We start from the raw sequence: 57,671 nt of genomic DNA, 5'->3' as shown, positions 1-57,671 counted from the left end.
ATGCGTCATGGAAGCAATGGTTTCTGGAAAACCGATAGTTGTAACAAATATAAGGGGATCAAGGGATTTAGTAAAACATGGAGTAAATGGATTTGTAGTCGACTTAGAAGATGATCAATCTTTAATCGAGTCATTTGTAAAGTTAATTAACGATAAAAAACTACGTGAGCAAATGGGACAAGCTTCTTTAAATGAGATTCAACCTTATAGCTTAACAAATGTTCTTCATGAAATGCAGAGAATTTATTCACGATTTATTAGAGAATGACTTTAATTTTATGGAGGAACCCAAATGACAATCCTTGTAACAGGTGGCGCTGGTTATATCGGTAGCCATACCTGTGTTGAATTATTGAATGCAGGATATGATATTATTGTGGTAGATTCATTTATAAATAGTAAACCGGAAGCGTTAAAGCGAGTCAGCGAGATTACGGGAAAAGAGTTTCCCGTGTATCATATCGATTTGCTTCAAAAGGATGAGCTTGAAACGGTATTCTCTAGACATTCCATTGAAGCGGTGATTCATTTTGCCGGGTTGAAAGCTGTAGGGGAGTCGGTAGCGATTCCCCTTCGTTACTATCATAACAATATTACCGGTACGTTAATGTTATGTGAAGTAATGCAAGCGTATGGTGTAAAGAAGATGGTATTTAGCTCTTCGGCCACAGTATATGGAACACCAGAGCATGTGCCGATTTCTGAAGATTTTCCACTTCAAGCAACAAATCCGTATGGGCGGACGAAGCTGATGATTGAGGAAATTTTGCGTGATGTATATGTGTCCGATAATGAATGGAGCATTTCGCTCTTACGTTACTTTAATCCGATTGGGGCGCATCCAAGCGGGCGAATCGGGGAAGACCCGAACGGAATTCCGAACAACTTAATGCCGTATATTACACAAGTAGCGGTAGTAGGAAAATTAAAAGAGCTTCGCGTGTTCGGCAATGACTATCCAACGGCAGATGGTACCGGGGTTCGCGATTATATTCATGTCGTTGATTTAGCAATCGGACATGTGAAAGCATTGGAAAAAGTAATGAACACAACAGGGGTAGAGGCGTATAATCTCGGTACAGGACGAGGATATAGCGTTCTTGAGATGGTATCTGCTTTTGAAAAAGTGACAGGTATCAAAATTCCGTACAAAATCGTCGGTCGCCGTCCAGGCGATGTAGCCATTTGTTATGCGGACCCTACTAAAGCAAAAAAAGAGCTAGGTTGGGCAGCGGAACGGGGCATTGAAGAAATGTGCCGCGTGGCGGTGGCAATTGAATAATCCGAATGGGTATGAAAGCGTGTTATTAAAAAAATAAACACATGATTTTAGAGAGAACGGCCGCATGATAAAAGTGAAAGAGCTTTTATCGTTTGGCTTGTTTGTTAGGTTTAACTTTTATTTCAAAGAAACGGGGTGATAACTATATTAAAACGGGGGTTTGATTTTGTCGTTTCTCTTATTGCTTTAATCATATTATCACCTGTCATGTTAATAACTGCGATACTTATTCGCTATAAATTAGGCTCTCCCGTTATCTTCAAACAACAACGTCCTGGCTTGCATGGCAAACCGTTTTATTTGTATAAGTTTCGCACGATGACAGATGAACGAGATGAAAACGGAGAGCTATTACCTGATCATCTAAGACTAACTCCGTTTGGGCAGTTTCTTCGGAAGCATAGTCTCGATGAATTGCCACAGTTGTTTAATGTTCTAAAAGGGGATATTAGCCTAGTAGGACCTAGACCATTGTTGATGGAATATTTAGAGTTATACACACCTGAACAAGCCCGCCGTCATGAAGTAAAACCAGGGATAACTGGATGGGCGCAAGTGAATGGGCGTAATGCGATTTCATGGGAAGAGAAGTTTAAATTAGACGTTTGGTATGTAGATCATCAGTCGTTTTGGTTAGATTTGAAAATTCTTTTTTTGACGGTATTGAAAGTGCTGAAATCTGAAGGAATTAGCCAACAAGGACATGTAACGATGGAAAAGTTTACTGGTACGAAAGAGAAAAAGAGTGGATGATTAAGATGGATCCTATTGTTGTCATTGGTGAAGGTGGTCATAGCAAAGTTGTTCAAGACCTTATTTCATCTAGTGAATGTTATCAAATCATAGCGATTTTAGATGATAAATATGAAGAGATGGTCGAAAAGAATGGAATATTGTATGGGCCCATTTCTTCTGTTCACGATGTGTTAGCTAGAGACGGGTGTGCAAAGATTGTAATTGCGATCGGAAATAATCATGTTCGCGCTAGAATTGCACAACGGGTTAGGATTGATGATGAAAAATTTGCGACGTTAATCCATCCAAGTGCTGTTATTAGCCCTTCTGCATGCATCGGTTCAGGAACGGTTATTATGCCAAACTGTGTTGTGAATGCGGCTGCGAAAATTGGAAGTCATGTCATTATTAATACAGGGGCGATCATCGAGCACGATAACTATGTAGGGGATTACGCCCACATTTCTCCCAACGTGACGTTAACAGGAAACGTTACGATTGAGGAAGGAGCTCATATTGGTGCCTCTGCTACAGTCATACCAGGAATAAAGGTAGGCAAATGGAGTATCGTTGGGGCCGGTTCGGTCGTGATTAGAGACATACCTGATTTCAAAAAAGCAGTTGGTTGCCCAACAAGATTGTTAGATTAGTAGTATGTTGATAAACGAATCCTACAGCATAAGGAATGAGAGATAATGGTAGATAAATCACGAATTTACCTTTCCCCTCCCCACATGAGCGGAAACGAACAAAAGTATATCAATGAAGCGTTTGAAACAAACTGGATTGCGCCGCTCGGTCCGAATGTCGATGCGTTTGAAAAAGAGTTGGCGGAATATGTAGGCGTAAAAGGTGCGGCGGCAGTTAGTTCGGGGACGGCGGCGATTCATCTTGCGTTACGGTTATTGGATGTCCGACAGGGGGATAAAGTTTTTTGTTCCTCATTGACTTTTATCGCAAGTGCCAATCCGATTTTGTATCAAGGGGCGGAGCCTGTTTTTATCGATTCGGAGCCTGATACGTGGAATATGTCTCCGTTGGCGTTAGAAAGAGCGATGGAAGCGGCGAAGAGGGAAGGCAAGCTTCCAAAAGCGGTGATTGTTGTTAATTTATACGGTCAAAGCGCGAAGATGGATGAGATTTTAGCCATTTGCAATCATTATCAAGTGCCAGTGGTGGAAGACGCGGCGGAGTCGCTTGGTTCTACATATAAAGGGAAGAAAAGTGGTACGTTTGGCAAGTTCGGCATTTATTCGTTTAACGGAAACAAAATCATTACAACATCAGGCGGAGGAATGTTAGTCTCTGACGATGTCGAGGCGTTACAAAAAGCTCGTTTTCTAGCGACGCAGGCGCGCGATCCGGCTCCTCATTACGAACATAGCCAAATGGGTTACAACTACCGCATGAGCAATATCGTTGCTGGAATCGGTCGGGCGCAGTTGGAAGTGTTGGACGAGCGGGTGAAAGCGAGACGAGCGATTTTTGACCGTTACGTGCAAGCGTTAGGGGATATCGAAGGCGTTCACTTTATGCCCGAATTGGAAGGGTCGATGTCCAACCGCTGGCTGACAACGTTGACGATCGACCAGCAAGCGCTTGGCGTGACGCCAATGGATATTATCAACGCGCTTGCGGAGGAAGATATCGAAGCCCGTCCTGTATGGAAGCCACTTCATTTGCAACCGTTGTTCGAAGGTGTGCAGTATTATCCGCATGAAGAAGAGCGTAGCGTTTCGGATGAATTGTTTGCGAATGGTCTTTGCTTGCCGTCTGGTTCAAGCATGACGATCGAGCAACAACAACGTGTCATTGACGTAATCGTAAGCCTCTTGCGTAAATAAGCAGGGGGCTAGTTTTTTATTGGAGGGAGAGACAATTGGAAACAAAGTTTGCACAGTTAGAAATCGAGCAATTTAAACGCATTTTAATTGAAGCGTACGAACGCGGAAAGTCGAATGAGGTGACGGCTAAAGAGATGATCCAGGAATTAGCGCAAAAGTTATGTGTAGACGGTCAAAAGTGAATGGCCGATGGCTACTATGAAATATATCCTTCTTTAGCATATATTTTTAAATAAAATAAACTTAATATTCAATATTTTAAGTTAGTAAAAAACCATATTATACAAATAAGTATCATATTTACAAAAAAGTCATTTATCCAGAAGGAATAGAGAGAAGAGTTATCGAAATGATAAATGAGAAAAAATTTTGAAGATCGGATGGTGAAAAAAGTGAAGGCACCTCATTGGACAAGGGAAGAAAATTTATGCATTTATTACTACCTCGATCGTTTTCCTGAAAAAAGTAATAAAGAAATAGCACAGATCATTAAAGAATACGAACAGTCTAGCACCATTGCCCGTCGTAGCGAAGATGCTATTTATCAACATGTTGCTCAGTTAAGAGATCGTCAATCGGATTTAAATGTGCCTGATCCTGTACACAATCCCGATCGGAGTTTTAATAATTATTAAGTGCATACTCCTTTTCCGCGGATGACATCTATCAATCAGTTTGTAAGTAGCAGTTTTTTAGGTGGAAATTGGAATTGTACCTGTTACACCTTCTAATGAAGGGGCTTTATATTCCTTTGCGTGAAGGGTATAATATGGATGAAGAGGTGATGAAAAATGGCAACGTCTTCATTTGGAAAGCCAACGTTCATTTCATCAAATGATGAGGCAAAGCGTTTGGCTAAGGTATTAGATGCTCCTGCACCATCTGTCAAAAAAACAGGTCTTATGAAACAGATCGAAAGAAGCGATGAGCGATTAGTAAAATTATTATCCCGCTTAGAGCGCTAATGGGGAAGACCGAGATACTTGAATTAGGTCTTTCCCAATTTTTTTTGTCCGAAAAATGAGGATGTGCAGGAGTTTATTCGTTCAAAGGCTGTTGAATTTGAGCAAAGAGACCTCGGCCGAACATATTTCACTGTGGATGAACAATTGACATTATTAGAACAACATATCGCTATTTTAGGTTATTTTACACTCGCCATGAAATCGATTATATTTAGTCCAGAAATTTCAAAAGAACTCAAGAGGAAGAGAGCTTGTTCAATTGTATCGACGATTAAGATAGGGGAATGTTTGCGTAAAGAGATGATGCCTCATTCTTGTCTTTTGTCGAGCCGTATGTTACGCTTCACATGAAAATATCCATGACCCAAAGGAAGATGCAAATGACACCGAAGCGAAAAAAACGTATATGGATCGGAGCAATTGCTGTATGTCTTGCATTGGTAGGGGCATACCTGTTTTCCGTTTATCACAAACTACAACAAACGATCAGCGAAATACACGAACCTATTCAACGTGAACATTCAGAAAAACGCCCAGATGAGCTATCGTTTACAGAAAAACAACCGATCTCGATTTTGCTTATTGGGGTGGATGAACGAAAAAATGATCGCGGTCGGGCAGATTCGTTAATTGTTATGACAGTAAACCCGAAAAAGCAGTCGATAGAAATGGTAAGCATTCCGCGAGATACACGCACATTGATTGTCGGTAAAGGGAAAGAGGATAAAATTAACCACTCGTACGCTTTTGGTGGGGTGGAAATGACGCTTGCGACGGTCGAACAATTTTTAGACATTCCAATTGATTATTACATTAAAGTGAACATGGAAAGCTTTAAAGATATCGTAGATGCCGTTGGCGGTGTAAAAGTAAATAATGCTTTTTCATTTGAATATGAAGGAGAGTCGTTTCCTAAAGGGGAAATTACCTTAAATGGTGAGAAGGCATTGAAATACACTCGTATGCGCTATGATGATCCACGTGGCGATTTTGGCAGACAAGATCGGCAAAAACAAGTGATTGAGGCAATTATTAAAAAAGGAGCTAGCTTCTCTTCTCTTACAAACTATGGTGACATACTTGAAGCGATAGGAAAAAATATAAAAACAAATTTGACATTTGACGACATGAAACAAATTCAAGCGAACTATAAAGAAGCACGACGTCATATCGAGCAGCTACACATACAAGGAAAAGGTCAAAAAATAAACGGGATCTACTATTTGATTGTACCAGAGGAAGAACGTATAGCCATTTCGCAACGGTTGAAGGAGCATTTAGGAATAAAGTAAGGATGTCTCGAGGGACATCCTTTTTCTTTACAACTACACAAAAATGTATGTTTTTCATGTGAATGAACATATGCTTATGGCACATTCCAACTAGCGGTGTATGATCCGGTTGATGAGAAAGGAACAGTATACGTTCGATTAGAAATGCTTTCCCATATCACATTTCCAGCTTGGTCTTTTTTAATAAATTTAAACTCAATTGCTTTTCCTTGTGGGAGAGCAATTGTTGCTTTCCATGTCGGATAAGAAGATGGATTCATTTTAATTGCATTTGCGGTATTCCAATTTCTGAGTTCTGGAATGTTGCCGACAACATATACGTTTTGTCCACTAGTTGTTGTGGCATTATTAACTGTAAATGTGACGTTTGACGTTTTAGCCACCCAAATCGAAACGGAGCCTCCGTTTACTTTAAATTCTCCCCAACCATCCGCATTAATCGTTACTGTGTCACTTCGATTGCCAGTTAAATCATAAAACACTTTTCCAGCATGTTTTTTACCGACATACATCCATTTGCTTCCGCCAGGGCCGTCAGTAATTAAAGCCGCCAGTCCAGAGTTTGGTTTTGTATCAATGCCTTCGCGTGTCCATCCAATAATGTCTTGATGGTCAATGTAATCACGTTGTGTTCCATAGGCATAGTCCCGACGAGCAATTAAAAGCGGATCGATTTTACTTTTTAACCCTGGAATATTGTATTTTGGGATTCCATAATAGTCACCGTAAAATACGCAAGGATATCCCTCTTGTCTCGTTAAAATAAAGGCGTAAGCAAGTGGTTTAAACCAAGGTTCGACCCATGACTGTAAAGATTGCCCTGGTTGCGTGTCGTGGTTATCGACAAGTGTTACAGCGAGTGAAGGTTGATCTTTCATTAATGTATTATTCAATAAATAACGCATGTCAAAATATCCACTCGATTTGGAAGCGGTATAAAAGTTGTTATGCAAAGGTGCATCAAATAATGACATCGATCCATTTGTTTTTGTAATGTAATTATGCAGCTTATTGACGTCATAGCTCCAAAATTCCCCAACGGCAAATAAATTTTTTCCTGTTTGATTACGTACATATGTTAGCCAGTCAGGGAAAAAGCTGTATTTAATATGTTTTACGGCATCTAAGCGGAATCCATCGATATTTGTAGTATTGACGTACCACGTTCCCCAGTTTTTTAATTCTGTCACAACCTCAGGGTGATCCATATCTAAATCAGCGAACATTAAATAATCATAGTTTCCGTTTTCTGTATCGACTTCCCAGTCCCATGCTTTTCCTGTACCGCGGAATTTGTAAATCCGATTTAATTTTCGGCTTTCATCCCAATCGGTACCGTCAAAATGATACCAACGCCATTTGAAACTGGAGTATGTGTTTCCACGACCAGGAAAATCAAATTTTGTCCATGCTTGAATTTGATATGTTCCAGATGTTTCTTGATTTCGATTAGAAGGGTTTACCTCAACCGCATCGACAAATTCTGTGCCGTCAGCCCCCGCCTTATGATTAAATACAACATCTGCATATACTTGCATCCCTGCGGCTTTGGCAGCTTGGATGGCTTGAATATATTGTGTTTTTGTTCCGTATTTTGTTCGAATCGTTCCTTTTTGATTAAATTCCCCAAGGTCATATAAATCGTACACGCCGTATCCGACATCGCTTTGACTTGTTCCTTTATACGCTGGAGGAAGCCATAACGCTGTAATACCGAGCGAAAAAAGATTGGTAGCTTCATTTTTTACTTTCGTCCAAAGCGTCCCATCATTCGGTAAATCCCATTCGAAATATTGCATCATTGTTCCGTTGACAGGTGCAGTATTAGCTTGTGCTGTTGAAAAAGGTGTGAAAAAGGAAATAACTAAGGTAGCAATTATAGAATAATACAACCATACTTTTTTCACATTATTCATCTATACACATCCTTTCATGTGAAGTAAAGATGCAAACGTTTGCACTGAAGTATAAACGCGTTTGAAGTTATTATAATGACATTTGTTAACGCTTACAATACAGTTTTTTATTTTTATACATTTCACCAAATTTGAAAGCCGTGCGGTTATTTTATGTGGAGGAATGTATAAAGGACCGCCTGTAACGGTGCCTGTCACGCCCCGCTCAGCCATTTTGCAACGGTTAAAGGAGCATTTGGAGATACAGAAAAGGGGCTGACCGAAAAGACCGCTAAAAAGCGGACTTTTGAGTCAGCCCTAAAAAAGGCATTTATTTGAATTTGATTGTTGCTAGTCTTCTATTTACTTCCTCTATATCAAAATATTCCGGATCAAAGTCGTCTCCGTACCATTCATCATACCACTCGAGAAACTCTTCCCGTTCTTGTTTTCTTGTATCGTCTTGCATCATATCGATTACATCTTGGTACCCCCAAATGCCACCGACATCTTCTGGTGGGCATGCTCGTTTTCCTTTAATGCAAATAGGATGTGTCAACGGTTCCATTCGTTTTTCAATTTTTTCTAATGTAACGATATGCTCCCAATTGTCGCCAAAGTCATACGTATATAAAACTTTGTCCTTTTCATGACTTAAATATGTTTTCATCCGTATTTTTTGAGAATCGAGCATATCTTTCCGAGGGTGTGAAAAATCGTCTAGAGGGTGTGGCACATCGATGATCGCATCGCCTGTTTCGAATTGATATAAGTGATAGTTTTTCCAACCCATTGCTTCTTGAATGATCAGATGAAGTTGATCGAATGTAATATTGCTTGGAATAAGTACACGTCGCCAAATGGGAGGACGAATACCGCGCAAGGCGATTTTTAATTGGTAGACGGTTTGTTTTTTCTGCAACACTTTCTCCTCCTTTTCTTTTACTATAATGATAGACGAGTTTCTATGTTTTTATAAGAGAAATCTTTCATTTTTTTCGATAGCTGTATCGTGCAAACACGCTCACGTTTGTGTAAACTGAAAAAAAACGTGCACGGAGGTTAGCAATGAACATTGTCGTCGTCGGAACAGGATATGTGGGCTTAGTGACAGGGGTCGCGCTTGCGCATATTGGGCATCGGGTAACGTGTGTGGATGTCGATGAAGAAAAAGTCGAGCGGATGCGACAAGGTATCTCGCCGATTTATGAGTCGGGCATTGAGCCGTTAATGAAAGAAAATATGGAAGCGAATCGGTTGTTTTTTATGACAGATGGGGCGCGCGCATATCGAGAAGCAGATGTTATTTACATTGCGGTCGGCACGCCTGAAAATGAAGATGGTTCGGCGAATTTGACGTATTTGAAACAAGCGGTGAGAGACATTGCTTCGGCGGTGACGAAAGACGTGATCGTCGTCACGAAAAGTACGGTGCCGGTCGGGACAAATCATGAAATACAACGTATGTTTAAGCAGCTCGCTCCACATGTGCATATCGATGTCGTATCAAATCCGGAATTTTTGCGTGAAGGGTCTGCGATTCATGATACGTTTCATGGTGATCGCATTGTGATCGGTGCGGATGATGAGCGAGCGGCAGCTGTTGTGGCAGATATTCATCGGCCGTTTGGCATTCCGATTTTTCAAACCGATATTCGCAGTGCAGAAATGATTAAATATGCTTCGAATGCTTTTTTAGCGACGAAAATTAGTTTTATTAACGAAATTGCGAACATATGTGAAAAAGTAGGGGCAGATGTTGAACAAGTAGCAGCGGGGATGGGAATGGATGAACGCATCGGTTCGGCATTTTTACGTGCTGGTATCGGTTACGGCGGGTCTTGTTTTCCGAAAGATACGAAAGCGTTAGCGAAAATTGCGGCAAATATCGATCACGATTTCGAATTGTTGAAGGCAGTGATTGAAGTAAACAATAAACAACAACGCAAGCTAATTGAAAAAGCGAAAAAAAGATTTGGACATCTCGCAGGGAAAAAAATCGCTCTTCTCGGTTTGTCATTTAAGCCCAATACAGACGATATGCGGGAAGCCGCCTCGCTTGTTGTTGCGCGTGAGCTTGTTGCGGAACAGGCGATCGTTGTTGCTTATGATCCGATTGCGATGAATAAAGCGAAAAGTGTGTTGCCGAAGGAAGTCATATATGCAGATCGGGTAGAACAGGCGCTCGAACGTGCGGATGCGGCAATGATTTTAACGGAATGGGATGAATTTCGCCAGTTGGACTTATCTGTATACGTTAACAAAATGAAAACGCCGATTATTTTTGATGGACGCAATTGTTATGCGCTTGATGATATAAAAAAATATGAAATTGAATACCATTCGATTGGGAGAAAACCGATAAAATAAAGAAAAAGTGGTTCTCAATTTTTCCATATATGTGTAGTAATATGGAAATAGATTGCGATGAAAGGAGTTTCTTTATGATTTTAGTCGTTGGTGGAGCGGGATATATCGGCAGCCATGTCGTCAAACAATTAGTTGAGACGAAGCAGGTCGTTGTGCTCGACAATTTATCGACAGGGCATCGGTATTTAGTTGATAAAAAAGCGGTGTTTGTGCATGGCGATTTAGGCGATCGGGCGACGCTTGTGTGCATTTTTGAAAAATATCCGATCGATGCGGTGATGCATTTTGCGGCAAATAGTTTAGTAGGCGAGTCGGTTGCCGAACCGATGAAATATTATAAAAACAATGTCGCAGCGACGCTGACATTATTGGAAACGATGATGGAATATGGTGTCAAACATTTTATTTTTTCATCGACAGCGGCTGTATACGGCATTCCAAACGTTGATCTTATTACGGAAGATTGCCCGACAAACCCAATTAATCCGTACGGTCGCTCGAAATTAATGATCGAGCATATGCTTTCAGACTTTGCCTCGGCGTACGATTTACGTTACGTCGTGTTGCGCTATTTCAACGCGGCAGGTGCGCATGAAAGCGGGGACATTGGGGAAGATCATCATCCGGAAACGCATTTAATTCCGCTTATTTTGCAACATTTGCTCGGATTGCGTGATAAAATTTCGGTGTTTGGCACAGATTACGATACGCCAGATGGCACATGTATTCGCGATTACATTCATGTGACCGATTTAGCGGAGGCGCACATTCTCGCGCTGCACGCCCTTCTTTCGGACGAGAAAAAGACAGCGACATACAATCTTGGCAACGGGCTCGGTTATTCGGTCAAAGAAGTGATCGATATGTGCGAGCGTGTGACGGGGAAACAGGCGACGATCAAATATACGGAGCGTCGTCCAGGAGATCCGGCTCGACTCGTTGCTTCGTCTGAAAAAATTGCTCGTGAACTTGGTTGGCAAGCGACACGTTCGCTCGAAGACATTATCGCAAGTGCATGGCGTTGGCATAAAAAGGATATGTAACCAAGGGAAGTCGTATTATTTGACTTCCCCTTTCCATTTTGTTACCATAATTATGGTCGCCTGTTTCACAAATACCCGAAGACGCTAACACGATCCCCATAAGCACAATGAAAAAAGGGGGAATTTGATGAGGAACACAACACCTGTCTTTTATGTTTCTCTTGTCATTGCGATTTTATTTATTGGTTGGGGAGTGATCCCGGAAAGTGTATTGCCGCAATTTCATTTGGCGAAAGTGAGCGGCGACGTACAAAGTTTTCTAGTGCATAAGTTTGGTTGGTTTTATTTACTAGCCACAACGGCTTTTCTCGTCTTCTGTTTCGTTATGATCTTTTCAAAGTATGGAAACATTCGACTAGGTGCGGACGATGAAAAACCGGAGTATCGTTATCGAACGTGGTTTGGGATGTTGTTTAGTGCCGGCATGGGAATCGGGTTAGTGTTTTGGGGCGTGGCTGAGCCGATGTATCATTTTTACAGCCCACCTGTTGGTGAAGCAGAAACAGCAGAAGCTGCTCGTGTAGCGATGCGATATGCGTTTTTCCATTGGGGATTGCACCCGTGGGCGATTTATGCGGTTGTCGCGCTAGCGTTAGCTTATTTCCAGTTTCGGAAAAAAGAGCCGGGAGTGATTAGCCGCGTACTGCGTCCCGTGTTGGGTGAGCGTGTAAATGGATTAACGGGGATTGCCGTCGATACGTTAGCGGTTTATGCGACCGTTTTCGGTGTAGCGACTTCACTTGGATTAGGGGCGATTCAAATTAGTGGGGGGTTGTCTCACCTCTCTCCAAGTATACCAAACAGTTTTGCGACACAGCTCGTCGTTATCATTGTCGTTACGGTATTATTTATATTGTCAGCCCAAACAGGATTGAATAAAGGCATTAAAATATTAAGTGATACGAATGTGATGCTTGCAGTGCTTTTGATGTTTTTCTTGCTGTTTGCAGGACCGACAAACTTTATTATGGATGTATTTACCGCAACGGTCGGCTCGTATATTCAAAACTTACCATCTATGAGTTTACGGTTAAGTCCGTTCGAACAAAGTGAATGGCCGCGTGCTTGGACTATTTTTTACTGGGCATGGTGGATTGCTTGGGCTCCGTTTGTTGGCTCATTCATTGCGCGCGTGTCGCGGGGACGGACAGTGCGAGAGTTTATGATCGGTGTATTGCTCGTTCCGACGATTTTTAGCGCTCTATGGTTCTCTGTGTTTGGCGGATCTGCCCTGTATTTAGAAATGTTTGAGGGGGCAGACATTATGGAAACGATGAATGAGTCAGGCATTGAGATGGCGCTCTTTTCTGTTTTTAAACATTTCCCATTGAGCACGATTTTATCGGGGTTAGCGATTTTACTCATTTGTACGTTTTTCGTTACATCAGCCGATTCGGCGACATTTGTGCTAGGAATGCAGACGACAAATGGAAGTTTAAATCCATCAAACTCTGTTAAATTGACTTGGGGAATCATTCAGTCCGCGACCGCCACCATTTTACTTTGGACAGGCGGATTACAGGCGCTTCAAACCGCATCAATTATTGCGGCGTTTCCATTTACGGTTATCATGCTTCTTATGATTCTTTCTTTGTTGCGGTCGTTTAAAAAAGAAACATTTGTGAAGAAAAAATAATCGGTCATGATGTGGCCGATTATTTTTTAATGTAAAATTTGACATACACGTAGCGGTTCGCTACCCTAACAATTAGAATGATGCAGAGGGGGCGAAGGGATGAACATTAGCCATTTTTCGATTCGGCGCCCGGTGTTGACGATTGTCTCGATGATCATCGTCATTCTTTTAGGGGCGGTATCGTTATTGAATATTCCGATGAAGCTTATTCCTGATATTCAACCACCCGTTGGGGTTGTTGTGGCGACGTATCCGGGAGCTGGGCCGACCGAAGTGCTTGAAAAAGTGACGAAGCCGCTAGAAAGTAGCTTAGCGACGTTGCCGGGGTTAAAGTCGATGACGTCTACGTCGCAAGAAGGCTCGACGCTCATTTTACTGCAGTTTTCATGGGCGACTGTCATCGATGATAGGCAAAATGACGTCATGCAGCGGATCGATCAAACGCCGCTTCCTGATGACGTGCAAAAGCCGCGATTTTTAAAGTTTGATCCATCGCAGTTTCCAGTCATCCAACTGACGTTAACGAGCAAAAAAGGAACGGACGAATTACAAGCGTTAGCGCAACAGTTAAAAGCAGAGCTTGCAAAAACGGAAGGGGTAGCGAGCGTAAACGTATCTGGCACGCTAACAAAGCGTGTACGTGTGCTCGTCGACCAAAATAAACTGCGCACGTATCGGCTTTCCCAACAAGATATTGCAAACTTCATTTCAGCAAATAACGTGTCGTTGCCAGGGGAAACAGTTGTCATCGATGAACGACAATTGTCGACGCGCATTTTAAGTACGGTACAATCGGTCGATGAATTAAAAAAACTCGTGATTACGATTGATCCGTTGACAAAAAAGCGTATTCGTCTACAAGATGTCGCGAAAGTCGAACTCGTTTCAGACGAACAACAAACGATCACAAGAACGAATGAACAGCCGTCTGTGTTAATGAGCGTGTTGCAAAAAGCGGATGCGAACACAGCGGAAGTGTCCAAAGCGTTTCAAAAACAGTTAGACAAGCTATTGAAAAAAGAGCAATTTCAACACGTCCATGCTGATATATTATTTGACCAAGGGGAGTTTATTGAACGGACGATTCGCAATATCGCGCAGTCGCTCGTGTTAGGTGGGGCGTTTGCGATGGCGGTGCTGTTTATTTTTTTACGAAACATGAAAAGTCCAATCATTATCGGCATCGCCATTCCGTACTCTGTCATTGTGACGTTTGTTTTAATGTATTTTTCCGATTTTACGTTAAATATTATGACGCTTGGCGGATTAGCCCTTGGGATCGGGATGCTTGTTGACAACTCTATTGTCGTTATTGAAAATATTTCCCGCCATTTAGCGATGGGAAAAGAGCCGAAAGAAGCGGCAAAAGACGGAGTGAGCGAAGTCGGCAGCGCTATCGTCGCATCGACGTTGACGAGTGTAGCTGTGTTTATTCCGGTATTATTTATTACCGGATTAATCGGTGATTTATTTACCGAGTTTGCGCTAACGATTGCGTTTAGTTTGCTCGCTTCCTTGTTCGTGGCATTAACCGTCGTGCCGATGCTTGCGAGCCGTTGGTTGCGCCCACGCAGACGTTACCGCGAAGAAGCGCGGTTATCTTCCGCCCCGATGCGTGCGCTTGAACGAAGCTTACGTTGGTCATTGCGCCACCGTTTTGTTGTGTTGTTGTTGGCAGTTAGTTTGCTTGGTGTCGGTGTGGTCGGGTTAACGAAAGTCGGGATGGAGTTTTTGCCGAATACAGACGAAGGGTTTTTCTCGATTCGTGTGCAAACGGGTGACGGTGATTCTTTACAGGCGACAGAACGTGTTGTTCAAGCGATTGAACATGAATTAAAGCGCGTCGATGACATCGAAACGTACGTAAGCCTAATCGGTTCGACACAAGAACAGTCGTTTCGTGGAACGGCGCAAAGCAACGTCGCGGAAATATACGTGAAAATGAAGCCGAAAGATAAGCGTGATCGCTCGGTGTTCATCGTCGTTGATGAGTTAAAATCCCCTGTGCAACAAGCGGTGAAAAAAGTGAACAAAAACGCGGAAGTGTCGTTTAACTTGCAAGCATCGACCGGAAGTGCGCCAAATACGTTAACATTTAGCGTAAAAGATACGGATGAGCAGCGATTGAAGCAAGTCGTCAGCAAAATTGAAAAACGGCTCGCTTCGTTAAAACAAGTCAAAGAAGTGACAACCGATTTATCAGAAACAGTCGATGAAATACAAGTGAAAGTCGATCAGGAAAAAGCGTTGCAACATGGACTTACACCAGCGCAAGTCGCCATCGTTGCCCAACAAATGACGCGCGGAATGACAGCGACGCGCATCATTGACACAAATGCCAACGTATATGACGTCATGGTCGAGTACGATCCAAACGTAAAAAATTCTGTTGCCGATTTAAAACAATTGCTTGTGAAAAAGCCGGATGGATCATTTGTGAAGCTCGGCGACATTGCATCCGTTTCGATCGGAAAAAGCCGTGTTCAAATTCAGCGAGTAAATGAACAAAGCGCCGTCCAGTTTACGGTGAAATATAAAAGTTCCGTGACACTTGGCGACATATCAGCGCTTGTTGATCGGGAAATCGAAAAGCTCGATCTTCCATCAGAAACGGATATTGTTTTCGGGGGAGATCGCGAGTTGCTTGAGTCGTCCATTGATGATTTAGCTTTAGCGTTTGGGTTGGCGGTGACGTTCGTCTATCTTGTGATGGCGGCGCAATTTGAATCGTTTAAACATCCGTTTATTATTATGTTTACAATTCCATTAATGGTCATTGGAATTGCGGGCGGATTATTGTTGACGCAGACGCCAGTAAGCGTCATGGTCATTATCGGAGGCATCGTCCTTGCGGGAATTGTTGTTAACAATGCGATTGTCCTTGTCGATTATATGAATCAATTGCGTGCGCGCGGAGAACGAGACATTATTGTCACAGCGGTAAAACTTCGTCTTCGTCCGATTTTAATGACGGCGTTAACGACAATTTTAGGGCTGTTGCCGCTTGCTTTTGGGATCGGTGATGGAGCAGAGCTTAATCAGCCGATGGCGATTACTGTTATCGGTGGACTGATTAGCAGCACCTTTTTAACGTTATTTGTCATTCCGATTGTATATAGCTTTACGTTATCGAGAAAGTTTTATATTCAAAAATAAACAGCCGGTCGCGTCGGCTGTTTATTTTTTTCGTTCTTCTAACTTTTTTGCCATTTGTTCAAGCAGTTTTTCCCATAACGTTTGTTGCTTCGTTCCTTTTTTCTTTGCCATATTTCACCTCATGAAAGCGTAAATAGTTCGCGCAATTGTTCGTTGGATAGTTCGGTAATCCACGTTTCACTTTGGATGAGCTGTTCATTGAGCGCTTGTTTTTTCTCAAGCATATCGTCGATTTTTTCTTCAATCGTCCCGGTTGTAATGAATTTATGCACATGAACAAATTTCGTTTGCCCGATGCGATACGCTCGATCTGTCGCTTGGTTTTCCACAGCCGGATTCCACCAACGGTCAAAATGAATGACGTGGTTGGCGGCTGTTAAGTTTAGACCTGTCCCGCCCGCTTTGAGCGATAAAATGAATATATGAAACTTCCCGTTTTGAAATTGTTCGATCATTTCATCGCGCGTTTGTTTCGGTGTGCTTCCATTTAAAAAGACGACAGTTTCTTTCAAATGCGTAGAAAGAAGGTGTTGGATCATCTCGCCCATTTGAATGTACTGCGTAAAGATTAAGCAACTTTCCCCGTTTTCGCGAATTTGTTCAACAAGCTCAAGCAGCTTTTCTACTTTATGCGATCGCTCGACGATTTGCTTTGGATGTTTTTCTTTTAAGTATAGTGCTGGATGGTTACATAATTGTTTTAAGCTGTTTAACATTTGTAAAATGATGCCACGTCGTGCAAACCCATCGACTTGTTCGAGCTTTTCAAGCGACTGTTGTACAATTTGTTCGTATAAGGATGCTTGCTCGACGGTGAGTGGGCAATATTCTTTTTGTTCGAGTTTATCAGGCAAGTCGAGCGCAATGCGTTCGTCTGTTTTCGTTCGCCGCAATAAAAATGGACGAATGAGTTTTTGTAGTTTTTCCGTTGCTTGTGCGTCTCCGTTTTTTTCAATCGGCGTTGCAAAGCGACGTTGAAACTCTGTTTGTGAGCCTAAGTAGCCCGGGTTTAAAAAGTGGAAGATGCTCCAAAGTTCGTTTAGTCGATTTTCAATCGGTGTACCGGTGAGCGCGATTTTATGGCGCCCTTTTAGTTTACGAATGGCACGCGCTTGTTTCGTTTGGGCATTTTTAATGTTTTGTGCTTCATCTAAACAAATGACATCCCAATCGATGCTTGCGAGGTCGTCGAAATCTAAATGCGCCAAACTGTACGATGTAATGACAAGGTCACAGCTTTTTGCTTTTTCGACAAACGTATCTTCATGTCCACGATTGGATCCGTGATGAACGTAGACGGTTAAAGACGGGACGAATTGCTGACATTCTTTTTGCCAGTTGCCGATGACGCTCGTTGGACAAATAAGTAAAGCAGGGCCGTTTCGTTTCTCGTTTTCTTTCACATAGGCGAGATAGGCTAGCATTTGTATCGTTTTCCCAAGACCCATATCGTCTGCTAAACAGCCACCAAAACCGAGCTGGCGTAAAAAGACAAGCCAGTCGACGCCTCGCTGTTGGTATGGACGTAACGTGCCGTGGAACGTGCTCGGAATACTGACCATTGGGATATGGTCAATGTTTTTCATTTTTCGTACGAGTGTGGCAAACGAGCGATTTAGTTCAATGTCAATCGCTTCATCGTCTTCATGTTGTTCGTTTGTTTTTTCCGCGAGCGTTTGCATCAGCACGTCACGAAGCGATAAACCTTCTTGTTTCGCTCGTTTCATCAGCTTTTGTACGTGTTGAATGACGGCAGGGTCAAGTTGCACCCATTGATCGCGAATGCGCACGAGGCGGCGCTTTTGTTCGACGAGTTCCGCGAATTGCTGCTCCGTCAGTTCGATGCCGTTTGTAGCGATGCGCCAGTCGAAATCGACGAGTGCATCGAGTCCGAATACAGATGTCGCCGATGATTTCACTCGTGCTTTTACACGAAGGCGCGTTTGTTTGACGACTTCCCACCATTCCGGAACGATAACGCGAACGCCTGCTTCGGTGAGTTCGATTGTCGCTTCCACTAAAAAGCGCAACGCTTCTTCTTCGTTTAGTTGCGTGCGCAGCGCCCCATTTTCGCTCAGCCATGGAACGATTGTTTGCCAGCGTTGTTGAGCTCGTTCAATATGGTTGGCGTACGCTTGCCAAGCTTTCGGCATATGCGGATACACGGTGATGTCGTTTGTTGCTGCGTCGATGAGCACCGTTTCAAGCGACCATGCTCCCCCATCTTCCTCTGGTTCGTTTAAACGAATGGCGACGATAAATGGCGGGCGGTTTTTGTCCCAGCCGATTTCGGTGAGCCAGTCATGCTCGTCCATAAATGAAACGCTGTCGCTTGTCAGTAGCGGATATGTTTCAACGATTTGTTGCCACGTTTGTTTTAGCTCCACGTCCGATTGAATCCAGTCGTTTATTGCTTCAGAGCGCCACATCGCAACGAACGGATGATCTTCTTCTGTACCTTTCCAGCCGAATTGCCCTTTTTTCCATGTTTCAAAGTCAGGCATAAACTGCTTTTGTTCGATATGTCCCATGATTTGTTTTGCCCATGTTTGAAATTGTTTGCTTTGTTCGTCCCATATCATATGAATAAATCGATTGGACGATGGATAAGCAAAAAACGTAAGCGCCTCCCAAGGCGAAAGAAGGACGCCAATATGGTTTCCGATTGTATCAACTGTCGCAAATGTCCCGTAAAACGTTTCTTCATGCCAACAAAAGACGAGCTCTTTCCACTCATCTGGGTGCGCATCATCACTATAAATGAAAAACTGTTTTTGTTCTTCAAGCCAGCGGCTTTTTAGTTCAAGTTGCATCATATGAATTTCCCTTTCCGTAATAAATCTTGAAAGGCACGTAATCGTTTCGTTTGTTCAGCTAATGTTGCGATATATGTTTCCCAGCGCGACATTTGTTTTAAGGCGCGGTAATGGGCGCGCAGTTTTCGTAAATGTTTTATTGCTTGTTCGTATGCGCTGCGATTTTTTTGTTTAATATAATGCATAATCGTTTGGTGATACAAAGGAAGAACGAGCGAACGGTCCGCTTGTTCGACCGCTTTTAAATGGAGCGGATGAATCATGTCGACGGTTGCTTTTTCAAGCATATATAATTCAATAAGCTCTTTCCATTTTTGTTCATCAAATAAGTAATCGATGTACGTATAAAAACTGTACGGAAGCAGCTTTTGAAGAAGCTGTTCGTACCGTTCGGTTTGTTCATTTTTTGTAGCGATACTATATTGGACATAGGCAGATAGTACATGTTGAACAAACCACTCACGGTCAGTTATATGAAGCGAATATAAGTACGTTTCCACATTTTGTTCGAGCCGATGGAACCAATCAGCTCCACGTTGAATTTGCTTTTTCGCAAATGACATATGCATAAAACGGACGATATGTCCTGTTGCTAAGTATGGAAACGGTTCAATGAGCTGATACGCACGATGATCGTTTTCAAGCAAAAACGACACGTACGAAGCTGCGCCGATAAACGGTATTTTTTCTTCTACGGTTTGTTTCTTATTTAACTGCTCAATCGCCCATGTACATTCCTCTTGGCGATATGTTTCGTCGGTCAATACGGTTGTCCATATGATTTCGTATACATCTAATATTTGGCTAAAGTACGTTAATTCGCCTGACAATACGTTTCTTACGTATGGGATGGTAGCGTATAAAAGTTGTTCATGACTTTTTGTACGCGGTTTTTTCGCTAAATTTGTGAGTGCTTGTTGGACGGTTGAAGAAAATTGTTCCACATGCCGCTCTTGCATCATTGCGGAGTAGCCCCACGGTTGTTGTGGAATATGAACAAGTTTAATAAATGTAAATAAGGCGGCATGGACATAATATAAATGGTCTAAAAACGATGCTTTAGATGTCGGACGTTCGAATGTTGGGAAAAACGATTGAACGAGCCTGCGCATATGTTCTTCTTCCGTTACATTGTATAGCGGGATGCGGCGATATTTTTCTTCAAACGATTGCCACCACGCGTCAACGATATTTGTGTTGTTTGACGTATTGCTTCTATTTTTCTCGTTTAGCTTCTGTTGCTGAACGGTTTGTTGTTTCGCTTGTACGTCTTTTTGTTTTTCATTGCTTTCGGCTTTTTTTCGTTTTGTCGCTGGTTCTTTCCATGTTCTAATTAAATTCCCGACTGCATCAATTTGATTGTATGCATATAAAAATAACGCAACATTGTGCGGACATAGACCGACGGCTGTGCAAGTACACGATGAGCCCGCCGCCTGCTTTAACCGAAAAGACGGCTCATATGTATGTCCTTTATCTGTTACTTTCCCTTTCAGCACATTGTCCTCGATCGCCACGTTATATACATGCCCGGTGCGATACAACTGCCACGCACGTTTAATTAAGTCGCTATGTTTTTTGTACGGTAGCAGCTTTATGACACGTTGAGCCGCTTTCGTCATCAACTCTTGCGGCAACATCGCCTGTAACATGACAGCATCTCCTTCTCTTAAATTTGTCCTCATTTTAGCATGCTCTCTATTTGTTTACAAACGAGGGAAGTTAAAAAATGTTTTTAATGTTTGCTTATTTTGTAGTAAATCAGCAAGTGTATAATTGTCGAGTGTTTGTAAAAATGCTTGCAATGCTTCATGAAGAATATGTTTCAACTGACAAATGGGCGTAATAATACAGTCGTTTCCATGAGCGGCGAAGCATTCAACGAGAGATAAATTCTCTTCCGTTTGCCTAACGACAGCACCGATGCGAATGTCTTCTGGTTTTTTAGCGAGGCGAATGCCACCGTTTCGCCCGCGAATCGTTTCAATAAGTCCGAGTTTTCCGAGGTCGTATACAATTTTACTTAAATGGTTTTCTGAAATGGAAAACGTGCGGGAAATTTCTTTAATGTTTGTTTTTTCACCTTCTTCTAACGTTCCTAAAAAGAGAAGAACGCGCAACGCATATTCTGTATAGTTCGTTAACTGCATAATGTTTCACCTTTCATTTGTTATTTACTTTATATAGTAGCACATTCTTTCGTCTCGCCGTTATGTGATAAAAAAACATGTATTTTATATATTGCTTTTTTGTTTTTTATATGATTCAATAAACATGTATATAAAATATATGTTTTTGGGGGATATGTGTGATGGGCGCAATAAAATCTTTATTAAGCGAACGTACAATTGAAATTATCAAATCAACGGCTCCTGTGTTAGAACAATATGGGGAACAAATTACACGGCGTTTTTATGAACTGATGTTTTCTAATCACCCGGAGTTATTGAACATTTTTAACCATGCTCACCAAAAGCAAGGGAGACAACAAAAGGCGTTGGCCGCATCTGTATATGCAGCAGCGAAGCATATTGATCGTTTAGAGGACATTTTGCCCGTTGTTAAACAAATTGGTCATAAACATCGTAGTTTAGGGGTAAAAAAGGAGCATTATCCGATCGTTGGTAAACATTTATTGATGGCGATTAAAGATGTACTTGGTGAAGCTGCGACAGATGAAGTGATTGAAGCATGGAGAGAAGCTTACGGCGTAATTGCTGATGTATTTATCCAAGTAGAACAACAAATGTACGATGAGGTAGCGAAAAAACAAGGAGGATGGGTTGATTTTCGTCCTTTTGTTGTGCAGAAAAAAGTGAAAGAAAGTGATGTTATCACATCATTTTATCTTGTTCCACAAGATGGAGGGGAAATAAGCGATTTTCTTCCAGGACAATATGTAAGTGTGAAAGTGCAAATTCCAAGCGAAAAATATACGCACATTCGTCAATATAGTTTATCGGATGTACCAGGGAAATCGCACTACCGTATAAGTGTAAAGCGGGAAGTTGAAACAGCACAAAAGCCTGCCGGTATTGTATCGAATTATTTACATGATCATGTAAAAGAAGGGGACGTGCTTGAATTAAGTGCACCAGCTGGTGATTTTACAATCGACATGAGCAAGGAAACTCCTGTTATATTCGTTAGCGGTGGCGTAGGTATTACACCATTATTAAGTATGGCGAAGTCAGTCGTAAAACAACAGCCAAATCGTTCAATCACTTTTATTTGTGCGGCAATCAATCGTCGCGTTCATGCATTTGATCAAGAGTTGCGCATGCTCGCAGAACAAACGAACGTATCTTATTATGTTTGTTATGAACAACCGTCAGAAGCTGACCGAACTCATCCGTATTTTAAGAAGGAAGGATTTATTGACGCTTCATTTATGCGGTCTGTTATCGGGCAAACGAATGTCGATGTATACATGTGCGGCCCAATTCCTTTTATGAAAACTGTCAAAGAAGCTCTGCAGCAATGTGGGGTGGCTGAAGAGCGGGTTCATTATGAATTTTTCGGTCCTGCTAGTCAGCTGTAACATGTTGTCCTTCCCAATTTGGGAGGGGCTTTTTTGTTGTGAAAAAGAGGAAAAAGAGATAGAATGGTGGGAAGATTTCCGTATATAGAAAGGGTCTGAATGATGACTAAAACAAATCGTATGATATGGTGGGGTCTTGTCGTTGCATGGTGTGCGCTTATTTACTATTTTACCGAGTCTCCGCTATTTACAGGGGAGCAAACAGCACAATGGATTCGTCGTTTTCTTGAATATGTTGGCATTCATACGAACCGTCCTGTGAGCGACGGATTGTTTTCATGGAATTTTATTGTTCGAAAATGTGCGCATATGATGGTATTTGGAACGTTTGCGTTTTTTGCATGGAAAGCAACGGCTTCATACCGTGTCGCTTGGTTGTTGACGCTTTTTTGCGCCATGTTCGATGAATGGCATCAATCGTTTCAACCGAAGCGAACGGCGCTATTTTCTGACGTCATCATCGATATGATCGGGGCGACGATTGTGTTATGGATGGTTTGGAAGGCGAATAAGCGAGCATAGACGCTCGCTTATTCACTAGTTTTTTTCCACTTTGCGCTTCTTCCTTTACCAATTGGGGTGATTTTTTTTGCTTCTTTTAATTCGTTTAAGACGCGATTGATCGTTGCTTCACTAATGTCAGGACAGGCATAGCGAATCTCTTCTTTTGTAAAGTATCCAATTTTCCCTTCAATAAAATCTTTAATGCGCTTTCGTTTATTTCCGCGACTTGTTTCTACATAGCCCACACGCTCTTCAAGTTTTTTATATGCAGCAACGATAATCGATAAAAAGTAATGTAGCCAAGGAAAAATATCATTTTTCCCTTCATGCCAATGGATTGATGAGCGCTTTAGCACGTCGTAATATGTTTCTTTGCTTTCTTCAATGAGTGTTTCTATACTAATATAACGACCGACTTCGTACCCAAATTTGTATAGTAAAAGAAGAGTTAATAAACGTGACATCCGTCCATTGCCGTCGTGGAATGGATGAATGCAAAGGAAATCTAAAATGAAGATGGCAATTGCGATCAATGGATGTACGTCACCTTTTTGAACGGTATCTTGAAAAGTCATACAGAGAAGGCGCATGTGCTCATCTGTTTGAAAAGCAGGTACGGGAATGAAACGAATAAACTTTTCCCCATTCGGCAACGTTTCGCTAATATAGTTATCTTGACTTTTCCATTCTCCTCCTTGTGAAGGGACATACTCGTATAAATCACGGTGTAGTTGTTTGATGATAGAAGGGGATATCGGAATGGCATCGGATGAGGCGTGGATCAGTTTTAACACGTTCCGATACCCAGCAATCTCCCCTTCCGATCGGTCCATCGGTAACGTCTGTCCTGCCATAATGCTTTTCAGCCGTTTATTTGTAATGATAATTCCTTCAATCGCGTTTGATGATTTTGTTGATTGAATGATGGCTACATTTTTAAGTGTTTCGAGTATTTGGGGAGATTGTTTCTTATACAAATCTTGCTTCCCTTTGTATTCATCAATTTTTGAAAGTAATTGAAGAGTTTCCATCGAATAAGAGAGATGTTTCAGCAACTCGTAATTATAGATGCGCATCATATCACCTCGTGTGCAAATGATTATATTAAATTATAGCACACCCAATTATTTTTTATAAAAATATATTCATGAAATAAAAAAAGAGAACATTCCGCTTTAGGCGAAATGTTCATCAGCAGGAAATACAATGCCTGTTTGTTTTCTTGCTTCGTCCATCACTTTCATTGTCGCAAGCGAATGGGCGTGTGAATTAATTGTAGATTCTTTCTCTCCCTGTTCGATGAGTGACATAAATTCAAGCGCCTCATAGTACATCGGCTCGTACGGTTGCGGAACGGTGACGTCTTCAATGCGCCCGTCACGGTAATGAATATGAACACGTGCTGGCGTATGGATCGCATCGATAACGATCGTACCTTCTTCTCCTTGAATTTCGGCAGGAGCATACGAGTTTGCGATTTTGGAATACATAACGATCGCATCCATCTCGCCGTAATCGAGCATGATGCTTCCTTCGCCATCTACGCCCGACGATAGGCGAACGCCATGCGCTTGAATGGTTTTCGGTTCGCCAAACAAAACAACGAGCGGATATAAACAATATACGCCAAGGTCCATCAATGCCCCACTTGAAAAAGCAGGGTTAAAGGCGTTTGCGATCGTTCCTTGCTTAAACGCATCGTAGCGCGAAGAATATTGGCAATAGCTTGCGACGTAGCGACGGACGCGCCCGATTTTCGGTAAATGGTGTTGAACCGCTTGAAAGTTTGGTAAACACGTCGCCTTCATCGCCTCCATCAACACGACACCATTTTTTTGTGCCGCCTCAATCATCGCTTCCACTTCTTTGGCGTTAGAAGCGAGCGGTTTTTCACAAATGACATGTTTGCCGTGATTCATAAGCGTGATTGCTTGTTCGGCATGAAACGCATTTGGACTTGCGATATATACCGCATCGACGTTTTTGCTTACTGCAAGTTCATGTAAGTTTGTAAACGTTTCGGTTGCCCCTGTTTTTTCAGCAAAGGCGTTTGCGGTTTCTTGTTGACGAGAATAAACAGCTTGTAAATGAAACGAAGGCACTTGTTTGGCCGCGCGAATAAACGCTTCTGTAATCCAATTTGTTCCGATTGTCGCAAAACGAATCATTTTTCGTCTCTCCCTTGTATGTATGTCCAACCGTCTTGTTGGTACACTTTATTTTCTTTCATTAGCCGTCCGAGCGCGCGTTTAAATGCGGCTTTGCTCATATGAAAACGCGCCTGAATGTCTTCTGGGTCGCTTTTGTCGCTATATGGCATCGCACCGCCACGGCTTTCAGGATAGTTGTAGATCGTTTCTGCATCTGTTTGTAAACTTTCTTGTTTTCGCGGAAGTAGCGATACGTTAATCGTTCCGTCTTCTTTCACAGCGATGACGCGTCCTTCGACGAGTTCACCGAGGCGTGGTTCGCGTCTTCGTTGTGACTCGTGAATGAATCCGATATACCCGACCTCTGTGATAAGAAACGATCCTGCTTTAATTAAACGGTAAATGCGTCCGCGCACGTTCGTGTTAAACGCAGAAGCAGGGGCGGGAACGATTATTTGTTTCATCGTTTCTTCATCCGCGAGTTTCGCGAGCAGCCGTCCCCGTTTATCTACTTGGAGCGAACAGTACAACTGATCTCCTTTTTCCGGCCAAAGTGTCGGAATGGACGGTAAGTCATCGACCGATAATAACACGTCTTTTTCAATGCCGATATGAACGAAAACGCCGAGCTGTGGTACGACGTCGACGACTTCAACCCAACCGTATGATGTTGTTGTGATTAGCGGTCGTTTCATCGTTGCACGCATCCGACCGTCGTGGTCATGATAAAGAAATACTTCGACTTCATCGCCTATTTGTAGCGCACGTTCGCATTGGCTTTCATGAAGCAAGGCGCTTTCTTTTCCATTTGTGACGATGTAGCCGAACGGTTTTTGTTCTTTTACTTGCCATATTACGATTTGTCCAATCATTGCTCTCTTCCTTTTTTATAGCGTTTAATGCTTATTCTACACGATTGCAAGGAAAGACACAAAGGATGTATCTTCTTCCATTTTGACATGTTACAATAAAGAAAAAGTGTTGAGGTGGGGAAAATGAGTAAAGTAGCACGAAATGCGTTATGTCCGTGCGGAAGTGGAAAAAAGTATAAACATTGTTGTGGGAATAATGTTGTGTCGATGCATGAGCTTATCGATCAAGACGTTATTCACCATATGCACGATCTCATTCACTATGCTACATTTGAACACGAATCGTTTTTGTATCGAACGGTTCAAAAACATATGATCGTAGAACAAACGGACGAAGATACAACACCTGTGTTTCGCTTTTTCATTAGTATGTGGGCGATGTTTTTCAAAAAGGATGCACATGGGATGACGATTTTCGATTACTATTTGCGCACGCTTCGTAAGCAGGCAATTCGGCCGACTGTATATAGCATCATTCAATCGTGGCGGCAGGCGTTTCCGACGTTTGTTTGCATAGATGAATTGCGCGATTCGTATGTCGTTGTTACGGACTTATTAACAGAGGAAACGAAACAGATGAAATTGCTTGATATGCCGGATGAGTTTCATTTAGAAGAAGGACAAGCATTGGCGGGTGTTTTTGTACCTCATGGCCAATATATCGCTTGTTTTGGAACATTTTTTCCTCTCCCGGTCGTTTTAACCCATCCGTTATACGTATACATACAAGATGTTTGGAAAGCGTGCGGCGAACAATATGAACGATGGATTGAGGCGTATCCAGAAACGTTTCAAAAATCGTTACGGTTAACGATGTTTGATGTCGAAAGTTTATCGCCAAAACAAGAGCAAGTGTTTACGTCATTTGAAAAAAACTTTCCGCAAAAAGAGCTGTCTATTATTGACACCGCACGTCTCATTTGGGTGGAATATTGTCGCCTGTACAATCCGACGATTCGAAAGCCAGAAGTGTACGCAGCAGCGCTTCATTACATTATGGCTGATGCGATTTTGCAACAAAGGATTTCACAAAAACAGCTTGCTGAGCAATACGGCATTTCTGCGAGTACGTTATCGAAACGGATCGATACGTTTTACGATGCGTTTGAAGACATTGCCGGACAAATTCACGACCAACTTGATGACTTATTTACTGACTGGGATGATGACGACTGGGAAGAAGATGACTGGGACGATGAGGACATCTTTGAAGTATGTGAAGATTGTGATGAAGAGTAAAAGGGAGCGACGGGCTCCCTTTTACAGTTTGCTCAACGCTTTTTTTAATAGCGCGTTGCGTTGCGCTGATTTTTGTTGTTCGTATGTTTCACGAAATTCTTTCGCATGATTTGGGCTAAAGCCATTCTTTTTTAATTCGTTTTCTAGTGCGTTGTAAATGACGTTGAATGCTGCATCTGTTTTTGCCTCAAGCTCTTGGGCAGCTGTGTTGTATTTGGAGAAGAAGTAATTAAATGATACCGATTGTCCATTTGCTTTTCTTTCTTTGTACTCTCCAATTGCGTGATCGACAAGCGCGTCAATTTTAGCATTCGCTTGCTGTTGGAGGAGTTCAAACGACGGACGATACTTTTCTTTAATGCTTGCGACCGTTACTTGTTGGACGGGTTCGTTTGTTTTGTTTTCTTCATTTGTATCATTTTGTTCGTTTGATTTGCTTTCGTTATTTGTTCCTTTTTCATCGGATGGCGACGATGACTTGTTTTCCTCCTCATGTTCTGTTTCATTGTTGTTTGCTTGACTATTTGTGTCGTCTGGATTCTTTGTTGTGGATGTTTGCTCGTTTCCTGACGCAGATGAATTGCTGTCATCAGGCAACACAATTTCATATTCTTCTTCTACAATTTTAGCTACTTCTTTGTCCTCTTTCTTCAAATCTACTTTTTTATTCGTAAGAAAATAATAGTATCCCCCTGCACCACCAAGAACCAAAACGATGATGCTAAGTGAAATGACGATCCACTTTTTCACTTGAATGATCTCCTTTCTCTTTGTTCCGCTATGTTTATCATACACGATTTTATAGAACAATAGACATAAAAAATGTAACCAAGCTGGAAATACGTCTTGATATCGTCATACAATTGAATTACTATAAACTTATGGAAATAAAAGATAGATTACGGTTGTTAGTACTTTCATATTTACATATATTTAAATGAGGTGATGAAATGAAAAAATATCCATGGAGTCAAAAGGCGTTGCGGGCGATGATTGCTACGGCGGTTGCTTTCACACCAGCGGTTGCGATTGGTGGACAAGCTACACATGTTGAGGCGGCGCAAGATGAACTAGGTACGAAAATCTCAAGACTTGTTGCAATTTATAACAATTTAAGTTCAGAAGGTGTGACAGTTTACAATAAGGCTGCAACAGCTTTAAATGGATTACAGGATAGCGATTGGGAGGACGTTATTGGCTCGACAGTTAAACAAAACATTGACAACAAAGCAGGCACAGGAAAGGCAGTAGAAGTTGCGAAAGCTTTAGCAACGATTGTGTATAGTGCCAATGGTTCGACATTAGAAAGTCAAATTCGCTCGTTCCAAACGAATTATAGTGATGAGTTTGATCAAGTGTTTGGTACATCTGTAACTGTTGATAAATTAATTACATTTTTTACAGAAGCAGAAAAAGAGGTATGGAATCATTTAGATCAAGCTATCGATTTAGCGTCTAATCCATCAGAAGAACAATACAAGAGTTTTATTCGTACGATTCGCAATGGAGTGGAATCGAAAAATCCAAGTCTTGCTACGCTAGATGCTGATTTAAGAAACGGGATCGGTGCAGGGTTAGACGATTTGTTTAGTATGAAAACAAGATTAGACCAAAAGCTTTCTTTAACAGCAGAAGACAAGTCCACTTTAAAAACAGCGCTTATAGCTGCTATTGTAGCTACAGGTAATCCGTATTCATCAGGCGGTGGCAGCACAGGTGGCGGTAGCACAGGCGGTGGTTCAGTTGTAACTCCTCCAAGCACAGGAGTAGACAATGGAAAAGTAAATGTTGGCCAAGATGCAGTAACGACAAAAGAGCAAACAAACAGCAAAGGACAAAAAGAAAAAGTAACCGAAGTGAAAGTAGACAAAATTGCAGATATCGTTAATCTTGTTTCAGCTCAAAATAAAGAAATCGTGTTAGGCGTTGGTACGCTTGGAGCGAATGAAGTGGCAAAGGCGGAAGTACCAGCAAAGCTATTTGCGGATGTAGCGGCAAAAGAGGCAAAAGCGATAGTGAATGTTCAAACAGATAAAGCATCATATAAGTTACCTGTGGCGGAAATTCAAGCGAAGCTTACCGAAATCGCGCAAAAGCTAGGTTCAAGCATAGATAATATAAAAATCGTTATTGAAATGACGAAAGTCAATCCGCCTCAAGGAGTAACTGCGGTATCGGATGCGGTGGAGTTTAACGTTGTTGCTACAGCAAACGGAAAAAGCGAAACGATTACACGGTTTACGCAATATGTGGAACGTGAATTAAAGGGATCGAAAGTATTTGTTCCACAACGTTCGGTAGCTGTGCGTGTTGATGCAAACGGCAACCTTGTCTCTGTGCCAACGGTGTTTAACGGCGATCAAGCAACAGTAAAATCACTAACAAACTCCACATATGTCGTTGTTGAAAACAATAAAACGTTTGTAGATGTTGATAATGGAAAAACATGGGCAGAAGCGTATGTTGAGGCGCTTGCATCTAAGTACATCATTAAAGGAAAAACAGATCAAACGTTTGCACCAAAAGAAAATATGACACGTGCGCAATTTGCTGTTTTACTTGTTCGTGCGCTTGGATTGCCGAGTGAGACATATGATAAACGGTTCAAAGATGTGAAAGGAACAGAATGGTTCAACGAAAATGGCGAGCTTGCTGCGGCGGTGAAATATGGCATTATTCAAGGAAAAGGTAATGGTGTATTTGCACCGAATGCGCCAGTAACTCGTGCGGAAGCAGCGGTCATGTTCAAACGAGCGCTTGAATTATCATTCTTGAATTATGATATGACACAGTTAGATAGTACGAAGAAAGTCACCGACTTTAAAGATGCTAGCCAAGTGAAAGCGTGGGCGAAAGACAGTGTTGAAAAAATGTACCAAGCTGGTATTTTTACAGGACGGGAGAATAATCGTTTTGTGCCAGCTGGATATATGACACGGGCAGAAGTGGCTAAAGCATTGGCGGAGTTTTTAGCATCTGCGAAATTAATGAACGATGTACAATAAAAAAGGGAGCGAAAGGCTCCCTTTTTTAAATGAGTTCAATATCTTCTAAAATCATGCTTGCAAAAAAGCCGCTAATATGATGAAGCGCCTCAAGCACTACTTTCGGATCAGCGTCAAAAAAGTCTTTCATCATTGGCTGGTTTTGTTCATGAATAAATGCGAAAATGAAATCTGTCTTGATTCGATTGCTTAGTAAGACAGGGCAATAGCTCAGTTCAAGCTTACGTTTTATATTTTCTTCGTCGCCGAAATGTTTGTGATATACTTCACGCAACGTTGGCAATTGTTCTTGAATTTTTTTATGCGCATCTGTTACCCAAGCTTGCACCGCTTCAGCAGGTGGAAATTGTTTATGAAGCAAAATGAGCTCAAATATTTTGTTTAATGCAAAGCTTGACTCTGTCGCAAAAGCGACGTTCGTTAAAAGCAATCCGACATACTCTTCCTCCGTTTTCGTCTCTAAACGCATGTTCATGAAAATCTCTAATATTTCCGAGTGTACTTTCGTCTTCGTCCAATCCTTTGTCAATTGTTGAACGAGCGCCATCACCGTTCGATTGACTGTGTCATTTGTCCATTCCATCGCGAATGCAACCCTTTCTTTTGCATGTATGTATACCATTAGTTTACCAATGTTATGACGAAGAAGAAATAGTCAATGTCATATTCATTGTGATATGATTAATAATGTTGTCGAACAATCGAATTAAAGGAGCGTTTTGTATGTCGTTTCAAACGGTTCACATACTTGGAGTTCCGTTTGTTCGTGCGACAATGGATGAAATGATGTCCGTCATTCATGCGCACGTCAAACAACAAAAGCCGTGCTTTATCGTAACGGCGAATCCTGAAATTGTGATGAAAGCAAATGAAGAACCTACATATATGGCAACGATTCAACAAGCAGATTATGTCGTTGCTGACGGGATCGGGGTCGTGAAAGCGGCTGAACTGCTCGGAACGCCGCTTCCAGAGCGAGTGGCTGGCTACGACTTGCTTTGCCGCTGTTTGCAGCTTGCTGATGAGTATGAATATCGCGTATATATGATTGGGGCAAAAGAAGAAGTTGTACAAGCAGCGGCACAACATATTCGTCAACACTACCCGAACGTTCGTTTAGTTGGGGTACGCAACGGCTACTTTAATTGGAACGATCAGACAATTGTCGAAGAAGTAAAACAAGCCGAGCCAGACTTTGTATTTGTTGCGCTCGGTATGGGAAAACAAGAACAATGGATCGCCAAACATATGCATACAGTCGGACGTGGTGTATGGATGGGCGTTGGCGGAAGCTTCGACGTGCTTGCTGGAGTGGTCAAGCGCGCCCCTGAACTATGGATTCGTCTAAATCTCGAATGGCTGTATCGTTTACTGAAACAGCCGACGCGAGCGAAGCGGATGATGGCGTTGCCGCGCTTTGCGTGGACGATTTTAAAGCAAAAGGTTGTTAGAAAATGAGCCAGTCATTTGTGAAAGGGACGATCATTTTAACACTCGGCACGATCATCTCGAAAGTGCTTGGCAGCATTTTTCGCATTCCGTTACAAAACATTGCGGGAGATAAAGTGCTCGGCATTTTTAGTCTCGTTTATCCGCTCTATATGGTTGCGCTCATTTTATCGGTTGCGGGGATTCCGATTGCTGTATCGAAATTAATTTCCGAAGCGCGCGCCCAGCAAAAAGAAGATGAAGTCGCGCGACTTATCAAAACCGCAAGCGTATTGGCATTTAGTTTCGGCGTGCTCAGCTTTTCGCTCCTTGTAGGAGGCTCCTCATGGATCGCCCAAGCACTAGGTGGCGAGGAAGCGCAATGGGCGATTATTGTCGTATCCACAACGCTTCTTATCTCACCATATATGGCGGTATATCGCGGGTTTTTTCAAGGGCTTGAAAATATGAAACCGACGGCGGCATCACAAGTACTTGAACAATTTGTGCGCGTTGCTTTTATTTTACTTGTTGCTTTTTATATGGTGAAAGCTGCATACCCTGACGATATAATCGCCGGAGCAATTATGATTGGCTCGCCGCTTGGGGCGTTTGCAAGTCTCGTATACTTACGGGCGCTGTATGCCCGCTCTCCTTACCGTCCGAAACGTGTGAAACTAACGCGCACGCAGTGGATGGAGACGAGCAAGACGATTTTAACGTTATCTATTCCTATTGCGCTCGGTGCCCTAGCAATGCCGTTTTTAAATTTAGTCGACTCGCTATCCGTTCCGCTCGCGCTTCGTTCGTATGGCGTAGGAGCAGACGAAACGAGCTATTTATTTGGGCTATATAGTCGCGGAACAGCCCTTGTGCAAATCGCAACCGTATTTTCATCTTCGCTTGTGCTCCCGCTCATTCCGCTTCTAAGCAAGCAGTTAGCGAAAGGGGAGTTGACACAAGCGCGACAAACGATTCAAAAATCGTTTGAACTATCACATTTCTTATCATGGCCGATTGCGGCCGGATTAGCTGGTTTAACGGTTCCTTTGAACATCGCTTTATTTACAAACCACGAAGGAAGCTTGACGATGGCTATCGTGCTAGCAAGTTCCGTATTCACCTCGCTCGCTTTGCTTGGCACAGGCATTTTACAAGGCATCGGTGAATCAAAGCGCGCGGCAGTCATTATCGTCATCGGCTGTGTCGTGAAATGGGGAACAAACATATTATTTATTTCTTGGTACGGCTTAATTGGTGCTGGTATTTCGACGCTTGTCACATATGCGTTTATTACATGGATGAACCATGTTGCGATTCGCCGTCACATATCGCTTTCGTTTTGGAATCGAAAGGTCATCGTCTATGTATTTGCTTCGCTTGTTATGGGCATCGGCTTATTTCTCATTTCCCCAACGTGGGGAAGAATGGCGTCGCTCGTGTATGTAGCGATTGCAACAATCGGTGGTGGTCTGTTTTATGTTGGAATTGCACTTGCGCTCGGTGGAGTAACGCTTCAAGAGCTTCGCCAATGGTTGAATCAAACGAAGAAGGGATGAAACACGTGAAAAAATGGTTGTTGATTATCATCGCGCTTTCGCTGCTGCTCATCGCCCCAGCGATCAGCAAGCGTCATCAAGCAGAATGGGACAATCGAACGTATGAAATGATGATGCCATACGATGAAATCGAAGCATGGTTGCAAGAAGAAAAAGAAGAAGACGTATGGAAGCAATTGAAAGAAGCTGGTTTAACGACGGTAAGTATAGAAGCAGAAACGCTTGATTCACTTGAACAATCAGGACATGTTCTGTTGTTAAAGATGGACGAATGGAAACATACCCTCGTTTTATTGAATGAAACGGTCGCTCATCTTCCTTCGCGTGGGCTTGTCGTTTATCCGCTCGATGAAACGTTCCCGCTTGTTTCATCGCTCAAAGCGACGTTTGGCGATGACGTTCAAGCGATGCAAGCAAATGGAAAAACGTACTATATAATCGAAGGGAATGCGAAAAAAATCGAGCGTGTTCCACTCGGATATGATGAAATGAAAATCGCTCGTCTCATTGAACAAGGCTTAATGGTTGTACTTCGTATTCCAGATGCACGTGATATGAACGAAGCAAGTGTACGTGTACTTCAACAAATTGAAGCGTTAAAAAATGAACATACATTTAAGTTGTTGCCGACAGGAGAAGAAGTGGCCGGCTATCCGACAGATGTCGCAAAATGGGGCGAAAGATGGAAAGAAGCGGGATACGTCCTATTGTCAACGGAGTTTTACGAAGCGAAAGGATTGACGACATTAGCAAAAGCGATGGATGTGCACGTTGTTCGTTTACATAGTTTAAATTTAGAACAACGAAAGCCAAATGAAGCGGTTGATGTCGCTATTCGTGCGATTAAAGAGCGAAACATACGTGCCTTGTTTATTCGTCCGTATGCATCGGCAGATACAGAACAAAATATGGAAAAAACAATAACGGTGATGAAACAAATTGTTCAACATATGCCGAGTCATTATACGCTTGGAAAAAGCGAACCGTTCGCACCAATTGAACGTTCGTCTATTGCTACAATTGGATTTGTGATTGGGGCGACTGCTTTCGTTTTTCTTGCGGTTCGTTCGCTCGTGTCGCCAATGATGGCATCACTTGCCGCCGGCGGAACGCTCATTTTAAGTGTTGCAGGAACGGTGTTGGCGATTGATTTAGCCTTGAAGGCAGTCGCTTTGCTCGTTGCTATCATTACCCCAATATATGCCGCTAAACCTTCTTCCGTTCAAGAAGGATGGCGTGGTACATTTATGGCGTATGGTCGTGCTATCGCCATTTCGTTTGTCGGAATCAGTTGGATTGTGACGATGCTGTATGGAAATGAGTATATGGCTTATGTCGGTGAAGGGTTTCGTGGGGTGAAACTTGTTTATGTCGTTCCGCTTGTTGCCATGGTCGTACTCGTTTTACCTTGGATGATTCGAGAGCCGCTTCTTCCTTTTATGAAGCGACTATGGAAACACCCGATTACGATCGGACATGTCGTCATTAGCTTCGTTGTGCTTGCTCTGTTAGCGTATTATGTTTTACGTTCTGGCAATACAGGAACGGCAAGTGCCCTTGAACTAGCAGCGAGACAAAAATTAGAAGAATGGTTATATGTACGCCCACGCACGAAAGAGTTTTTACTCGGTTTTCCAGCTTATTTGCTTGCGTTATTTGTCATCAATAAGCAAAAACAGCTAGGGGCGATCCTCCTTGTCGTTGGGACAATCGGATGGTTGTCGATTATCAATACATTTACACATTTGCATATCCCACTTTTTATTTCATTTGTTCGCACAATGTATAGTCTTGGACTTGGGCTATTTATTGGTATTGCCCTCATTCACGTATATAAGTGGGTATGGAAAAAGGTGATACGATGAACATTGTACTATCTGGATATTACGGTTTTCATAACGTCGGCGACGAAGCCATTTTATATGCGATCATTCAAGCGCTTCGGGCGCATGATCCACATGTGCAAGTGACCGTGCTTTCAAACGATCCTGAATTTACAAAACAAACATATGGGGTTCATGCGGTAAATCGTTGGCGAATCGGTGACATCGTTCAGGCGCTCCGTCAAAGCGATGGGTTAATTAGCGGTGGCGGAAGTTTGCTTCAAGATCAAACAGGATGGCGCAGCATTCCGTACTATACGGGGATCATGCAAATTGCCAAATGGCTTGGCAAACCGGTCATGGTGTACGCACAAGGCATGGGTCCTGTCAACAACAAGCCAAATCAATGGTTGATGAAATGGACGTTAAATCAAGTCGATCGTCTTACGGTGCGCGATGAACCATCTGCACAACTATTAAAAACGTTAGGTGTTACAAAGCCGATTACTGTCGTACCTGATCCGGTGATGGGACTAGAGCCGCCGACAACGCCAACCGTTTGGTGGCAACAACAGTCGTTTACACGTCCTGTTGTTGCTGTTTCCGTACGGGATTGGCCGCGCGGTCGCGATTTTGAGAGAAAAATTGCTGTTGCGCTTGACCGTTCGATTGGAGCAGGTTTTGATGTTGTATTCATCCCGATGCATGGGCATCATGATGATCAAACGTCCCGTCGCGTGTTAGCGATGATGAAAGAGCGCGCCGTCGTTGCTCCTTATGATGCAAGCATTGAAGAAAAAATGGCGATGATCGCAAGCGCTGACTTACTCGTCGGGATGCGTTTACATGCGTTAATTTTTGCGGCGGTCGTTCATACACCGTTTATTGCTTTATCATACGATCCGAAAATTGATGCATTTGCCGAGCAAGCAAACCAACCGGTGTTTGCGCATGTCGAACGAGACGACTGGGACGGTGAAGCACTATTTTCATATATTCAACAATGTATGAACAAACGAGAAGAGCGAGAAGAAGCGATGATTCAAGCCGTTGCACCGCTCCAACAAACAGCCCAACAAACAGCTGCAGAAGCGCTCGCTTTGTTTCGGGATAAAAAATAGGTCATTGGACCTATTTTTATTTTTGTTATATAATTTTTGTGAATCGTCTGATAAAATAAAAAACAATACGTACATATTGTTTTCGTAAGGAGCGTGGATGCAGCGGTGTTTACGTTAGGGAAAAAGTTACTGAATCGCTTGCCTTTTAGTAAAAAGTTCATGTTGTTGGCAATCATTTTTATGTTTACTCTTTTTATGATTAGCGTGTTGTACGTTCGGCTATTGACGCAAAAAGCGACGGTAATTGAACGAGAAAGCGCAGGAATTGCATATATCGCTCCGATGGTAGATGCGCTGTACGGCATACAAAAGCATCGTGAATATACGACGACCGTTTTGTTAGGACATGGGAAAGAAGACAAAGTAGCAGAGGCGCAAGCGATGTTGAAAAAATCAATGGAAACATTACAAAGCGTCCATAAAGCACAAAAAGCAGACTTCATCGAGGAAGAAAAATGGAATCAGTTATTACAACAAATGAAAGATGTGCAAGATAATTGGAAAATGTATACGGCAAGCGAGGCGGTGAAGCGCCATAACGCCCTTATTTACGACTTACATCAACTGTTGCTTTCTGTTGCTAGCCGTTCGCACGTATCGCTCGACAACGATATGAACAATCATTATTTAGCACGTCTTTTTGTTGAACATGTACCGCTTCTTACTGAAATGATCGGAGGGGCGCAGTCGTTTGCGGCAGAGTTGACAATAAAAGATGAGTTGTATGAAATTGAACGCTCAAAAATGACCTATTGGATCAATACGTTAGAAACAGCGATGCAAACGATTAGCCGTGCAACCGCTCCTCTTTTCGTTGACGATGCGTCAATGCGCAAAAAAGTACAACAATATAACGACATCATTTCGACGGATTTATTAAGCATTACAAGCTTATTGCAACGTGAATTTTTACAAACGAATCAAATTTCGTTAACGTCGGTTGAACTATACGAGAAAACGAACGATGCGCATGAACAGCTGCATGAGTTGGCTCGTTTTTCGCTTCAAGCGTTTCAAAACCATTTGCAAAGCGAGTATCGCGCCGTCATGTTTGAAAAGTGGGTGACAATTAGTGCGGGTGCACTTGCGGTGGCGGTTGTCATTTACTTATTCATCGCTTTTTATATGGCGGTACGGGAGCAAATTACTGCGATCGAACGGGCGAGCATGCAAGCGGCAAGCGGCGATTTAACGGTGCAAATGTCCGTCTCATCGAACGATGAATTTGCCCATATTGCCCAGTCATTTCAATCGCTTATTGCTTCATTTCGCTCAATGATCGGTGCTAACCAACAATTGACGCACGACGTATCCGCATCCGCCCATGAATTAACAGCGATCACAGAAGAAGCAGCACAGGCGATGGAACAAGTCGGTGCAACGATGGAAGAAGTGGCAGCGGGATCGAGCAAACAGCGCGCATGGGCGCAACAAAACGTCGAAGCTGTTTATACGCTTGTCGATGATACAAATTATATTTTATCGCGCTCGCAACAAGCGGCAGAAGCAGCTCGGGCGATGACGGCAGAAGCGGAAAAAGGAACGGCCGCTATGAATAAAATGATCGAGCAAATGAAAACAATGAACGGCTTTATTACGCAATCGAGCGAATGGATTCAAGCGTTGCATCAACGTTCCGCCGACATTGCCCAAATGGCGACGATGATTACAAACATTGCCGATCAAACGAATTTACTCGCATTAAATGCAGCGATTGAAGCAGCGAGAGCAGGGGAGCATGGACGCGGTTTCGCCGTCGTGGCGGATGAAGTAAGGAAGCTTGCGGAACAATCCGCGTTATCGGCTAAACAAATACGCGAACTATTGCAAGAAGTACAAACAGATACAGCACAATCGGTTGAAGCGATGCAACATGTGCGACATGAATCGGAAAAAAGCATGGTGCTTGCGCGCGAAGCGGATGAAACGTTTGATCGCATTCAACAAACGACAAGTGACGTCATGGTTCAAATGGATGATGTCGCTCAAAAAGTTGCTGTGATGACGAGCGCGTTTGATGAACTAGCTTTAACGATGAAAGAAACGGAAACGATCGCTCAAGAAGCAGAAAGGCAGACACAAACGGCAGCAGCAGCCCACGAACAACTACTTTCTGCTGTTCAAGAAATTGCCGCAAATGTACAAACGTTAAGCGATAAAGCGCAACATTTAGCATAAAAAGGAAAACAATTTACTGTTTAGTCCCGGACATTTTCCGGGATTTTTATTGTTAAAATTATGAAAATTCATTATAATAATGGCGAACATATATTTGTGAGGGGGAGTTTGGATGGAACGGATGGAAGAGTACATGATTATGGAGGAGACCGCTGCACTTGTGCCGCAATATGATTCATACGGCCGGCTTGGGACGATCGTTTACGAATTGTACAACACGTACAAAGTAGAGCAATCGCCGAAAGAGATTATACAACAAAGCTGCCGTTACTACGGAAGTACATATGAAGGAAAAGTTCACGCGGCAAAACATATTCTCGGCATTCGGCAAATGGTTCCGATCTCCGTTTGTGAAGCGCTTCGGCTCTACTTCTTTCCAACATGTTCTCCTGACAGCGATCGATGCATATGGATTGCACCATCCCACATCAAGATGATACAACCGTATGAAAAAAAGAAAACGAAAGTCATTTTAAAAAATAAACAAGAACTCATTGTCGACATCCAAAAAGGAACGTTTGAAGGAAAAATGTATAAAACAGCGATGCTTATGGTTACTTTACAACAAAGAATGATGCATAACTATGAAAAGTAGTGTATAATATTTCGAGAATAAAAAAGAAAAGAGGACCATTATGCGAACGTTGCGAGGACATCATTTATTATGCGTACACGGCTTTCAAGGCATGGGATATAGTGAATCGTTCGTCGAAAAGATGACCGAAATTGTTGCGTTTATGCGCGATGACCGTACGGATGGCCCGATTCGCGTCATCGCCGCCCTTGATGAAGCGTGTTATGCATGTCCCCACCATGGAGTAGACCGTTGCGAAGCAGATGAACAATCGAATGATCATGTGCTGACGATGGATCGGCGTGTACTAAACCATTTACAGCTCGAAGAAAACGAAGTGTATATGAAATCTGAGCTCATTGAACGAACGAAGCAAGCGGTTGAACCAGATGATCTAGATGTGCTTTGTGCTGGCTGTTCATGGCTATCGTATGGTGTGTGCAAAGAAGGAATACGAAAATTGAAAAATTTTTCTGACAAAAGAGATTGAAGATATGCTATGATAAGGAAATAAAAATAGAAAGAAAGGGTTATGGCATATGAAAGTAGCAAAATTCGGGGGAAGTTCTGTTGCCAATGCACAGCAATTTCAAAAAGTAGCCAACATCATTACAGCGGATGACGCGCGCAAATTTGTCGTCGTCTCTGCGCCGGGCAAGCGATGCAAAGATGATACGAAGATAACAGATTTATTAATTACGCTTGCAAAAAAAGTAATCGAACATGACATATACGAAGGGGTGCTTGCGCAAGTTGTCGCACGTTATGATGAAATCGTCACCGATTTACATTTATCACGTGACATTTTAGACGTCATTTCGGCAAGCTTGCAACAAATGATTGATACGTACGACGATCAACCAGAGCGCTTGCTTGATGCATTAAAGGCGAGCGGAGAAGATAACAATGCGAAGCTGATGGCACACTATCTTCGTCAGCTCGGTTATGAAGCGCACTATGTCAATCCGAAAGATGCCGGCATTTTCGTCACAGATGAGCCGGGCAATGCACAAATTTTACCTGAGTCATATGAGCAACTGGCAAAATTAAAAGAAAGAAGCGGCATTTTAGTTATCCCGGGCTTTTTCGGCTATTCGCGTTCAGGGCATATCGTCACATTCCCACGCGGCGGTTCGGATATTACTGGTTCGATCGTTGCGGCAGGAGTTGGCGCTGAACTATACGAAAACTTTACCGATGTCGATTCCATTTATTGCGTTAATCCGTCGATCGTGGAACATCCGTGCCAACTAAAAGAATTAACATATCGTGAAATGCGTGAATTATCGTATGCTGGTTTCTCGGTGTTTCACGATGAAGCGCTTGAACCTGTGTATCGCCGTGGCATTCCGGTATGCGTGAAAAATACGAACAACCCGGAAGCGCCGGGGACGATGATCGTTGCAACGAGAGATCATCGCGAGCGCCCTGTTGCAGGCATCGCAAGCGATACAGGCTTTTGTAGCATTAACGTCAGCAAATATTTAATGAACCGAGAAATCGGATTTGGGCGTCGTCTACTACAAATTTTAGAAGACGAAGGCATTTCATACGAACATACGCCATCAGGCATTGACAATATGTCTGTCATTTTACGTGAAGAACAATTAGCAGGTGATGTCGAGCGTCGTGTATTAGACCGGATTGTAACAGAATTGCGTGTCGATGAAGTGTCGATTGAACGTGATTTAGCGCTTATTATGGTCGTTGGGGAAGGAATGGAGCGGAGCGTCGGTATTGCGGCGAAAGCGACGGCAGCGTTTGCGCGTGCGAACGTCAATATTGAAATGATTAACCAAGGTTCCTCTGAAGTGAGCATGATGTTTGGCGTCAAAGCAGATGCGGTTGAAAAAGCGGTGCGCGCCTTATACGAAGTATATTTCTAGTCGTATAAAAATGGAATAATCGAACAAAATAACCATAGCACACATAAGGGAGGAAAACATATGCGCGTGCTATGGTTATTTGTTTTTTTAGTTGCCACACCTGTGCAAGCAGCTATTTCTGAAGAAGCATTGCGACAATACGTGCAAAATATTGGCTGGACGATGGACGATTTAACGCGTTATTTAGCGAAATGGAATATGACGGTCGATGATTTTTCTTCATTGGAGGCGTTAAAAGAGCAATTAGGCACACCCATCACGCCTGATCGGCTTGATGCCCTATTACAGCGTTATGAAATGACGCAAGAAGAAGCGGAAGCGCTTCTCGGACAATTTGGCGAACAACTGCAACAATATACGTTTATTGAAGATTTATCGTATGCGCTATCGTTTTATCGCGACCGTTACGATGCGATGCAAGCGATGACCGATATTTTAGCGACGATTGGACTAACGGAAAACGAAATTCGTGGATTGATTGAACGTACTCCGCCGACTGCGAAGCAAACGCTTGAACGCCTTGACGAACAAATACAAACGCTTGTGTTGCGTGACTTATCCAAACCGTTAACGAAAAAAGAGCGGGAAGCCATGCTCACCTTTTGGAACGAATGGCTGTCGCTGTATCGTCTGCAAGCGAAAGTGTTTGAAGTAAACGAACATGGGCGAAAACCGATTTCGTTTGGACAAATAGAAACAGCTACAGCCCCTGTCGTTATGGAATGGTATGATGAAAGGGGAAATTTCGTAGCCGATTTATATATTCCGTCTGAACGGATGAATTCGAGCGTGTTGATTGATGCAAGCGAACAACTTGCACACATTGGGAAGATGGCACTTGATTTAGAAAGTGGTTTGCTTGTTGCACGCATGCCGAAAACCGCTTCTTCGTATGGGCTGAACATATTGATCGGTGTCGCTCTACTTTTTGTAAGCTTCGTGTTATGGAAGAAGGGAAAACGATGCGAGCCGTTGCGATAGCATGTTTTCTTTTTAGCGCATCGTTCATTTGGGCAAATGTGTTCGGTTGGTATAAAGCGTATGAAGCGGTAAAACGGAGCGACCAACCTACTGTACAACAAGGTGATGTGATCGGCACACTTTTTATGCCGAAACTAAACATATCCATGCCGATTTATGAAGGATTGCAACAGTTAAATAAAGGGGTGGCGCACGATGAACGAAGTGCGCTTCCGGGGAAAGGTAATCATACGATTTTAGCAGGACATCGCGATACGGTATTTCGCCAGCTTGGCGACATTCAACGAGGAGACGAGCTAGTCATTCGCACGAACGATCAAACATGGACGTACGTCGTGCAACATATTCGCATCGTCAAGCCAGATGATAAAACGGTGCTCGTCCCAAAAGCGCATCCGACGCTTACGTTAATTACATGTTATCCGTTTCGCTGGATCGGGGATGCGCCGAATCGATACGTTGTCATTGCAAAACAAAAAGGGGCTGGATAATCAGCCTCTTTTCGTATGCATGTGTTCTTTAAATTGTTGTAGGAGCGTTTCACCATGTAGTCCGCGCTGAACTAAATCTTCGAGCACAACTTCAGCCAGATTCGACCGTTTGACGAGCGTCGCATCCATTAGTACACTCATTCGTTCACTCATTATCGTTACCGAGCGAACGGTCGCACGTACATGGGCAGGATCGTTCGTTTTTCGTGAAATGGTCACAAGCGCATCAAACGTTGCTCCGCTTTCTTTTAACGATGTAAATAGCTCGCGGTATGTTTGCTCGACGTACGCTTCGATCAGCCACTGTTTGTTTTCATCTTCTTTATTGATTATTAACCCATCAATAAGTGGAATATCTTGCTTTTGTTCATGCAATAGTGTGAGGGCAACGAGCTTAAATGTTTTCACCGCATCCACCTCGCAACAGTAGTTGCCTTTATTATATCATATGAACAATATGTAACAAAAAAAAGAAAGGAAAAAGTAAAAATTGAATTTTCGGCTACTTTTTTTGCGAGAAACGGCTGAAAAACGGCGAAAAAATCAAAAAATCGGCTTGAAAATTAAAAAATCGAAATTTTACATCATTTTTGTATTTTTGTATCATATAGACCGAGGAGGTGATAAAAAGCAATTCCTCTCAACTTCCTTCCAAAATGTGTCCTCTTACTGCTCCCTCACAGTTTGGCTAGCATCCTCTCCGCTAGCCTCTTTTTTTCAATTGACCGGCTATGGTGGGAGTGGTATGCTAGGGGTAAAAATGAAAGGGGTGAATGAAACGTGGAAAGCCAAGTGTTACAAGCAGTGAAAGAATTGCTTTATGAAGTACGTGAAATGCGTGGGGAAATAGAAAACTTGAAACAAGAGATGCAAAGCTTCAAACAAGAGATGCGTGCAGAGATGCAAAGCTTCAAACAAGAGATGCGTGCAGAAATGGAAAGCTTCAAGCAAGAGATGCGCGCAGAAATGGAAAGTTTCAAACAAGAGATGCGTGCAGAAATGGAAAGTTTCAAACAAGAGATGCGTGCAGAAATGGAAAGTTTCAAACAAGAAATACGTGAAGAAGTAAAAGAACTGCATGTGCGCATCGGAAAGTTAGAAACAAAAGTGGACAAGCTGCATGACAAATTTGAACTGCACGCACAAAAGCAATGGCAAACGGAAGCAGATGTATATCGTTTAAAAAAATTAATCGGCATTGAATAAAGGGCAGAAAACGCCCCTTTTTTTATTTCAATGCTTCAATCATTTCATCGATCATCTTTATGACGATCTCTTCCAAACGTTTTCGTTTATGCGTCGGTAATGACTGCAACGCATATAGTCGTTTCGCAAGCTTCGGCTGTTCATTCATGTAGCGAATAACGGATAACTGCTCATCGCTCATGTCATTTGTCCCGTACGCTAATCGTACTTCTTGCAATAGTTGTTCATCTGTCGGGTGTTTACCGAGCAAAAAATCAGTGCTGACGCGAAATAAATCACTCATGTCGATAATCGACTGCAAATCAGGAAGCACTTCACCGTTTTCCCATTTACTCACTTTCGAACGAGACACGTTTAATCGCTGTGCCAATTGTTCTTGCGTCCAATCGTGTGCGTTGCGCAAACGCCTAATTTGTTCTCCGATATGTTGTAACATCATCTTCCACCAAATTCCCTTTTTCTTTTTACGATAGAAGAAGAAAGGGGGACTTTTTGTTCTTTTTAAGAACAAACAAATAAAATGTTCGTTTTCAGAACAAAAATAAACAGTCCTTTTGTCGAAAAAAGTTGAATGAATATTCGAAAAATGTAAAAATATACATTGGAAAAACTTGAGGGGGATGATGAATGATGAATATTTATTTTTCCAATTTCATTGTTCATGAAGCGAAAAAAAGAGGAAAAACGTGCGAGGTGCTTATTAAAGAAAAGCCGAATCCTCCATTTTATGAATCTCGCACAATCGAACCCATTCACTTTTCTGACTCACTTCAGTTTATTTCACCAGTGAACAAGCTGCCTCTTGAACCGATGCGCTACCGCATGATTACGTGCACAACAAAAGACGATTTATTTTTATTTTTTAAAACGGTAGACGATCAATTAATGATTGTCATTACGTTTTTCTTTGGTAAAGGACAAGCGCAAATATGTGTGAAACGTTGGAATGACCTCGAGAAGCGTTACATCCCCGCACCGATGAACGACCTCACAGCTGCTGAAGAACGAGCCATCCTATGTACATTTCGCTCAGTTTCCATTCGTTCTGGGCAGAGAATTCAATATTGTTTATTTTGAACGTGTGGAAAAACGACATAAGGGAAGTTTGTCAACGAAAAATTTATACCAAAAAAACTAAAAATATGTTTGTTAAACATAAAAAATCATGCTAAAATATAACTGTAGTACTATTTCCTTCTGTTTACAATAGAGAGCGGTTGGTGGCCAGAGGCAAAGAAAAAGGGCTGATGTGAATCATCAGCCCTTTTTCTTATTGTGGAATATAGGCACGCCATGTAGAAAAATCAAATTCATCTTTTTGTAAAAGTGATTTTGGAAAGATAAACGTCCACGGTTTGCTTGTATTTGCTTTCACTTCCAAATTCAACGTGAATGCTCCGCGTGCGACAACATCCCCCGATGCATCTTCGACAACTAATGGCATTTGTTCAAACGTAATGTTTTTACCACTGCCGTTACGAATGAGTAGTGTTACGACTAAATTCCCTTCGTTGTTTATGAGTGCTTGCAATCCCATGACGTTTACCTCTCCTTGCTTTGGTGGGGTAAGGGAGCGCACGAGCTGTTCAAGCTTTTGTTTATCTTCTTCTTTTAAATGTTGTTGCCAACTTTCTTCTAAGTCAAGCTGGTGTGGCTTTTTTAATTCAAACGCCAATTTCCATCCTGTTTCTGGAATGTCTTCTGTATATAAGTCGTTCGTGGTGAATACAAATCGCCACGGACGGCTGCTTTTTGGCGGAATGTCGCCAAGTTCATTCATCGGGAATATTTTTCTTCCGATGACTTTTCCATCTGGTCCGATGAACAGTAGTGGCATATGGTCAAAACGAATCGACTGATCTAAGCTGTTTCGGACAAACGCTGTAACAACGTAATGATCGCCTTCCTTTTTCCATTCTATCCCCGATAGTGATACTTGATTTTTTTTCAACGGTGGTAATTCGTTATTGACATATTGAAAATAATATTTTTGTTCGGTTGTTAGTGACATCAGTGGATGAATCGATAATGTCGTATGCACGTCTTCATCTTGTTGTTCACTTGCGCCGTCAAATAATTGCTCTGCTTGAACGGTGCTATCTTCCCCTTGTTTTTTCTTTTTGAAAAATGGAAACATTGTTCCATCTCCTTCCTTATTGTGATATGAGCTGGGCAAGTTGTTGGGAAGCATCTTTTTCTAATCGGTGGTACATGAGTGTAAAGAGCTCCAACCCTTCTTTTGCATATTGGCGCATCGGATCTTCTTGTCCGTAATAGCGCAACCCAATCCCTTCTTTTAACAGCTCCATCGCTTCTAAATGTTTTGTCCAATGGAAGTCGATGAGCGAGAGTAAAGCGCGCTTTAAGGCCCATTGCTGTTCTTCCGTATACGTAAATGCGTGAACGCGTGATTCCCACGATGCGATAGCTTGTTGTACGATTACTTCCACTTCTTTTTGCTCGACGACACCAGCTACATCAATGTGTTCGTTTGTTACCGTTTGAACAGTCGCTACTAAACGTGTGATGTCCCATTCTTCTGGAATGACATCTTCTGGACATGTATAAGCCACTTCTCGTTCAAGAAACGATGGCACCATATGAACAACAATTGGAATGACATCGTCAGCTGCAAGCACGCGGTTGCGGAGCGTATAAATGGTACGACGTTGTTCGTTTAGTACGTCATCGAGCTTTAAGTTATATTCTCGGATTGAGAAGTTGCTTCCTTCACAAATGCGCTGGACGCGGTTGACAAACTCATGGATGTCTTTGTTTAATACTTCTCCTTCATCGTTCACTTGTAGTGATTTTTTTATTTTTTCTAATTCGTCTTTGGCGAAGCGACGAAACATATCGTCTTCAAGCGAAATGAAAAATTGCGAACGTCCCGGATCTCCTTGACGACCAGCACGTCCTTTTAATTGGTTGTCAATGCGGCGGCTTTCATGACGTTCTGTACCGAGGACATACAATCCGCCAAGCTCTGCCACGCCTTCTCCAAGCATAATGTCTGTTCCGCGCCCAGCCATATTTGTCGCAATTGTAATTTGCCCCTTTTGACCGGCACGCGAAATCAACTCGACTTCTTGCTCAACGCTTTTCGCATTCAGCAATTGGAATGGCAGCCCTTCTTCCGCTAAATATTTCGCCACTTTTTCCGATTGTAAAATGGACGTTGTCCCAATGAGCATTGGCTGTCCAGTCGCGTGTACGCGCTTCGCTTCTTTGGCGACTGCTTTATATTTTGCCTCGATGGTCGCAAAGACGCGGTCAGGCAAGTCTTGACGGATAACAGGGCGGTTTGTCGGAATTTGAACGACATCCATGCCGTACAACGTTTGAAACTCTTTTTCTTCCGTTTTTGCTGTACCTGTCATGCCGGATAAAATCGGATAAAGACGGAAATAGTTTTGAATCGTAATCGATGCTTGAATTTTGTTCTCTTCGGTTAGTTCGAGTCCTTCTTTTGCCTCGATCGCTTGATGAAGCCCGTTGCTTAAGCTGCGTCCTTCCATCGGGCGGCCGGTAAACATATCAATTAACAGCACTTTTCCGTCTTTGACGATATAATCAACATCGCGCGTAAACATGACGTATGCGCGCAACGCTTGAATGACGTAATGATATAACACTTGATGTTCAAGGTCATATAAGTTGTCGATTCCGAATCCTTTTTCGATTTTTTCAATGCCTCGTTCTGTTAAGTTGACCGTTTTCGTTTCTTCATCGTATTCGTAATCTTCATCACGAACGAAATGTTCCACGATGCGTGCGCATAAGTAGCTTAGTTCCGAGCTTACGCCTGTTTTACCCGCGATAATGAGAGGGGTTTTCGCCTCGTCAATTAATACGCTATCGACTTCATCAATAATTGCATAATGGAACGGGCGTTGCACACGATCGGCGACGCTGTATGCCATATGATCGCGCAAATAGTCGAAGCCGAATTCATTGCCGACGCCATACGTAATATCGGCATTGTATGCCGCTTTTTTTTCCTCAATGGACATGTGTGGCAAGTTCAGACCGACGGATAAGCCTAAAAACTCATGAATTTGTCCAATTAACTCGCGGTCGCGACGAGCTAAGTAGTCGTTGACTGTAATGACGTGTACGCCCTTTCCTTCAAGCGCACGCAAATAACTTGGGGCGGAAGCGACGAGCGTTTTTCCTTCCCCTGTCGCCATCTCGGCAATATTTCCTTCCGCTAGTACTAATCCTCCAATCAATTGAACGTCAAAATGACGCATGCCAAGCACGCGTTTGGATGCCTCGCGAACGGTTGCAAACGCTTCGGTCTGTATATCGAATACCGTTTCGCCTTGCGTGAGCCGTTGTTTAAATTCATTTGTTTTGGCACGCAATTCGTCATCTGTCAACGTTTCAAACGTCGGTTCAAGTTCATTTATGCGCGCAACGATTTTATAGTAGTTTTTTAATTTTCTTTCATCGCTGTTTACGAGTTTTTTTATGTAAGACAACATGGGGAACCTTCTCCTTCGCTGTAAATCAAATCGTTTCAACGTACAGTATACCATTGTTCCCAAAATGTTTCACGACCCGGAAAATATTTCTTTACTTTTTGTTTATTGGGTGATATTGTAAGATTGTTAGAAAAATTTATCAAAATATGAAACTTTTTTTGTTTTTTATCGTTATAGTAGGTGTATTTGCTTGTTCGGGCGAATACATATATGACATTCTCTTTAAGGAGGCTTTTTATGAAAAAGTGGAAGAAGACCGCATTATCTGTTAGTTTAGCTTCGTCACTTATCGTACCAACGGTCGCCCAAGCGTCGACGGAAGCACCGATTGCGCAATGGAAAAAACAAACGACGACAGCATCGGCTTCACTTGCGTACAAAAAGTTCGAAGATGCACAAAACCAAGTGAGCACCGATACGCTCATCGTGAAGTACAATGAAAAAATTCCAACGGCGGTACATCGTAGTTTAGGAGCGACGTTGAAACAATCATTCCCACAATTAGGATATGATGTCGTCACCGTACAAAAAGGAAAAGACATGCAGCAAGTGATGAAAAATTACGCAAAATTAAAAGCCGTCAAAAGCGTGACCCCAAGTTTTACATACAAACGGCTCGGTTCCCTTGATCCGAAAGCAGACCATATGTATTTACTGTCGCTATTAAACGTGGACAAAGCGATCAAGCTCGCGGGAAAACATAGCGTGACTGTCGCGGTCATTGATACAGGTATGGATACGAAACATCCAGAGTTAAAAGGACGCCTCCTCCCTGCTTACAATGCGATTAACCCAGCAGGTGCGCCAATCAAAGACGTGCATGGGACACATGTCGCAGGCATTATCGGTGCCAATGCCAATAACGGTATTGGCGCGCACGGTATCAACCCAAATGTAAAAATTTTGCCGATTGACGTATTCGGTGGGGAATGGGGAGCGAGCGATTATACGATCGCCCAAGGTATTTTATATGCGATTGAAAAAGGGGCAAAAGTCATCAACATGAGCCTTGGCGGCTATTTTAGCTCGCCGATTTTGGAGGAAGCAGTTCAAAAAGCGATTGATGCTGGCATTACCGTCGTTGCCGCAGCAGGGAACGAAGCGACCGATATGTATTCCATTCCAGCTTCATACGAAGGTGTCATTAGCGTTGGGGCAACCGACAGCAAAAATAAACTTGCTGAGTTTTCAAACTATGGCCCGTCTGTTGACCTTGTTGCACCGGGGGCGGACGTATATAGCCCGATTTACGACTATGCGAAAGGCTCGTCTTTTGCAGAGCTAAGTGGAACGTCGATGGCATCACCCGTCGTTGCAGGCGTAGCATCGCTTCTTTTATCGAAATATCCGAATTTAAAACCATATCAAGTGGAATGGATTTTAGAGCGCACCGCAACGGATTTAGGTGAAAAAGGATATGACTTGACGTACGGCAACGGCCTAGTCAATCCAGTTGCAGCGCTACAATATAACATAAAAAACGTACCGCAACAAGAAAAATGGAATGATGAAACGATTTTAACAAAAGCGCCAGTCATTGACGCAAAAGAACCGTATGTGAAACAAGGTTCGTTCACAAAGCCAGAGGAAATGCATTGGGTGAAAGTAAACGTCCAACAAGGTGAAAGCGTGCAAGCGCTATTAGAAGGAGCAGAGACGTACGACTATAAGCTCGTTTTCCGCTTCTATCCTGAAGGAAAAACGACGTCTGAAAAGCCGATTCAAGTGAATGACGGCCGCGCAGGTGAAATGGAAGCGAAACTATTCACAGCAAAACAACCAGGTGTGCTTGCGATCGGCGTCACAGATGCGAACGGCAACTACAATTTACAAGGAAAGTCAACATATACGTTAGCTGTACAGTCGTTTACAGAACTTGCGGACGATGGTTTGACGAAAGAAAACCCAGCGACGATTGAACAATTACCGTTTTCTTTAGAAAACTTAACGTTCGTTCCAGAAAACAATGAAAGCGACCGCGACTATTTCCGTTTTACTGTCGCAGAGCCGACGACGGTGAAATTTCAGCTATCTGCTGTGCCGGGCATCGATTCGTCATTAAACGTTTATTTCGCTGAAGAACTATATCGCCCAGTCGACCCAGACGCAAAATATAAAGAAATTCCGTTCCCGATCGCGTCAGGAAACAATAACGGCGTCAGCAAAGGGGAGACGGTGACGTTTGAAGCGCAACCGGGAGTCGAATATGTGCTCGAAGCGTCAAGCGAACCGATGGGAGGATTTTATACAATGTTGCTTGATATGGCGATGTCAAGCAACAAAGTAAAAGAAGCAACCGCTTCAGCGATCCCGTATCAAATAAGCGCTGAAGCGATTACGCTCCCGCAAGATGAAGACAACTTCCCAGCGCGTGAACCGATGCCGTCGGAAGAAGGGGCTGTGGAACAAGCGAAAGCGACCGAACAAACGCGCAAGCCAAACGACATCATCATCATTGGCGATGACGGAAGCTGGAGCTACTTTGAAAAAGAACAAGTTGCACAAATTAAAGAAAATGCACGCCTTTACAACACCGGTGATCGCGCTGAGGCGTTTATTCAATTTAGCTACGACCAAGATTTTTACAAATTAACGGTACCGAAAACAGCGATATATCAATTTTCATTCGCAACACCTGACGATATGATGCCGTCAGCAATGTTGTTTGAATACGATGGGAAAAAAGATGATCTTATCCCTGTAAACTATTTTTGGCCATTCGATTGGATGACAGGGAAAAAACAATCCGATTGGACGCTCATTCTCGAAGAAGGAAAAACGTATTACATGTCAGTACAAAACGACTACTATCAGCCAGTTGCCGATCCGTATGTCATCACGTCGAAAAAGCTTATGGATGCGCCGAAAGATGTAAACGAGAACAATAACGAACCGATTTTGGCGACTGTTATAAACGTTAACGATGTGAAAACAGGAAACTTTGTCCTTCCAAACGACAGCGATTACTATTACTACAAACATCGGAAAGCGACCGAACTGTTGACGTTTTATGCAAAACCAAGCAAACAAAACGCATCGTTTCCGAAAGCGTTGCGCGGCACATTAATCCCAATCGTATCTGTTGTTGAAGATACGAACGGAAATATGACGATTGACGAGGACGAATACAATAAAGCTGTCACGTTTTATCCAAACGGTTGGAGCCCGTTATACGACGTAAACGGTTCGTTCCAAGCGAAGAAAAATGTCGGATATTTCTTTATCGTCAACTCGTTTATGTGGGATGGATTGTCGCTTCAGTCGTATAACTTTGGTATTCAGTCGCTCACTCAAAAAGATGAAGATGCATCATCTGTCATGAAAAACAACGTGCCGTCCAAACCGCTTTCGCTAAATAAAAAAGGAAATACGTACGAAGCGAAAGGGTATATGAACGTTGTTGATTACGGCGACAAAGACGCATACAAATTCGTCGTTGCAAAAGACGGCACATTTACATTCAAACTCGACGTACCAGGCACGATGGATGGGGTCATGTCGATTTTTGATGCGAAAGGACGGATCGTTCAAACGTACGACCATTACGGTGATGGAGACGGGGAAATCGGCACGCTTTCGTTGAAAAAAGGAACGTACTATGTCGTCGTTGAAGAATCGCTTGCTCGGCCAAACGCCAACCCATACACGCTCTCGATTATAAAAAAATAGATGACATAAAGGCTGTCTGTAATTAGGCAGCCTTTATCATTTTCCAGCTACGTGATGTACGAAACCGTGTTAAGATAAATGTAGATTGATAGAATGAGGTGGTCGATATGCGTCGTATGCCGTTCGTCTTGTTTATGTTCGTTTTTTTGTTCTTTTTTCAAACGCCAGCGCATGCCGATGTCGTTGATTTAACGAATAAAGCGAAAGCGCAAGCGTATGAAGATTACTATCCGCTCATTGCCCGTTATAAAGGAACGAGTGGCGTCACATTTGAAAGCTATAGCGTCTATTGGAATGCAACGAAACTTGCTCAGCTTGAACAAGAGCTGCTAAAAAATAAACATGGGACGGAGCTTTCGTTACTCGGAAGCGTAAAAGTTTTCCCAGACTATCCCGCAGGCGGAAACGTGCTCGGACAATATTTTGCGCAATATCAAGTCAGTCCGAAACTTGCGCTGCTTCCGAATCGCTACATTCATTTATATGGAGGGAATGAATGGACGACCGTCGAACAAATGGCAACGACGCTCGCACATGAGTATGGGCATCATTTTACGTATTATTATTTGTTGAATAAAGAACAGCGACGCCCGAACGAATGGCTGCAGTCGCAATATGCTGCCGCGCGTGAATTGTTTCGTTATCCGTCTGTACATGTGGACGGGAATGGAGAATACGAGTGGTATATGCCTGAAATATTGGCGGAAGATTACGTGCAACTGTTCGGTTCATCCAATGCGTTAAAAGGACATATGCAAATGAACGTCCATCTTCCAACACCATTTGAGCTTCCAGCTTTACAAACGTATTGGAAAAATCAACTCGGTGCTCCGTACGAACCGAGCCCGCTGCTTCCATTGCTGCTGACAAACTATACGGTGAAAAATAACGTATATGCGCTCAAGCTTTACACATATGCTGATGCGACCGTCTACGTGAATGCGCAAGACGGGGAAGGGCGCTACGCTTCTGTTTATATCGGAAGCGTGCCAAAAGGAGTTAACGAGACGGTATACGATGGGACGAAACTAAGTAGCCAAGTATCATGGTTGTTTCGAGCAACGCTTGTTGATACAGCGTTATTTCGCGTCGTACAACCGACAACAAAAGGATTTAATCGCGGCTCAGCGACGTTACGTGTAACGTATGGAACGATCGATTCGCTTGTTTCTACCCCGCCACTTTTTCCAGACGTCGTCGGGGAGGAATTGCAAGAAGCTGCCCAACTCCTCTATGAACGAGGTATTGTAGCAGGATACCCAGATGGAACGTATCGTCCAAATGAACGATTACTCCGTCGCCATGCCGCGCTTATGCTGATTCGTGAACTGAAATTAACGCTTCCTGAAGGATATGTCGTGAAAGCAAAAGATGTCAAACCGACCGATCCGTGGTATAAAGAGATGGCGATTGCTGAATCATACGGACTGCTGACGGGATATAACGGAAAACTATATCCGAATGACTATATTACTCGCGCCCAAATGGCAGCGATTTTAACGAGGGTATATGCCGATGTGTACGAACAGCCGACGACGAATCAATCGTTTGTTGATGTTCCTTTTTCTCATTGGGCGTATGGAGCGATCAATACGTTGTTTTATAATCAAATTACGATCAACAATCCGTATCGCCCGAACGACGTGGTGACACGTGGACAGTTTGCGCTCTTTCTCAGTCGGACATTGCAAAAAAAATAGCGAGGAAGGCTTGTCCTTCATCGCTATTTCATATGTATCGCACGATATAAAAACACCGCAAACTGCGCCCGCGTCACCGTTTCTTTTGGACGAAATGTGCCGTCCTCATATCCGTTCGCGATGCCTGATGCGACAAGCTTTTCAATCGCATCATACGCCGCATCTGTTTCTTTTACATCGGCAAACGGAACATCCGCCCCGCGCTTTAACTTCCACGCTTCCGCAAACCATATCGCTAACTGCTCGCGCGTTAACGGCTCATTCGGTCGGAACGCCGTCATCTGTTTATCGACGATTCGCTCTTTGACAAGGGCGTTAATCGCACCGACTGCCCAATGGTCGCTCGGCACGTCTTGGAACGTTTTCTTCCGATCGTTCATATTGAAGTCGAAATACGCTGCGATTAGCCCTGCAGCTTCAGCACGCGTCATCATTTCATCAGGTTTAAAATAACTTTTCGCATACCCGAGCACAATTTCTTTTTTTCCTAACGCTTCAATTTCTTTATTTGCCCAAAAGTCATTTCCGATATCTTCGAATTGACCAGCTGCCTGCTCATAAGCGAGCACGCGTCTTGCTCCTATGTATCGCTTTTTATAGTACGAATCATCTAATGAAGAAACAGCAATTCCTTTCGATGAACTTGCATGAATAAACTCGTTGTCTCCGATGTAAATGCCTGCATGTGACGGACCTTTTTTATACGTCTCAAAAAAGACGAGATCACCGACACGCAAGTCTCCTTTTTTCACCGCACTTCCTTGTTTATATTGCTCCGCTGTCGTGCGCGCTAACGTGACGCCAACGCCGCTCATCACATGACGCGTAAACCCGGAACAGTCAAATCCTTTTTCTGAACTTCCCCCGAACTGATACGGCACACCGACGTATTTTTTCGCCAATGGAACGAGCCGATCGTAGCTATCGCTTGCGTAAGCGAAGGAAGGGAAAAGAAAAAACAAAAGCAATGCTGAAACAAACCGCCTCACCCGTCACACCTCGCTCCGTCATTATTTTTATATTTTCGACATTTTTACACAATTCCAAGTGTATCATAAATAGGAGAATCGTAACTTTACAGTTATGTAACAAAAGTTTTTGTCAAAAAGTTACGTAGGAAGGTATTGAAAAAAGTCGAACATTCGGTAAAATGGTGAATAGGTGGAAGGCTACATAATGAATAGTTTTGTTATTCCAACAAAGAAAAACTGTTGAAAAAAATGGTTGACTTTAATCATGGAAAAAATTATAATGTAGTTTGTAGTCGTTCACTCGCTAAGTTTAAGAGTTTCATAGAGAGAACGTACATATCTCTTAAATTTAGCTAAAACAAATAGAAAGAGAAACAAAAAGGAGGAAATAAGTCGATGGCTTACCAACCAAAGTCTTATCGCAAATTTTTAGCTGGTACAGTCTCTGCGGCAGTTGTTGCTTCAGCGATCGCACCAGTCGCAAGCGCTTCTTTCACAGACGTAGCAGGAAGCGTACATGCAGATGACATCGCTACATTAGTAGCAAAAGGTTACATCAAAGGATACGGAGACGGTACATTTAAACCAAACAAATCGTTAACACGCGGTGAAGCGGCAATCATCTTCTCACGCATCTTAAAAGATGCAGGCGTTACTCAAAAAGGTGCAGGCTTCCCAGACGTTCCAGCAGAAAAAGCTGAATTAGCAGAAGCAGTTGCGATCGTGCAAGCTGCAGGCATTATGACTGGTGATGAGAAGGGTAACTTCAACCCGAACGCAAACATCACACGCGAACAAATGGCGAAAGTTGTTGTTGAAGCGTTCAAATTAACAAAACCTGCAAACCACACAACAAAAGTAACTGACCTTGACAAAGCGGGTTCATGGGCGCGTGAATACATCCAAACATTAGAAGCAAACGGCGTAACGAAAAACACAGAATTCATGCCAAAACAAAACGTAACACGCGGTCAATTCGCTTCATTCGTTGTTCGTGCGATGAATGTTGGTGTCACAGCAGCGAACATCACAGGTGTTGCTTTTGTTGACCTTAACACATTAGAAGTGACATTCAACGGCGAATTGAAAGAAGTGAAAAAAGAAGACTTCGCAATCGCAGGCGTTGAAATCGAGTCTGTATCGATCAAAGCTGCAGCAGCTGCTGAAGCAAAAACAACAGTTGTTGTAATCAAAACAAAAACAGCTTTAGAAGAAGGTAAAGCTTACAACGTATCTTACAAAGGTCAAACAACAGACAAAGCGAAAGTTGATGTACCTGTTGTAACGCCTAAGGTTGAAAGTGTAAGTGCGATTAATGCTAAAAAAATCGAAGTTAAATTTAACAAGGAAGTTAACAAAACTACAGCTGAAAACTCTGCAACTTATAATTTTGTAGGTTTAACAAGTGGTACTACTTGGACACCAGTTTTACAGGCTGATGGGAAAACAGTTGTACTAACTTTAAATAAGGCTATTGCAAACGATACAACTTTCGTTGCTATCGTTAACGAAGTAGAAACAAAAGCTGATTCTACTAAGAAAACAGAGAAATTCACTAAAACTATTACTTTCAGTGATACAACTAAGCCAACATTTACTGGTGTAACTTATCCAGAAGCTGGAATTGCTGTTCTTAATTTCTCAGAAGATTTAAGCACTCCTGGTACTGTAAAGGTTTATGATGGAAATACAGATGTAACTAGCACTTTAACAATTACTCATAATGCTAACTCAAACCAAATTTCTATCTCTGGTTTAACTACTAATAAAGAATACCGAGTAGTAGTTGTAGGTGCAAAAGACCAATCATCAAACTTAATTCCTTCTCCAGTAGAAGTTTTTGTTAAATCTACTGTTAGTGAACAAGTAAAACCTGTAATTGAATCAATCACTACTGTAGATTTAAATACAATTAAAGTTAAATTTAGTGAAAAATTAAAACAAATTAGTGCTGGTGTATATGCTAACGTTTCAATTGACGGTGTAGCGGTTACTGGTGCAACTCAAACATTTGATTCTGAAACAAATACTTTAACAATTACTAAAGCTGGATTAACTACTGCAGGAATTCATTCAGTATCAATCAGCGGTTATACAGATTTATCAAATAACGTTGGAGATACTTTTACAAAAGCAGTTGCATTTGCAGCTAGTGCTCCAGTATTGGAAAAAACTGAGGTTGTTTCAGATGCTACAGACACATATGTTGTATTGACATTCAATGAAGCTCCAAGTTTAGCTGCTATCCAAGCTGTTGATATTACTGGAACATACACAACTCCTGAAAACATTTTAAAAACATTTGGTTCAGCAGCTTTAAATGAAAGTACTGATATCTCCGTTGTAGGTAATACAATTAAGATTAAAGTTACTGGAAAAGAAGCTGGTAATTATAAATTAACTATTCCAGCTGCAGGTATCTCTGACGGAACTACAGCTAGAACTCAAGATTTAGAAATCACGTTTACATTAACAGGTTCTGCTGACACTACAAGACCAACTGTTAGCAACGTATTTATCCCTGGTGAAAATGCTACTGCAGTTGGTGGTCCAGCTACAGTTGAAAGAAATACTGTATATGTTAAATACTCAAAATCAATGAACTCAACTGCTGTAAATCCTGATAATTATACTGTTGATGGTCAAAAGGTATTTGAATCAGCAGTATTTGTTGGAGACAAAACTCTAGTAAAACTTACTCTTAAAGAAGGAGTTATTACTCTTACTGGAGACCGTTCGTTCCAGATTTCAAATGCTGTAACTGGAGAAAATGGTGTTGCAATTAATGCATATAGCTCAACTGAGCCATTTGTAGAAAATGTAAAACCACTCCTAAGCTCTGGAGTTGTAATTGACGGAACAACAATTGAATTAACATTCACTGAAGCTGTAGCAGATGCTAACTTAGTAGCTGCAGGTGCAGGTAATGACTTTGAAGTATATATTGATGGTGCTAAGAGCACTATTGCTAATGTTGTTACAGGAGCTACAGCAAATGACAACAAGCTTCAATTACAATTAAGCTCACCTATTACTCCTGAACAATTAGCAAGCAGCACTATCACAGTGAAAGTATTAGATTCTACTGATGGTGCAGATGTTAACGGTAACCCTCTAACAAAAGGTACAGTAATTACTGTTGCTAAGTAATATGGGATGCGTGCCTGTGCACTGCGATCCGAAAACTGCTTCATTTTTTGTTCGTACGTGTAACGATCATATTTTTCGTAACGGCGATGTGCTTTTTCCCCG

General features: G+C 42.5%; 46 protein-coding genes and 1 pseudogene (1 of these 47 running past the window's edge). 32 read left to right on the top strand and 15 right to left on the bottom strand.

Going from position 1 to position 57,671, the window contains the following annotated elements:
• The 9 genes and pseudogenes from BO219_RS13480 to tagU form a co-directional block, all read left to right on the top strand.
• Window positions 1-268 carry the end of a glycosyltransferase family 4 protein gene (locus BO219_RS13480; RefSeq protein ID WP_077429913.1) on the top strand. 902 nt of this gene lie to the left of the window's left edge, so only the last 268 of its 1,170 coding nucleotides appear in the window; the start codon falls outside the window, past its left edge; its stop codon occupies window positions 266-268.
• A 24-nt stretch (window positions 269-292) separates the two neighbouring features.
• Window positions 293-1,319: pseudogene (galE, locus tag BO219_RS13475) on the top strand (UDP-glucose 4-epimerase GalE).
• A 101-nt stretch (window positions 1,320-1,420) separates the two neighbouring features.
• Window positions 1,421-2,035: a sugar transferase gene (locus BO219_RS13470; RefSeq protein WP_077429928.1), complete on the top strand. Its 615-nt coding sequence runs from the start codon at window positions 1,421-1,423 to the stop codon at window positions 2,033-2,035.
• Window positions 2,036-2,040: 5 nt separating this feature from the next.
• On the top strand, window positions 2,041-2,667 hold the full coding sequence (locus BO219_RS13465) for an acetyltransferase (protein WP_198936700.1): 627 nt from the start codon (window positions 2,041-2,043) through the stop codon (window positions 2,665-2,667).
• Between the two features lie 45 nt (window positions 2,668-2,712).
• Window positions 2,713-3,861, top strand: coding sequence for a DegT/DnrJ/EryC1/StrS family aminotransferase (locus tag BO219_RS13460; protein WP_077429912.1), 1,149 nt, complete (start codon window positions 2,713-2,715; stop codon window positions 3,859-3,861).
• A gap of 35 nt (window positions 3,862-3,896) precedes the next feature.
• A complete protein-coding gene (locus BO219_RS14700; RefSeq protein ID WP_198936699.1) occupies window positions 3,897-4,043 on the top strand; it encodes a YwzD family small protein in 147 nt (48 codons plus the stop codon).
• A 201-nt stretch (window positions 4,044-4,244) separates the two neighbouring features.
• Window positions 4,245-4,496 (top strand): hypothetical protein, encoded by a 252-nt coding sequence (locus tag BO219_RS13455; RefSeq protein WP_143271305.1) that lies wholly within the window; start codon window positions 4,245-4,247, stop codon window positions 4,494-4,496.
• A gap of 156 nt (window positions 4,497-4,652) precedes the next feature.
• Window positions 4,653-4,826: a hypothetical protein gene (locus BO219_RS14585; protein WP_158074600.1), complete on the top strand. Its 174-nt coding sequence runs from the start codon at window positions 4,653-4,655 to the stop codon at window positions 4,824-4,826.
• A 380-nt stretch (window positions 4,827-5,206) separates the two neighbouring features.
• Complete coding sequence (gene tagU, locus BO219_RS13450) at window positions 5,207-6,118, top strand: polyisoprenyl-teichoic acid--peptidoglycan teichoic acid transferase TagU (protein ID WP_420807108.1); 912 nt, start codon at window positions 5,207-5,209, stop codon at window positions 6,116-6,118.
• A gap of 74 nt (window positions 6,119-6,192) precedes the next feature.
• On the opposite strand, the gene amyS is transcribed toward tagU, so the two are convergent.
• Both amyS and BO219_RS13440 read right to left on the bottom strand, forming a co-directional pair.
• Window positions 6,193-8,034 carry an alpha-amylase gene (amyS, locus tag BO219_RS13445; RefSeq protein WP_143271304.1) on the bottom strand — a complete coding sequence of 614 codons (1,842 nt, stop codon included), beginning with the start codon at window positions 8,032-8,034 and terminating at the stop codon, window positions 6,193-6,195.
• Window positions 8,035-8,344: 310 nt separating this feature from the next.
• Complete coding sequence (locus BO219_RS13440; RefSeq protein ID WP_077429909.1) at window positions 8,345-8,938, bottom strand: plasmid pRiA4b ORF-3 family protein; 594 nt, start codon at window positions 8,936-8,938, stop codon at window positions 8,345-8,347.
• Window positions 8,939-9,081: 143 nt separating this feature from the next.
• On the opposite strand from BO219_RS13440, the gene BO219_RS13435 reads away from it, so the two are divergent.
• The 4 genes from BO219_RS13435 (at window position 9,082) to BO219_RS13420 (ending at window position 16,218) form a co-directional block, all read left to right on the top strand.
• Window positions 9,082-10,383 carry a UDP-glucose dehydrogenase family protein gene (locus tag BO219_RS13435; protein ID WP_077429908.1) on the top strand — a complete coding sequence of 434 codons (1,302 nt, stop codon included), beginning with the start codon at window positions 9,082-9,084 and terminating at the stop codon, window positions 10,381-10,383.
• Window positions 10,384-10,457: 74 nt separating this feature from the next.
• On the top strand, window positions 10,458-11,426 hold the full coding sequence (gene galE, locus BO219_RS13430) for a UDP-glucose 4-epimerase GalE (RefSeq protein WP_077429907.1): 969 nt from the start codon (window positions 10,458-10,460) through the stop codon (window positions 11,424-11,426).
• Window positions 11,427-11,553: 127 nt separating this feature from the next.
• Entirely contained in the window at window positions 11,554-13,062 is a 1,509-nt protein-coding gene (locus BO219_RS13425) for a glycine betaine uptake BCCT transporter (RefSeq protein ID WP_077429906.1), read from the top strand.
• Between the two features lie 99 nt (window positions 13,063-13,161).
• Window positions 13,162-16,218: an efflux RND transporter permease subunit gene (locus BO219_RS13420; protein ID WP_077429905.1), complete on the top strand. Its 3,057-nt coding sequence runs from the start codon at window positions 13,162-13,164 to the stop codon at window positions 16,216-16,218.
• Window positions 16,219-16,337: 119 nt separating this feature from the next.
• Here the strand turns inward: BO219_RS13420 and BO219_RS13415 are convergent, their stop codons facing one another.
• The 3 genes from BO219_RS13415 to BO219_RS13405 are packed head-to-tail and all read right to left on the bottom strand — an operon-like array spanning window position 16,338 to window position 21,184.
• The gene (locus BO219_RS13415; protein WP_077429925.1) at window positions 16,338-19,031 is read right to left on the bottom strand and encodes a DEAD/DEAH box helicase; all 2,694 of its coding nucleotides are present in this window, start codon (window positions 19,029-19,031) and stop codon (window positions 16,338-16,340) included.
• Entirely contained in the window at window positions 19,031-20,686 is a 1,656-nt protein-coding gene (locus tag BO219_RS13410) for an SWIM zinc finger family protein (RefSeq protein ID WP_077429904.1), read from the bottom strand. The genes BO219_RS13415 and BO219_RS13410 overlap by 1 nt, the downstream gene beginning before the upstream one ends.
• A 54-nt stretch (window positions 20,687-20,740) precedes the next feature.
• Window positions 20,741-21,184: an Rrf2 family transcriptional regulator gene (locus tag BO219_RS13405; RefSeq protein ID WP_077429903.1), complete on the bottom strand. Its 444-nt coding sequence runs from the start codon at window positions 21,182-21,184 to the stop codon at window positions 20,741-20,743.
• A 161-nt stretch (window positions 21,185-21,345) separates the two neighbouring features.
• Here BO219_RS13405 and hmpA point away from each other — a divergent pair, with 161 nt between their 5' ends.
• Window positions 21,346-22,575, top strand: a complete 1,230-nt coding sequence (gene hmpA / locus BO219_RS13400; protein WP_077429902.1) for an NO-inducible flavohemoprotein — start codon at window positions 21,346-21,348, stop codon at window positions 22,573-22,575.
• Between the two features lie 102 nt (window positions 22,576-22,677).
• Window positions 22,678-23,097, top strand: coding sequence for a VanZ family protein (locus BO219_RS13395; protein ID WP_077429901.1), 420 nt, complete (start codon window positions 22,678-22,680; stop codon window positions 23,095-23,097).
• 8 nt (window positions 23,098-23,105) lie between these two features.
• Here BO219_RS13395 and BO219_RS13390 read toward each other — a convergent pair whose 3' ends face one another.
• The 3 genes from BO219_RS13390 to BO219_RS13380 all read right to left on the bottom strand — a co-directional run bounded on the left by BO219_RS13390 (window position 23,106) and on the right by BO219_RS13380 (window position 26,101).
• The gene (locus tag BO219_RS13390; RefSeq protein ID WP_077429900.1) at window positions 23,106-24,155 is read right to left on the bottom strand and encodes a Fic family protein; all 1,050 of its coding nucleotides are present in this window, start codon (window positions 24,153-24,155) and stop codon (window positions 23,106-23,108) included.
• 99 nt (window positions 24,156-24,254) lie between these two features.
• On the bottom strand, window positions 24,255-25,247 hold the full coding sequence (locus BO219_RS13385) for a Gfo/Idh/MocA family protein (protein ID WP_077429899.1): 993 nt from the start codon (window positions 25,245-25,247) through the stop codon (window positions 24,255-24,257).
• Window positions 25,244-26,101, bottom strand: coding sequence for a CvfB family protein (locus tag BO219_RS13380; RefSeq protein WP_077429898.1), 858 nt, complete (start codon window positions 26,099-26,101; stop codon window positions 25,244-25,246). Before BO219_RS13380 ends, BO219_RS13385 begins: the two co-directional genes overlap by 4 nt.
• Before the next feature lie 123 nt (window positions 26,102-26,224).
• Here BO219_RS13380 and BO219_RS13375 point away from each other — a divergent pair, with 123 nt between their 5' ends.
• Window positions 26,225-27,340 (top strand): SEC-C metal-binding domain-containing protein, encoded by a 1,116-nt coding sequence (locus tag BO219_RS13375; protein WP_198936698.1) that lies wholly within the window; start codon window positions 26,225-26,227, stop codon window positions 27,338-27,340.
• 21 nt (window positions 27,341-27,361) lie between these two features.
• Here the strand turns inward: BO219_RS13375 and BO219_RS13370 are convergent, their stop codons facing one another.
• Entirely contained in the window at window positions 27,362-28,090 is a 729-nt protein-coding gene (locus BO219_RS13370) for a hypothetical protein (RefSeq protein WP_077429896.1), read from the bottom strand.
• 200 nt (window positions 28,091-28,290) lie between these two features.
• Here BO219_RS13370 and BO219_RS13365 point away from each other — a divergent pair, with 200 nt between their 5' ends.
• A complete protein-coding gene (locus BO219_RS13365) occupies window positions 28,291-30,345 on the top strand; it encodes an S-layer homology domain-containing protein (protein ID WP_077429895.1) in 2,055 nt (684 codons plus the stop codon).
• A 25-nt stretch (window positions 30,346-30,370) separates the two neighbouring features.
• On the opposite strand, the gene BO219_RS13360 is transcribed toward BO219_RS13365, so the two are convergent.
• Window positions 30,371-30,967 carry a hypothetical protein gene (locus tag BO219_RS13360; RefSeq protein WP_077429894.1) on the bottom strand — a complete coding sequence of 199 codons (597 nt, stop codon included), beginning with the start codon at window positions 30,965-30,967 and terminating at the stop codon, window positions 30,371-30,373.
• A 101-nt stretch (window positions 30,968-31,068) separates the two neighbouring features.
• Between BO219_RS13360 and BO219_RS13355 the strand changes: the two genes are divergently transcribed.
• The 10 genes from BO219_RS13355 (at window position 31,069) to BO219_RS13310 (ending at window position 42,386) form a co-directional block, all read left to right on the top strand.
• Window positions 31,069-31,803: a WecB/TagA/CpsF family glycosyltransferase gene (locus BO219_RS13355; protein ID WP_077429893.1), complete on the top strand. Its 735-nt coding sequence runs from the start codon at window positions 31,069-31,071 to the stop codon at window positions 31,801-31,803.
• Complete coding sequence (locus BO219_RS13350; protein ID WP_077429892.1) at window positions 31,800-33,332, top strand: putative polysaccharide biosynthesis protein; 1,533 nt, start codon at window positions 31,800-31,802, stop codon at window positions 33,330-33,332. The genes BO219_RS13355 and BO219_RS13350 overlap by 4 nt, the downstream gene beginning before the upstream one ends.
• Entirely contained in the window at window positions 33,305-35,197 is a 1,893-nt protein-coding gene (locus BO219_RS13345) for a DUF5693 family protein (protein WP_077429891.1), read from the top strand. The genes BO219_RS13350 and BO219_RS13345 overlap by 28 nt, the downstream gene beginning before the upstream one ends.
• Entirely contained in the window at window positions 35,194-36,276 is a 1,083-nt protein-coding gene (gene csaB / locus BO219_RS13340; RefSeq protein WP_226373837.1) for a polysaccharide pyruvyl transferase CsaB, read from the top strand. Before BO219_RS13345 ends, csaB begins: the two co-directional genes overlap by 4 nt.
• A 93-nt stretch (window positions 36,277-36,369) precedes the next feature.
• On the top strand, window positions 36,370-38,454 hold the full coding sequence (locus BO219_RS13335; protein ID WP_077429889.1) for a methyl-accepting chemotaxis protein: 2,085 nt from the start codon (window positions 36,370-36,372) through the stop codon (window positions 38,452-38,454).
• A gap of 112 nt (window positions 38,455-38,566) precedes the next feature.
• Window positions 38,567-39,049 carry a competence protein ComK gene (locus tag BO219_RS13330; RefSeq protein WP_077429888.1) on the top strand — a complete coding sequence of 161 codons (483 nt, stop codon included), beginning with the start codon at window positions 38,567-38,569 and terminating at the stop codon, window positions 39,047-39,049.
• Window positions 39,050-39,089: 40 nt separating this feature from the next.
• Entirely contained in the window at window positions 39,090-39,518 is a 429-nt protein-coding gene (locus BO219_RS13325; protein WP_077429887.1) for a DUF1284 domain-containing protein, read from the top strand.
• 49 nt (window positions 39,519-39,567) lie between these two features.
• Window positions 39,568-40,914 carry an aspartate kinase gene (locus BO219_RS13320; protein ID WP_077429886.1) on the top strand — a complete coding sequence of 449 codons (1,347 nt, stop codon included), beginning with the start codon at window positions 39,568-39,570 and terminating at the stop codon, window positions 40,912-40,914.
• A 60-nt stretch (window positions 40,915-40,974) separates the two neighbouring features.
• On the top strand, window positions 40,975-41,895 hold the full coding sequence (locus tag BO219_RS13315) for a processed acidic surface protein (RefSeq protein ID WP_077429885.1): 921 nt from the start codon (window positions 40,975-40,977) through the stop codon (window positions 41,893-41,895).
• Window positions 41,877-42,386: a class D sortase gene (locus BO219_RS13310; RefSeq protein WP_077429884.1), complete on the top strand. Its 510-nt coding sequence runs from the start codon at window positions 41,877-41,879 to the stop codon at window positions 42,384-42,386. The genes BO219_RS13315 and BO219_RS13310 overlap by 19 nt, the downstream gene beginning before the upstream one ends.
• On the opposite strand, the gene BO219_RS13305 is transcribed toward BO219_RS13310, so the two are convergent.
• The gene (locus BO219_RS13305; RefSeq protein WP_035019891.1) at window positions 42,387-42,794 is read right to left on the bottom strand and encodes a YwpF-like family protein; all 408 of its coding nucleotides are present in this window, start codon (window positions 42,792-42,794) and stop codon (window positions 42,387-42,389) included.
• Between the two features lie 372 nt (window positions 42,795-43,166).
• Between BO219_RS13305 and BO219_RS13295 the strand changes: the two genes are divergently transcribed.
• The gene (locus BO219_RS13295) at window positions 43,167-43,592 is read left to right on the top strand and encodes a coiled-coil domain-containing protein (protein WP_077429882.1); all 426 of its coding nucleotides are present in this window, start codon (window positions 43,167-43,169) and stop codon (window positions 43,590-43,592) included.
• A gap of 22 nt (window positions 43,593-43,614) precedes the next feature.
• Here BO219_RS13295 and BO219_RS13290 read toward each other — a convergent pair whose 3' ends face one another.
• The gene (locus BO219_RS13290) at window positions 43,615-44,028 is read right to left on the bottom strand and encodes a helix-turn-helix domain-containing protein (RefSeq protein ID WP_035019924.1); all 414 of its coding nucleotides are present in this window, start codon (window positions 44,026-44,028) and stop codon (window positions 43,615-43,617) included.
• Between the two features lie 191 nt (window positions 44,029-44,219).
• Between BO219_RS13290 and BO219_RS13285 the strand changes: the two genes are divergently transcribed.
• Complete coding sequence (locus tag BO219_RS13285) at window positions 44,220-44,669, top strand: hypothetical protein (protein ID WP_006319994.1); 450 nt, start codon at window positions 44,220-44,222, stop codon at window positions 44,667-44,669.
• A 193-nt stretch (window positions 44,670-44,862) separates the two neighbouring features.
• On the opposite strand, the gene BO219_RS13280 is transcribed toward BO219_RS13285, so the two are convergent.
• Window positions 44,863-45,729 (bottom strand): accessory Sec system S-layer assembly protein, encoded by an 867-nt coding sequence (locus BO219_RS13280; protein ID WP_077429880.1) that lies wholly within the window; start codon window positions 45,727-45,729, stop codon window positions 44,863-44,865.
• 16 nt (window positions 45,730-45,745) lie between these two features.
• Complete coding sequence (gene secA2, locus BO219_RS13275) at window positions 45,746-48,079, bottom strand: accessory Sec system translocase SecA2 (protein WP_077429879.1); 2,334 nt, start codon at window positions 48,077-48,079, stop codon at window positions 45,746-45,748.
• 237 nt (window positions 48,080-48,316) lie between these two features.
• Here secA2 and BO219_RS13270 point away from each other — a divergent pair, with 237 nt between their 5' ends.
• A complete protein-coding gene (locus tag BO219_RS13270; protein ID WP_077429878.1) occupies window positions 48,317-51,748 on the top strand; it encodes a S8 family peptidase in 3,432 nt (1,143 codons plus the stop codon).
• A 107-nt stretch (window positions 51,749-51,855) separates the two neighbouring features.
• Window positions 51,856-53,448, top strand: a complete 1,593-nt coding sequence (locus BO219_RS13265; RefSeq protein ID WP_077429877.1) for an S-layer homology domain-containing protein — start codon at window positions 51,856-51,858, stop codon at window positions 53,446-53,448.
• 23 nt (window positions 53,449-53,471) lie between these two features.
• Here BO219_RS13265 and BO219_RS13260 read toward each other — a convergent pair whose 3' ends face one another.
• Window positions 53,472-54,437, bottom strand: a complete 966-nt coding sequence (locus tag BO219_RS13260) for a C40 family peptidase (RefSeq protein WP_077429876.1) — start codon at window positions 54,435-54,437, stop codon at window positions 53,472-53,474.
• Between the two features lie 378 nt (window positions 54,438-54,815).
• Between BO219_RS13260 and BO219_RS13255 the strand changes: the two genes are divergently transcribed.
• Window positions 54,816-57,569: an S-layer homology domain-containing protein gene (locus tag BO219_RS13255; protein ID WP_077429875.1), complete on the top strand. Its 2,754-nt coding sequence runs from the start codon at window positions 54,816-54,818 to the stop codon at window positions 57,567-57,569.
• The last annotated feature ends 102 nt before the right edge of the window (window positions 57,570-57,671 follow it).

The organism is Anoxybacillus kestanbolensis, from assembly GCF_001996285.1.
GTDB lineage: Bacteria > Bacillota > Bacilli > Bacillales > Anoxybacillaceae > Anoxybacillus > Anoxybacillus kestanbolensis_A.
The sequence above is the reverse complement of the archived record's forward strand: the minus strand, read 5'-3'. Positions and strand labels throughout refer to the sequence as shown.

Excerpts from the sequence above, each read along its gene's own strand:
- BO219_RS13435 (WP_077429908.1), top strand. The coding sequence starts at position 9,082 with ATGAACATTGTCGTCGTCGGAACAGGATATGTGGGCTTAGTGACAGGG.
- BO219_RS13285 (WP_006319994.1), top strand. The coding sequence starts at position 44,220 with ATGATGAATATTTATTTTTCCAATTTCATTGTTCATGAAGCGAAAAAA.
- BO219_RS13380 (WP_077429898.1), bottom strand. The coding sequence starts at position 26,101 with ATGATTGGACAAATCGTAATATGGCAAGTAAAAGAACAAAAACCGTTC.
- BO219_RS13315 (WP_077429885.1), top strand. The coding sequence starts at position 40,975 with ATGCGCGTGCTATGGTTATTTGTTTTTTTAGTTGCCACACCTGTGCAA.
- BO219_RS13255 (WP_077429875.1), top strand. The coding sequence starts at position 54,816 with ATGGCTTACCAACCAAAGTCTTATCGCAAATTTTTAGCTGGTACAGTC.
- BO219_RS13345 (WP_077429891.1), top strand. The coding sequence starts at position 33,305 with ATGGTTGAATCAAACGAAGAAGGGATGAAACACGTGAAAAAATGGTTG.
- BO219_RS13270 (WP_077429878.1), top strand. The coding sequence starts at position 48,317 with ATGAAAAAGTGGAAGAAGACCGCATTATCTGTTAGTTTAGCTTCGTCA.
- BO219_RS13460 (WP_077429912.1), top strand. The coding sequence starts at position 2,713 with ATGGTAGATAAATCACGAATTTACCTTTCCCCTCCCCACATGAGCGGA.
- BO219_RS13385 (WP_077429899.1), bottom strand. The coding sequence starts at position 25,247 with ATGATTCGTTTTGCGACAATCGGAACAAATTGGATTACAGAAGCGTTT.
- BO219_RS14585 (WP_158074600.1), top strand. The coding sequence starts at position 4,653 with ATGGCAACGTCTTCATTTGGAAAGCCAACGTTCATTTCATCAAATGAT.
- BO219_RS13320 (WP_077429886.1), top strand. The coding sequence starts at position 39,568 with ATGAAAGTAGCAAAATTCGGGGGAAGTTCTGTTGCCAATGCACAGCAA.
- BO219_RS13280 (WP_077429880.1), bottom strand. The coding sequence starts at position 45,729 with ATGTTTCCATTTTTCAAAAAGAAAAAACAAGGGGAAGATAGCACCGTT.
- BO219_RS13420 (WP_077429905.1), top strand. The coding sequence starts at position 13,162 with ATGAACATTAGCCATTTTTCGATTCGGCGCCCGGTGTTGACGATTGTC.
- BO219_RS13265 (WP_077429877.1), top strand. The coding sequence starts at position 51,856 with ATGCGTCGTATGCCGTTCGTCTTGTTTATGTTCGTTTTTTTGTTCTTT.
- BO219_RS13330 (WP_077429888.1), top strand. The coding sequence starts at position 38,567 with ATGGAACGGATGGAAGAGTACATGATTATGGAGGAGACCGCTGCACTT.
- BO219_RS13360 (WP_077429894.1), bottom strand. The coding sequence starts at position 30,967 with ATGGTATACATACATGCAAAAGAAAGGGTTGCATTCGCGATGGAATGG.
- BO219_RS13290 (WP_035019924.1), bottom strand. The coding sequence starts at position 44,028 with ATGTTACAACATATCGGAGAACAAATTAGGCGTTTGCGCAACGCACAC.
- BO219_RS13310 (WP_077429884.1), top strand. The coding sequence starts at position 41,877 with ATGCGAGCCGTTGCGATAGCATGTTTTCTTTTTAGCGCATCGTTCATT.
- BO219_RS13465 (WP_198936700.1), top strand. The coding sequence starts at position 2,041 with ATGGATCCTATTGTTGTCATTGGTGAAGGTGGTCATAGCAAAGTTGTT.
- BO219_RS13405 (WP_077429903.1), bottom strand. The coding sequence starts at position 21,184 with ATGCAGTTAACGAACTATACAGAATATGCGTTGCGCGTTCTTCTCTTT.
- BO219_RS13355 (WP_077429893.1), top strand. The coding sequence starts at position 31,069 with ATGTCGTTTCAAACGGTTCACATACTTGGAGTTCCGTTTGTTCGTGCG.
- BO219_RS13425 (WP_077429906.1), top strand. The coding sequence starts at position 11,554 with ATGAGGAACACAACACCTGTCTTTTATGTTTCTCTTGTCATTGCGATT.
- BO219_RS13350 (WP_077429892.1), top strand. The coding sequence starts at position 31,800 with ATGAGCCAGTCATTTGTGAAAGGGACGATCATTTTAACACTCGGCACG.
- BO219_RS13415 (WP_077429925.1), bottom strand. The coding sequence starts at position 19,031 with ATGCAACTTGAACTAAAAAGCCGCTGGCTTGAAGAACAAAAACAGTTT.
- secA2 (WP_077429879.1), bottom strand. The coding sequence starts at position 48,079 with ATGTTGTCTTACATAAAAAAACTCGTAAACAGCGATGAAAGAAAATTA.
- BO219_RS13395 (WP_077429901.1), top strand. The coding sequence starts at position 22,678 with ATGACTAAAACAAATCGTATGATATGGTGGGGTCTTGTCGTTGCATGG.
- galE (WP_077429907.1), top strand. The coding sequence starts at position 10,458 with ATGATTTTAGTCGTTGGTGGAGCGGGATATATCGGCAGCCATGTCGTC.
- hmpA (WP_077429902.1), top strand. The coding sequence starts at position 21,346 with ATGGGCGCAATAAAATCTTTATTAAGCGAACGTACAATTGAAATTATC.
- BO219_RS13375 (WP_198936698.1), top strand. The coding sequence starts at position 26,225 with ATGAGTAAAGTAGCACGAAATGCGTTATGTCCGTGCGGAAGTGGAAAA.
- amyS (WP_143271304.1), bottom strand. The coding sequence starts at position 8,034 with ATGAATAATGTGAAAAAAGTATGGTTGTATTATTCTATAATTGCTACC.
- BO219_RS13390 (WP_077429900.1), bottom strand. The coding sequence starts at position 24,155 with ATGCGCATCTATAATTACGAGTTGCTGAAACATCTCTCTTATTCGATG.
- BO219_RS13325 (WP_077429887.1), top strand. The coding sequence starts at position 39,090 with ATGCGAACGTTGCGAGGACATCATTTATTATGCGTACACGGCTTTCAA.
- BO219_RS13410 (WP_077429904.1), bottom strand. The coding sequence starts at position 20,686 with ATGTTACAGGCGATGTTGCCGCAAGAGTTGATGACGAAAGCGGCTCAA.
- tagU (WP_420807108.1), top strand. The coding sequence starts at position 5,207 with ATGACACCGAAGCGAAAAAAACGTATATGGATCGGAGCAATTGCTGTA.
- BO219_RS13365 (WP_077429895.1), top strand. The coding sequence starts at position 28,291 with ATGAAAAAATATCCATGGAGTCAAAAGGCGTTGCGGGCGATGATTGCT.
- csaB (WP_226373837.1), top strand. The coding sequence starts at position 35,194 with ATGAACATTGTACTATCTGGATATTACGGTTTTCATAACGTCGGCGAC.